Below are 55191 nucleotides of genomic sequence, written 5' to 3'. Positions count from 1 at the left end.
ACCACACCGGCAAGTCGATGCGCAAATGGGCGCTGGGCAGCCTGAGCTCGGCATACCTGCGCCTGAAGTTCTCCAACGCACAGCCACTGGCGGCGCACCAGGCCCAGGCCGAACAGATCGAGAAATGGTTCGCGCGCCTGGCCGAGCAGACGGTCAAGGACTGGAGCGACCTGCCGCTGGAAAAGATCAACAACCACTCGTACTGGGCCGCCTGGTCGGTGATGGCCACGGCGGTGGCGACCGATCGCCGCGACCTGTTCGACTGGGCCGTGAAGGAGTACCGCGTGGGTGCCAACCAGGTCGATGCGCAGGGCTTTCTGCCCAACGAGATGAAGCGCAAGCAGCGCGCCCTGGCGTACCACAACTACGCACTGCCGCCGCTATCGATGATCGCCAGCTTCGCCCAGGCCAACGGCGTGGACCTGCGCCCGGAAAACAACGGCGCGCTCAAGCGCCTGGGCGAGCGGGTGTTGTCCGGGGCCAGAGACCCGAGTGCGTTCAAGGCGCGCAATGGCCAGAAGCAGGACATGGACGATCTGAAGATCGACAGCAAATACGCCTGGCTTGAGCCGTGGTGCAGCCTGTACCAGTGCGACGCCGATGCGCTCAAGCGCAAGCACGCGATGCAGCCGTTCAAGAGTTTCCGCCTGGGCGGCGACCTGACGCGCGTCTACGACCCGCAGGCAGAACAGAAGAAGTAGCAACGACCGCAATCCCTGTGGGAGCGGGCTTGACCCGCGATGCTTTTGATCTGGTTCCCCCGCAATTTCAGCGGGGGGTTTGGGGGGCTGCTGCCCCGATTGTGGATAACGACAAGGAGAGATCGGGATGGTGTTCTCGTCCAATGTGTTCCTGTTCCTGTTCCTGCCGATCTTTCTCGGCCTGTACTACCTGAGCGGGCAACGCTACCGCAACGCCCTGCTGCTGCTGGCCAGCTACGTGTTCTACGCCTGGTGGCGGGTGGACTTCCTGGCGCTGTTCGCCGCGGTCACCCTGTGGAACTACTGGATCGGCCTCAAGGTGGGCGCCGCCGGCGTGCGCACCAAGCCGGCCCAGCGCTGGCTGCTGCTGGGGGTGGTGGTCGACCTGGGTATCCTGGGCTACTTCAAGTACGCCAACTTCGGCGTCGACAGCATCAACGCGATCATGACCTCGTACGGCCTGGAGCCGTTCATCCTCACCCACATCCTGTTGCCCATCGGCATCTCGTTCTACATCTTCGAGTCGATCAGCTACATCATCGACGTGTACCGCGGCGACACCCCGGCCACCCGCAACCTGATCGACTTCGCCGCGTTCGTGGCGATCTTCCCGCACCTGATCGCCGGCCCCGTGCTGCGCTTTCGCGACCTGGCCGACCAGTTCAACCACCGCACCCACACCCTGGACAAGTTCTCCGAAGGGTGCACGCGGTTCATGCAGGGCTTCATCAAGAAGGTATTCATCGCCGACACCCTGGCGGTGGTCGCCGACCACTGCTTCGCCCTGCAGAACCCGACCACCGGCGACGCCTGGCTGGGCGCACTGGCCTACACCGCGCAGCTGTACTTCGACTTCTCCGGCTACAGCGACATGGCCATCGGCCTGGGCCTGATGATGGGCTTTCGCTTCATGGAGAACTTCAAGCAGCCGTACATCAGCCAGTCGATCACCGAGTTCTGGCGGCGCTGGCACATCAGCCTGTCCACCTGGCTGCGCGACTACCTGTACATCACCCTGGGCGGCAACCGCGGCGGCACCTTCGCCACCTACCGCAACCTGTTCCTGACCATGCTGCTGGGCGGCCTGTGGCACGGCGCCAACTTCACCTACATCATCTGGGGCGCCTGGCACGGCATGTGGCTGGCGATCGAGCGCGCACTGGGCCTGGACACCAACCCGCAGCGCTTCAACCCGGTCAAGTGGGCCTTCACCTTCCTGCTGGTGGTGATGGGCTGGGTGATCTTCCGCGCCGAAAACCTGCACGTGGCCGGGCGCATGTACGGCGCCATGTTCAGCTTCGGTGAATGGCAGCTGTCGGAGCTCAACCGCGCCAGCCTCACCGGCCTGCAAGTGGCCACCCTGGTGATCGCCTACCTGAGCCTGGCGTTCTTCGGCCTGCGCGACTTCTACCGCAACGCCAAGCCCACGGCCAAGGCCAGCCCGGTGGCCGTGCATGGCGACGGCAGCGTGAGCCTGGACTGGGGCCTGTACATGACCCGCGCGCTGGTGCTGCTGCTGTTCGTGGCCTCGATCCTCAAACTCTCGGCGCAAAGCTACTCGCCGTTCCTCTACTTCCAGTTCTGAGCGAGCCGACCATGACCCGATCATTACGCAAACTCTACGCCGTGCTGTTCATGGCCCTGCTGCTGGGCCTGGGCATCTGGTCGCTGGGGGGCCTGGGCAGTTTCCAGCGTACCGCGCAGATGTCCCTGCTCGACGGCAAGCTGGCCAAGGCCGCCGAAACCCACTACGACGCGCAGTTCCCGATCAAGCGCCTGGGCACCAACCTCTGGGCGGCGCTGGACTTCAAACTGTTCAACGAAGGCCGCCCGGGTGTGGTGCTGGGCCGCGAGCAATGGCTGTTCAGCGATGAAGAGTTCAAGCCGGTGGCCGGCAGCGAACAGTTCGAGGCCGAGAACCTCGCACTGATCCGCGGCGTGCGCGACACCCTCAAACAACACGGTGTGCAACTGGTGCTGGCGATCATCCCGGCCAAGGCCCGCCTGTACCCGGAGTACATCGGTGAGCAGACGCCCGCCAGCCTGCATGCCGACCTGTACAACCAGTTCCATGCCAAGGCGCGTCAGGCCGGCGTGTTCGCCCCGGACCTGCTCGGCCCGCTGCAGGCGGCCAAGGCCCAGGGCCAGGTGTTCCTGCGCACCGACACCCACTGGACACCACTGGGCGCCGAGGTGGTGGCACGCCACCTGGCCGAAGCCGTGGCCCGCCAGACCCTGCTCAGCGGCACGCCGCAGCAGTTCGTCACCGAAGCCAAAGCCGCCACACCGTACAAGGGCGACCTCACCAACTTCCTGCCGCTGGACCCGTTGTTCAGCCACCTGCTGCCGGCCCCGGACAGCCTGCAGCAACGCACCACCCGCCCTGCCCGGGCCCAGGACCAGGCCGACAGCGACGACGCGCTGTTTGCCGACAACGAGATCCCCGTGGCGCTGATCGGCACCAGCTACAGCGCCAACCCGCACTGGAACTTCCTCGGTGCGTTGCAGCAGGCGCTGCGCAGCGACGTGGTCAATTACGCCGAGGACGGCCATGGCCCGCTGCTGCCGATGCTCAAGTACCTGCAGACCGACGCCTTCAAGACCAGCGCCCCACAGGTGCTGGTATGGGAGTTCCCGGAACGTTATCTGCCAATGAAAAACGACCTCAGCGCCTTCGATCCGCAGTGGATCGCCCAGCTGAAGCAAACCCGTACCGCCAATCAAGACATGGCCCTGTCGTCCAATCGGACGCAACACTGAGAGGAACTGCACATGACCACCAAGCACCGCATTGCCAAAGCATTCGCCCTGACCGCCGGCATGAGCCTGCTCTCGCTGCAGGCCTGGGCCGGCGCCGACGCCGCACTGTATGGCCCCAGCGCGCCCAAGGGCTCGACCTTCGTGCGCCTGTACAACGCCGGCAACCAGCCGGTGGCCGCCAGTGTCGGCAACACCCAGATCAGCGAAGTGGCCGCCCAGGGCAGCAGCGATTTCAGCTTCATGCCCCAGGGCGACTACAGCGCCAAGGTCGGCAGCCAGACCGTACCGGTCAAGCTGGCGGGCGATCACTACTACACCCTGGTCAACCACGGCAGCGGCCAGCCGCAACTGGTCGAGGAACCACCGTTCAAGAACAAGCAGAAATCCCTGGTACGCGTGCAGAACCTGAGCGACCAGGCCCTGACCCTGAAGACCGCCGATGGCAAGACCGAAGTGGTCAAGCCGGTGGCGGCCAAGGCGCGCGGCGAGCGCGAGATCAACCCGGTCAAGGTCAGCCTGGCGCTGTATGAAGGCGACAAGAAAGTCAGCGACCTCAAGCCCGTTGCGCTCGAACGTGGCGAAGCGGCCGTGCTGTATGTGACCGGCAGTGGCAGCAACCTGTCGCCGGTCTGGGTCAAGCGCCCTGTGTCCACCCGTTAATCAACTGCCCCTTTCAACGTTCGGAGATTACCCATGATTCCAGTCATCCTGTCCGGTGGTAGCGGCTCGCGTCTGTGGCCCCTGTCGCGTAAGCAATTCCCCAAGCAGTTCCTGGCCCTGACCGGTGAACACACGCTGTTCCAGCAAACCCTGTCGCGCCTGGTGTTCGACGGCATGGACGCGCCCATCGTGGTGTGCAACAAGGACCACCGCTTCATCGTCAACGAGCAATTGGCCAACCTGAACCTGGACACCCAGGCGATCCTGATGGAGCCGTTCGGGCGCAACACCGCGCCGGCCGTGGCGCTCACGGCCATGAAACTGGTCAACGAAGGCCGCGACGAGCTGATGCTGGTGCTGCCGGCCGACCACGTGCTGGACGACCAGAAGGCCCTGCAACGCGCCCTGGCCCTGGCCACGGTGGCCGCCGAACGCGGCGAAATGGTGCTGTTCGGAGTGCCGGCGACCAAGCCGGAAACCGGCTACGGCTACATCAAGTCGAGCCAGGACGCCCTGCTGCCCGAAGGCATCAGCCGCGTGGCACAGTTCGTTGAAAAACCGGACGAAAAACGCGCCACCGAGTTCGTCAAGAGCGGCGGCTACTACTGGAACAGCGGCATGTTCCTGTTCCGCGCCAGCCGCTTCCTCGAAGAGCTGAAAAAGCACGACCCCGACATCTACGACACCTGCCTGCTGACCCTGGAGCGCAGCCTGGAAGACGGCGACAGCATCAGCATCGACGAGGCCACCTTCGCCTGCTGCCCGGACAACTCCATCGACTACGCGGTGATGGAAAAGACCCAGCGCGCCTGCGTGGTGCCGCTGAGTGCGGGCTGGAGCGACGTGGGCTGCTGGTCGTCGCTGTGGGACGTGCACGAGAAGGACACCAACGGCAACGTGACCAAGGGCGACGTGGTGGTGCAGGACAGCCACAACTGCATGATCCACGGCAACGGCAAGCTGGTATCGGTGATCGGCCTGGAGAACATCGTGGTGGTCGAGACCAAGGACGCCATGATGATCGCGCACAAGGACAAGGTTCAGGGGGTCAAACAGATGGTCAACACCCTGGACGCCCAGGGCCGCAACGAAACCCAGAACCACTGCGAGGTGTACCGCCCGTGGGGCTCGTATGACTCGGTGGACATGGGCGGGCGCTTCCAGGTCAAGCACATCACGGTAAAACCCGGCGCCAGCCTGTCGCTGCAGATGCACCACCACCGTGCCGAGCACTGGATCGTGGTGTCGGGCACGGCCGAGGTGACGTGCGACGAGAACGTGTTCCTGCTGTGCGAGAACCAGTCCACGTACATCCCGATCGCCTCGGTGCACCGCCTGCGCAACCCGGGCAAGATCCCTCTGGAGATCATCGAGGTGCAGTCGGGCAGCTACCTGGGCGAGGACGACATCGAGCGTTTCGAAGACATCTACGGGCGCTCCACGCCAGTGGAGCGCGGGGTGTCGATCAAGACCATCGCGCAGTGATCTGAAGCCCGGAAGGCCCTTTCGCGGGTCAAGCCCGCTCCCACAACGGTCGCCATCGAACCTGTGGGAGCGGGCTTGACCCGCGATGCTTTTATCAGGGTAGGATGATCCTTCATCCGCACCCAAGGCGCCCTCCATGTTCATCGGTATCCTGCTCATCCTCACCTGGCTGGTCCTGCTGCTGCGCTACCCGGCCAAGGCCTTGCCGATCTCCATGGCCGCGCTGCTCGGCCTGGGCCTGGTGGGCCTGTGGGTGGTGTGGCTGGACAACCGCGAGGCCAGCCAGCTGGCCCGCCTGGAACTGCGCCTGGACTACGCCCCCGACGCCTGCCCGGCCGACCGGCCGCTGCGCGTACAGATAAAGAACGCCAACCGCGTGCCGCTGGTCGAGCTGCGCTGGCGCGTGGCCGCCTACGCCCCCGGCGACACCGTCAACCTGGCCGAGAACACCTACGCCGCACCGCGCTACCGCGGCCCCGGCGACCTGCAGCCCGAGGCCAGCTGGCACGACTGCCTGCCCCTGCCCCCCCTGCGCTCAGGCTACCGCCCGCAAACCCTGGAATTTCGTGCCGAGCACCTGCAGGGTGGCTTTGCCAACTAGTATTTTTGCCAGTTACCTGAGACACGCCAGCCGGGGTTGAATGGAGCGCACCGCAATTCTTGCAGGAGGCACCACCATGTCACTCAGGCCCGTGACCCGCCTCGACCAGCTCCAGGCGCTGCTCGACGATTGCACACGCCAACGCCCGGCCATGGTCATGGTGGGCTCGGCCAGTTGCCCGCCTTGCCGCACGATGCATCCCGATGTTGCACGGCTTGGCAGTCAACATCCTCAGGTCGACTTCCACTATTTCAACGTCGACCTGTTCGAGGATCACCCGCAAGAACCGGCCCTGACCTGCCTGTTCCAGAGCCTGTCGCTGCACTACCTGCCTTCACATATCCTGTTGCCCGTCGCCGGCCCCAACCTCGTGGTGTGCGCCACGAGCATCACCCGGCTGATCGACGCCCTGACCGAACACCACATTCTGAGGAGAGCCCCCTTCCATGCCCGTCGTCCTGATCACCGGTTGCTCCAGCGGCATCGGCCGCGCCCTCGCCGACAGCTTCAAGTCCGCCGGCTACGACGTGTGGGCGACTGCGCGCAAGGCCGATGACGTCGCCACGCTGATCAAGGCCGGCTTCAGCAGCCGCCAGCTGGACGTCAACGACGAGGACGCCCTGGTGCGCCTGGCCGACGCCATCGAAACGGCCCATGGCGGCCTCGACATCCTGATCAACAACGCCGGCTACGGCGCGATGGGGCCGCTGCTGGACGGCGGTGTCGAGGCGATGCAGCGCCAGTTCGAGACCAACGTGTTCGCACTGATCGGTGTGACCCGTGCACTGTTCCCCTTGCTGCGACGCAATCGCGGCCTGGTGGTGAACATCGGCAGCGTGTCGGGTGTGCTGGTCACCCCGTTCGCCGGCGCCTATTGCGCATCCAAGGCGGCGGTGCATGCGCTCAGCGATGCGCTGCGCCTGGAACTGGCGCCGTTCGGCATCGGCGTGATGGAAGTGCAGCCCGGCGCCATCGCCTCAAGCTTCGCCAGCAATGCCGGGCGCGAGGCCGAGCAGGTGCTGGCGCAAGACTCGCCGTGGTGGCCATTGCGCGAGCAGGTGCGCGCCCGCGCCCGCGCCTCGCAGGACAGACCGACCCCCGCCAGCGCGTTCGCCCAGGGCCTGCTCAAGGCCGTACAGCAGCGTACCCCGCCCGACCTGCTGCGCCTGGGCAACGGCAGCCGCGCCTTGCCGCTGCTGGCCGGCGTGCTGCCCAAACGGCTGTTGGAAAAGGTGCTGAAGAAACGTTTCGGCCTCGACCGCAGCCTGTGATCTGCCCGGTTTGCGGGGGCCTGCGCCGGCGATAGCTGACCCTATCGCTAACTATAAAGTGCACACCAGAGCATTTTCCAAAGCGTCTCCAAGGCCAAGAATCGCCCTCGTACTGGATCGGCTGCATTGCCACAGCGGCGGCGCGCTCCAGGCAATCAGGGAGAAATCTCCAAGGTCGGAGCACCGCTGCCTGCTGGCAGCCTTTCTCACAAATGCAATCAGGCCCTTTCTGGAGACATTCGTGAAACACCTTAACCTTCCGCGCAAGATCCCCACCCAGGCCCGCTCGCGGATGATGGTCGAAACCATCCTCACCTCCACCGCCAAGGTGGTGGTCAAGCATGGCTACCAGGGCACCAACACCAACCTGGTGGCCCAGCGCGCCGGGGTCAGCGTGGGCTCGGTCTATCAGTACTTCCCGAACAAGGATGCATTGATCGCGGCGTTGCATGAGCGCCATGCGCAGGCCATGAACCGGGTGATTCTGGAGGTCGCCGGCGCCCACGAGGTGGCCGACCTGCCGGCCCACCTCAGGCTGCTGGTGCAAGCCCTGCTGCACCTGCACCAGCAGGAACCGGAGCTGCACCGGCTGCTCGACACCGACCTGGCCAACCTGAGCCGCAGCGTCGACGACCTGCAGCACAAGGCCCGCATCACCCTGTCCATCGAGCGCCTGCTGGACCGCTGGCGGGCCACGCTGGCTCACAGCAACCTGCACCTGGCCGCCTGGCTGGCGGCGCAGGTGATCACCTCGATGGTCAAGGCCTACATCCTCGACTCGCCGCAGATGAGCCAGGCGCAGATCGAGGATGCGATCAGCAGCTCGCTGATCGGGCTGTTGTGCCTCCCGCCAGCCATGCCGCTGGCCACCGCCCGCGCCCGCGCGCAGCCGCACAGCTCAGCGGCGTAGCGCCTGGCGCGCCTGCAACTGCTCGTAACGCTCCAGCAAGCGCAGCGCCTGCAGGTAGCTGGGCACTTCCACCACCAGGCCATCGACTTCGGCACGCACGTTGCCGCCCTGGGCAGCCGCCTCGAACGCCGCCACCTGCCGGCGCGCCAGTTCGGCGTCCGCGTCAGCGGGGGTGAGGTAGCGATTGGCGACCGCCACGTGCGCCGGGTTGACCACACCCTTGGCCTGGTAGCCGATGGAGCGGGCGAACTGCATGTCGGCTTCGGCACCCTGCGCGTCGGCAAAGGTGTAGGGCGAGTCGATGGCCAGCACCCCCGCCGCCGCGCATTCGAGCAGAAAGCGCGAGCGCGGGTAATACAGCTCGGTGCCGGCGCGGCTGCGCCCGGCGCCCAGGTCGGCCACCATGTCCTCGGTGGCCACCAGCATCGCCTTGATACGCGGGCTGGCGGCGGCGATCTCGATGGCGCGCACCACGCCCAGCGCGGTCTCGATGTTCGGCACGATCAACGTGCTGCCGGCAGCGATGCCATGGCGCCCCTCAAGCTCGGTGATCAACTGGTCCAGCTCGATCATCTGCTCGCGGCGCTCGACCTTGGACATCATCACCACCTGCGGGCGGCCAGCCATCACTGCCGCCAGGTCCTCGTGGCCACAGGTTTCAAACGGGTTGATGCGCACCGCACTGACCCGCCCGCAGGCGCGCCAGCGCTGCAGGATATCCACCGCCAGTGCACGCGCCTCGGGGCGTCGCGCCGGTGGGGTGAAGTCCTCCAGCTCCTGCACCAGCACGTCGCCATCGCCGTCGAGTGCCGCCAGCAACGCGCGCTCGTCGGCGCCGGGAATGAAGAAAAAGGTGCGGCAAAGCGCCAGTGGGTTGTCCTTGGAAACTGCCATGGTTGACGTCCTGTACAGAGAAGAAAAGGAAGAAAAGAAAGCGCCTCAGAGCATCGCCAGGCCGCCGTCCACGGCGATGGTGGTGCCGCTGACGAACGAGGCCTTGCCCGACAGCAGCCAGGCGATCACCTCGGCGGCTTCCTCGGCACGGCCCTCGCGGCGCAAGGCGGTCATGCCGTGCAGCTGTTCGAGCTTGCCGGCGACGCGCGTGGTGTCATCGAGCATCGGCGTGCGGATCACCGCCGGGGCGACGCAATTGACGGTCAGCCCGCGCGGGCCCAGTTCGCGCGCCAGGCCCTTGCTCAGGGTGATTACCGCGCCCTTGCTGGTGGCGTAGCCGAGCGTGCCGGCCAGGCCACCGCCGCGAATGCCGGCGACGCTGGCCACGGTGCAGATATGCCCGCCGGCGCGCATCAAGGGCACGCTGTGCTGCACCACGCTGAAGGTGGCAAGCAGGTTGACCTCCAGCAACTGGCGCAGGCGCGCCACGCTCAGGTCGTCGAATGCCGTGGTGTCGACCACCCCGGCGCAGGTGGCCAGGCCATCGATGCGCCCGCGCCACTGGGCGATTTCGGCGAACACCGCGGCCACTGCCTGTTCATCGCACAGGTCCAGGGCGAACGGCCGATGGCCTGGGCCCAGCGCATGCAGGGTGCGATCCAGGCCGCCTTCGTCACGGTCCAGGCACGCCACCTGAAAACCCTCCCGTGCCAGCTGCAGGGCGGTCGCCGCGCCAATACCGCTGGCCGCACCGGTGACCACCGCCACCCTGTCTTGATTGGTCATGAACACTGCACTCCCTGAATGGCGATACAGGGCCGCTACAACAACGGCGCCTGAGTGGCGGCCATGCTAAAAGAATGCCTGCCGAACAACTACTCGCATTAAAAACCCCACACACAAAAGCCGTGCCCGTGTACCCGCCGTGGATTGCTCGCATTGCCGGGAATATTAAATATTCATGACCAAAGTTCGTTGTCGGCGGCGAAATGCGAGCAATTCAACGCCCCCTTGGAGGCCGCCCCCACAAACGAACCATGGCGTACAACCAGCAGCCAGCAACCCCACGGCAGACAAGCGCTACAGCGCGAAAGCGAGTTTCACGCAAACAAACGCGAGTAGCCTTGCAAGTTCAACTTGCCTAGCATTTGAAACAACTTGAAACCCACTTTCAAGGGACCGAACAAGTTGCCGATAAGTTTCAATAACATTTCGCCAACTTCAAACAGAACAAACAAAAGGAAGTGCACCATGAGCCAGAAAGGCTTTGAGACCGTCATTGAAATCAAATACCGCGACACCGACTCGATGGGCCATGTAAGCAGCCCCATCTATTATGACTACATGCAACATGCCTACCTCTGCTACATGCACCACCTGCTGCAACTGCCAAAGAGCGAAAAACTGCCGCACATCATGGTGCGCAGCGAGTGCGACTACCTCAAGCAGGCCATGTACGGCGAAACCCTGGTGGTCAGCAGCGCCGTGGTGAAATTCGGCACCAAGAGCTTCGAGATCGAGCACACCATGCGCCGCCAGGACGATACCCACGAGGTGGTGGCCAGGGCCAAGTCGTACCACGTGATGTTCGACTACGACAAACAGGCCACCGTGCCTGTGCCCCAGGCATTCAAGGATCAGGTCCTGGCTTTCCAGGAAGGCTGAGCCGGCGCTCAGGGACGAACCGTTCGCCGACGCTCAGGCGCCCCGGCGAACCGACTGCAAAGGTACGCTCAATGAAACTCTCCTGGACTCCACAGCAGCTCGCGCTGCTGTCGACCTACCGCGCCATCGGCGTGGAACTGGCCGAGGCGCGGCGCAGCGCCGCCCCCGGTTTCGATCACTACGGCTGGCAGCGCCTGTGCGACGCGGGCCTGTGGAAGCTGGTCATCCCGCTCGAATACGGCGGCCTGGGTGAAGACTGGTGGGGCTTCAGTGCCGCGCTGGAAGGCCTGGCCTCGTCGATCCGCACGCCCGAGCTGCTGCTGTCGGTGATTGCCCAGGCCGGCATGGTCCGCGCCCTGATGCTCTACGGCAGCGACGCCCAGAAGGACCGCTACCTGAGCGCGATCCTGGCCGGCGCGCTGAGCGCCACCGGCATCGCCGAACCGGGCACCGGCACCGACGTGCGCAGTATCCACAGCCTGCTGACCCCGTGCGCGGACGGCTACCGGCTGACCGGCAGCAAGTTCAACATCGCCCATGCACCGGTGGCCGACTTCCTGCTGATCGTGACCCGCCTGGCCACCGACTCCAAGCACAACATCGCCCTGGTGATCATCGACAAGGACACCCCCGGCCTGACCCGTGGCGAGCCGGACGACAAGTTGGGTAACAAGCACCTGCCCACCGGCCCGCTGCACTTCGACAACCTGCCGGTGCCGGCCGAACAGGTCCTGGGCGAGCCGGGCCGCGGCCTGCAGCAACTGATCAGGATCATCTCGCTGGGGCGTGCGTACTACGGCCTGGTAGCGGCCAACCTGCCCACCCCGTTCCTGGCCGAGGCCATGCACTACGCGGCCAAACGCCAGAGCTTCAACAGCGCCATCGACACCCACCAGTACGTGCAGAAGCGCCTGGTGGACATCGCCATCGGCATGGAGCGCAACCGCTGGATGGTGTACGCCGCGCTCGACCAGCTGCTGGGCAACGACCCCCAGGCGCTGATGAGCTGCTCGATCGCCAAGCTCGGCGCCGCGCAGGACTTCATCCACAGCGCCATCAGCCTGCTCAAGCTGTACGGCAGCCTGGGCTACCACGAAGGCGACATCGCCACCCTGGTCAAGGACGCGCTGGGCTTTGCCAGCGTGGGCGGCACCGAAGAGATGCACCAGAAGAACATCTTCAACCAGCTGCTGCGCCTGACCCAGGCCGGCTGACCCCGCAGCGCCCGCCCCTGCCACCTGCGCGCCCGGCCCCACCCGGCGCGCGGGCATGGCAGCGCGAGCGTGGGCGCCCTTGACCACTCCCCTTCCTGGTAGAGAACAGACCCGATGCCGATCGAATCGACTTTACTGCACGCAAGCCCTGTCGCCGCCCTGGCCCCGGTGCCCTTCGCCCAACCGTTCGATGACCACCTGGAACAGGCCGGCCTCGACGAGTTGCGCCAGCACCAATTGCTGCGCCTGCGCCAGACCCTGCTGCATGCCTATACCCATGTGGCCTGGTACCGCGAGCAGTTCCATGCACTGGACGTGCACCCCTACGACCTCAAGCACCTCGACGACCTGGCGCACTTCCCGCTGACCAGCAAGGCACAGTTGCGCGACCACTACCCCTTCGGCCTGTTCGCCGTGCCGATGGACCAGGTGCTGCGCCTGCATGCCTCCAGCGGCACCACCGGCCAGCCCACCGTGGTCGGCTACACGCGCAACGATATCGACGTGTGGGCCTCGCTGGTGGCGCGCTCGATCCGCGCTGCGGGCGGGCGGCGCGGCGACCGCATCCATATCGCCTATGGCTACGGCCTGTTCACCGGAGGCCTGGGCGCACACTACGGCGCCGAGAAACTGGGCTGCACGGTGATCCCGATGTCGGGCGGGCAGACCGCACGCCAGGTGCAGCTGCTCAAGGACTTCCAGCCGGACATCATCATGGTGACGCCGTCCTACATGCTCAACATCGCCGAAGAGATCGAACGCCAGGGCATCGACCCGCAGTCGCTGTCGCTGCGCGCCGGGATCTTCGGCGCCGAGCCGTGGGGCGGACAGATGCGCGGCGAGCTGGAACAGCGCCTGGGCATCAAGGCCCTGGACATCTACGGCCTGTCGGAAGTGATGGGCCCGGGGGTGGCCATGGAGCACCTCGACACCCAGGACGGCCCGACACTCTGGGAAGACCACTTCTACCCCGAGATCATCGACCCGGTCACCGGCGCGGTGCTGCCCGACGGGCAGTTCGGCGAACTGGTGCTGACCACCCTGAGCAAGGAAGCGCTGCCGATGGTGCGCTACCGCACCCGCGACCTCACCCGCCTGTTGCCCGGCAACGGTCGCGCCATGCGCCGCATCGACCGCATCACCGGGCGCAGCGACGACATGCTGATCATCCGCGGGGTCAACGTGTTCCCCAGCCAGATCGAGGAGCAACTGCTCAAGCTGCTGATGTTCAGCCCGGTGTACCAGTTGCATGTCAGCCGCCAGGGCAACCTCGACGTGCTGGCCGTACACGTCGAGCTGCGCCCGGAACACAGCGGCCTGAGCGCCCAGCAGCAACAGGCCGCCTGCCAGCAGCTGAGCCACCAGATCAAGGTGCACGTGGGCATCAGCACCCACATCCAGCTGCACCCGTGCCACACCCTCAAGCGTTCCGAAGGCAAGGCCGGCAACGTCATCGACCTGCGCCGCCAGCCCTAGCGGCGCACCCTCTCTCAAGGATCACGAGGCTCCCCTACTCATGGACATGACCATTGGCGATTTTCTGCTGCGCCGCCTTCAGGAATTCGGCATCCGCCACCTGTTCGGCGTGCCCGGCGACTACAACCTGACCCTGCTCGAACAGGTCGAGGCGCTGCCCACGCTCGACTTCATCGGCAACTGCAACGAACTCAACGCGGCCTACGCGGCCGACGGCTACGCCCGCACCCAGGGCTTCGGCGCGGTGCTGACCACCTACGGGGTGGGCGACCTCAGTGCACTCAACGGCATCGCCGGCGCCTATGCCGAGCGGGTGCCGGTGATCATGGTGTCGGGCATGCCGCCGCTGCACGCGATCATCGACCGGGCCCTGATGCACCACACCCTGGGCGACGGCAACTACGACAACATCATGGTGACCCTGCGCCAGTTCACTGTGGCCCAGGCGCGCATCACCGTGGAAAACGCCGCCATGGAAATCGACCGCGTATTGCAGACCTGCTACCGCGAACGCCGCCCGGTGTACCTGCAACTGCCCAGCGACCTGGCCACCCTGCCGATCGAGGTGCCCGACACGCCGCTGCAACTGAGCGAGCCGCGCAGCGAGCCGGGGCAACTGCAGGCGGTGGTACGGGCGCTGGTGGCACGCCTGGATGCCGCCAGCTCGCCGGTGCTGCTGGTGGACATGGACGTGGCGCGCTTTGGCCTGGTGCCCCAGGTGCTCGAGCTGATCGAGCGCTTCGACCTGCCCTTCGCCTGCCTGCCGCCGGCCAAGGCCATGCTGCCCGAGTCGCACCCGCTGTTCCTCGGCACCTACGCCGGTGCCGGCTCCGCGCCCGGCGTGCGTGCGGCACTGGAGCAATCCGACTGCGTGATCAGCCTTGGCGCACGCTTCACCGACACCAGCACCGCGCTGTTCTCCCACAGCTTCATGGACGGCGCGCTGATCCAGCTGCACGCCTACGCGGCCTCGATCGCCAGGCAGCACTACACCGCCGTGAGCCTGGGCCAGGTGCTCCAGGCGCTGGGCCAACAGGCGCTGGCACGCGAGCGCCGCGCCCAGCGCATCCCGCCGTTCAGTGCCAGCCCGGCGTTCGCCGCGCTGTCGGGCAAGCCGCTGAGCCAGCTGCGCTTCTGGCAGCGCATCGGCCACCTGATCGAAGCCGACGACCTGGTCATCGCCGAAAGCGGTACCTCGTCGGCGGGCATCAGCGGCCTGCGCCTGCCGACCGGGGCAACCTGCATCACCCAGCCGATCTGGGGTTCGATCGGCTACACCCTGCCCGCGCTGCTGGGCAGCCTGCTGGCCGCACCGACACGCCGCCAACTGCTGTTCATCGGCGACGGCTCGTTGCAGATGACCGTGCAGGAGCTGTCGACGATTCTGGCGCACAACCTCAAGCCGGTGATCTTCCTGATCAACAACGATGGCTACACCATCGAACGGCTGATCCTGGGCGAGCATGCCAGCTACAACGACGTGAACCCCTGGCGCTATGCGCAACTGGCCAGCGTGCTGGACACCCGCGAGCGCTCGCGCAGCTTCACCGTGCACACCGAGGACCAGCTCGAAGATGCGCTGGCCCAGGCCGCACAGGCCGACACGCTGGTGTTCATCGAAGTGGTGATGGAACGCATGGACGCGCCCGAATCGCTCAAGCGCTTTGCCCGGCTGTTCGCCGAGTTCGACTACGGGCTGCAACCGGCCAGCCTGCCGGTGATTGCCGGCTGAAGGCCGCGCCCGGGCGAGTCGCTCGCCCGGGCGCGGCAGGGTGCATCAGGCGATGGAACGAACCACGCCGCCATCCACGCGCAGGGCTGCGCCGGTGGTGGCGCTGGCCTGGCGCGAGGCCAGGTAGACCACCATGTTGGCGACCTCCTCGACCGTGGCCAGGCGCTTGATGACCGAGCTGGGACGGTGCTCGGCTATGAACCGGGCCTCCAGCGTCTCGCTGTCCACCCCCTGCTCCCTGGCCATCTGGCTGAAGTAGCCGCCCACGCCTTCGGAGCGGGTCGGGCCCGGCAGCACCGCATTGACGGTCACGCCGGTACCGGCCAGGGTCTCGGCCAGCCCGCGGGAAATCGCCAGCAGAGCGGTCTTGGTGGTGCCGTAGTGCACCATCTCGGTCGGGATCTGCAGCGCCGATTCACTCGACAGGAACAGCACCCGGCCCCACTCGCGCGTGGCCATGCCCTTGGCGTAATGGCGCGACAGGCGCACCGCGCTCATCACGTTGACCTCGAAGAAGCGCTGCCAGTCCTCGTCGCTGATCTCGAAGAAGCCCTTGGGCTCGAAGATGCCCAGGTTGTTGACCAGGATGTCGGTTTCCGGCTCCTTGGCAAACAGGATGTCCGCCCCCTCGGCCGTGCCCAGGTCGGCCGCGATGCCCTTGACCTTGGCCCCCGGCAATTTGCGCTGGATCTGTTCGACGGCGCGCGTGACACGGGCCTTGGTGCGCCCGTTGACCACCACCTCGGCACCGGCCTCGGCCAGCCCGTGGGCAATGGCAAAGCCGATACCGGCGGTGGAGCCGCTGACGATCGCACGCTTGCCGTGCAAGGAAATATTCATACCTGCGTCCTTTTCTGGATGACATGTGAACCCCGGCGCGGCGCCGGCCGTGCCGGGGCACGGCCGGCGCAGGCCTCATGGGTGCTTTGACCGCTGCCCTCGATCGAGTTCAGCGCTGGCCTGGGCCGGTGGGGCAAATGACTGCCAGCCCCCACCCAGGGATTTGTACAGGCCGACCATGGCCAGCGACACCGCCGCCGAGCTTTCGACCCACTGCTCCTGGTTGGCCAGCAAGGCGCTCTGCACGGTCAGCACGTTGAGGAAGTCGACCGCGCCCTCGACGTACTGGTTGCGCGCGGTGTCCAGCGCCACCCGGCTCTGGCGCACCGCTTCGTCGAGCAGGTCGCGGCGCAGCTGGCTGGCGTTGTACAGGCGCAGCACATCGTCGATCTCGTGCCAGGCGCGCAGCACCACCTGCTGGTACTGCACAGCCGCTTCCTGCTGCTGCGCCTCGCGCAGCTTGAGCACGCCGGTCAGGCGCCCGCCCTCGAAGATCGGCAGGCTCAACTGCGGGCCGATGGCAAACCGGCGCGAACTCCAGTTGCCGAAGTCCGACAGTTGCAGCGACTGGAACCCCGCGCTGCCCGACAGGCGGATGCTCGGATAGAAGTTGGCCTTGGCCACCCCGATGCTGGCCGTGGCGGCGTGCAGTTGCGCCTGCGCCTGGCGGATGTCGGGGCGCCGCTCGGCCAGCTCCGAGGGCAGGCCCATGGCAAAGCGCTGCGCGGTCTGCGGCATCGGTGCCGGTTGCAGCAGTTCGTTCTGCAGGCTGCGTGGCGGTTCGGCCAGCAGCAGGCTCAGGGCGTTGATCAGTTGCGCCTGGCGGTCTTCCAGGGTGGGCAGGCGCGCCTCGATGGACGCCACCTGCGCCTTGGCCTGGGCCACGTCGAGGTTGGTCGCCACGCCATCGTTCAGGCGCATCTGCGACAGGCGCAGGCTGTGGCGCGACACGTCGAGGTTCTCGCGGATCACCGCCAGGGTGCTCTGCACCGCACGCAGCTGGATATAGTCGTGGGCGGTCTCGGCCAGCAACGACAGCAGCACGCCCTGGCGGTCGTTTTCGGCCACCTCGACGCTGGCGTCGGCGGCCTCCACCTCACGCCGCACCCGGCCCCACAGGTCCAGTTCCCAGGCAGCGGTGAAGTCGCCCTGCCACAGGTTGAAGGCCGACTTGCCGTTCTTGCCGGACGGGTCGTTGAGGCCATCCTCGCTGTTGCGGGCGCGGCTGTAGTTGCCGTTCAGGTCGACCGACGGGTACTGCTCGGAGGCAATGCTGCTGCGCACCGCGCGGCTCTGCATCAGCCGGGCGGTGGCCACCTGCAGGTCCAGGTTGCGTTCGACCGCGCGCTGCACCAGTGACGACAGCTGCGCATCGTTGAACTGCTCCCACCAGCGCGCCTGCAGCGGTGTCGCCTCGGGCTGGCTGGGGCCGGCCTTCTCCTGCAGGGTCGGCCAGGCCGACGGCGCGGTGGAGCGCGGCGCTTCGAAATCGGGGCCCAGGCTGCAGGCGCCGAGGGTCAGCGTGGCGCCCAGCAGCAAGGGCGAAGTAGCCTGTGCGAAGTTCATCGAGCGCTGACCTCGTTGCCGGCCTGGGCCCTGGCCGGGCTCTGGGTATCAATTTTGGCGATCACCGACATGCCCACGCGCAGGCGGCTGAGCAATGGCTGGTCGGCGTCGAGCACGATCTTCACCGGGATGCGCTGCACCACCTTGGTGAAGTTGCCGGTGGCGTTGTCCGGCTTGACTGCGGCAAAGGTCAGGCCGGTGGCCGGGGCCACGCTCTGCACATGGCCGCGCAGCTGTTCACCGGCAAAGGTATCCACGCTCACCAGCACTGCCTGGCCTGGCTGCACGTGGGTCAGCTGGGTTTCCTGGAAGTTGCCGACCACGTAGGCCTGCGCCAGCGGCACCACCGAGAGCAGCCGTGCGCCCGGGTTGACGTAGGCGCCCACGCGCACGGCGCGCTCGCCGACCATGCCGTCGATGGGTGCGACGATCTGCGTGTAGGACAGGTCCAGGCGGGCACGGTCCAGCGCGGCCTCGGCATGCTTGAGGCCACCCTGGGCCGCCTCCACCTGCGCGGTGAGAATGTCCACCTGCTTGCGTGCCGCGGCCAGCGCCGCACGGGTGTTGGCCAGGCGTGCCTGGGCCTGGTCGACCCGGCTGCGCGCCTGCTGGGCGTTCTGCACGGTGCCGGCGCCCTGCTCGGCCAGGCGGGTGTGACGGGTCAGTTCATGGTTGGCAAACGCCAGCGCCGCCTCGTCGGCAGCCACCGTGGCCTGGGCCTGGGCGATCAGCGAAGCCTGGCGTTCGAGGGTGGCGCGGGCGTTCTGGTACTGCGCGCGGGACATCAGCAACTGCGCGTCGGCGGCGGCCAGCGCCGCCTGGAAGTCGCGGTCGTCGATCTGCGCCAGCACCTGGCCGGCCTTGACCTGCTGGTTGTCCTCGACGTGGACCGCCTTGATGAAGCCCGACACCTTGGGCGCCACCACGGTGTAGTCGGCCGTGACGTACGCATCGTTGGTGGACTGCGTGCCGCCGCTGCCGAACAGCGCGGGCAGCGCCACATAGGCCAGGCCGGCGACGACGATCACCGCCACGGCGATCAGGGTGAGTCTGGAAGTTTTACTTGAGGTCATGTCTTTCTCTCTCGACGGGACTAGGCCACTGCACGCGGCGGGTAGATCCGGGTAGGCACAAAGGGAATCAGCACGATCAGCGCCAGTGCCAGCAGCGCCATGCACAGGTAAAGGTCGGCCGAGGTCAGCACCACGGCCTGCTCATGGATGCGCCTGGCCAGCCCCGGCGCATCGCTGGCAGCCAGCGGCGAGTTGCCCAGGTTGTCCACCAGCATGTTGGAGTGGAAATGCCGGCGCACCGTGGTCAGGGCCTCCAGCACCCCGGCGGCCACCACCGAAGCCAGGCCCTTGATGGTGTTGAACCAGGCCGAGGCGAACGGGCCGTCCTGCGGGGTCATGCCGCCGGTGGCGAGCATCAGCAGCGGGATCACCGCCATCGGCTGGCCGAAGATCTGGAACAGTTGCAGCACATAGAAGTTTTCGCGCACCCACTGCGAGGTGATCTGTGTGCCGCCCAGGCATGACATGGCGAGCATGCCCAGGCCGATGGCCAGCACCCAGCGGCAGTCCACCGCGCGGATGTTGCACAGCGCCGCGGTCAGCGGCAGCGCCAGCAGTTGCGGCAGCGCCACCAGCAGCATCACCGGGCCGCTGTGCACGGGCCGATAGCCCTGGACCTGGGCCAGGTAGTTGGTGGGGATGATGATCACGGCCGACAGCACCACCAGCACCCCGCCCAGGGTGATCAGGGCGTGGGTCAGGTTGCGGTTGCGCAGCATCTGCAGCTTGAAGAACGGCAGCGGGTGCGACCATTCGTTGATCATGAACAGCACCAGCAGCACCACCCCGCCGCCCAGCAGCCAGCAGATCAGCGGCGAGTTGAACCAGCCCATGCGGTCGCCCTGGGACAGGCCGATCACGATCGAGCAGATGGCCGGCAGCCCCAGCAACAGGCCGCGCCAGTCGAACTGCTTGAAGCGCTCCAGGCGCAACGGGTCCTGCGGCAGGCCCCAGGCCACGCAGCCCATGGCCACCAGCGAGGGCAGGATGATCTGCCAGAACGCCCACTGCCAGCCGACATACTCGGTCCACATGCCCGCCAGCGGCAGGCCCAGGCTCGGCCCGAAGGTCGCGGTCAGGGCGTAGCCGGCCAGGCCGTAGAGCTTGATGCCGGGGGGCAGAAAGCGCAGCGCCACGCTCATCAGCATCGGCGGCAGCGCGCCCCCGGCAAGGCCTTGCAGGGTGCGCAGCAGCATCAGGCTTTCGAGGTTGGGTGCAAACGGGCAGAGCAGCCCCAGTACGGCAAAGGCACCGATGGCACACAGGGTGAAGCGGCGCAGCGAGAAGGTCACCGAGCACCAGGGCGCAAAGGCCATGGCCGACACCGAGGTGGCCGAGTACAGCGCCACCAGCCAGGCCCCTTCGTCGGCGCCGATGTGCATCCCGCCACGGATGTCGGCCAGGGCCATCTTGGTGACCATCTCGTTGAGGCCGGCGCACAGCACCGCCAGCAGCACGCCGACCAGGCCCACCACGATACGCAGGCCGAAGGCAGCCGGGGCGGCCGGTTTGGCAGGCGCCGCAGCGGGCGCCGGGGTGGCCCCCAAGGGCGCCTGGGCCGCCAGCGACGTCATGGCCGGCCCCCGCCCACAGGCGCTGAAGCACGGCAGAAAAAAGGCACACACATGGCAGGAGGACTCCGGGTAGTTAAGTACCCGGCAAGTCTATGGAGGCCAATAGATGACGAAAACTGACATATTCGCAGTTTATTGCTGCGTCAAACGCAATCCACAAAAGCCACCGATAACGCGTGCCTGCCCCGGGCTCAGGCGTAGTGCCTGGAGCAGCACTCCTTGAGGGTCTGGCGCAACCAGCGGTGGGCGGGGTCGTTGTCGAAGCGCGGGTGCCAGGCCTGCATGATGGTCACCGCCTCCAGCGCCATCGGGATGCGGAACGAGCGCAGCGGCAGGCCGAGCCGGGCCACGCTCATCAGCACGTGCTCGGGTAGCGCCAGCAGCAACTCGGAGTCGGGCAGCGAGAACATCGCCGAATGAAAGCTCGGGGTGATCAGCGCCACGCGCCGCTGCAGGCCCATGCCGGCCAGCGCCGCATCGATCGGGCCGGCGGCGCGGCCACGGCGCGACACGCTGATCTGCTCGTAGCCGGCGAAGCGCTCGGGGGTGATCTCGTCATCGAAGATCGGGTGATCGACCCGCGCCAGGCCGACGAAGGTGGTGGAGAACAGGCTCTGCACCTTGATCTCGGGGCCGAGGTTGCGCGTGGCACTGATGTACAGGTCCAGGCGCCCGTCGCGCAGTGCGGCGTCCTCGTCGCCGCCCTCGCCTTCGGGCACGAAGCGCAGCACCGTGTGCGGCGCCTGTTCGCGCATGGTTTCCAGCAGGGGCGCGGCAAAGGGCGCGATGAACACATCGTTGGCGCGCAGATTGAAGGCCCGCTCCAGGCTCTGCAGGTCGACCTCGTCACTGGAACTGAACACCTGGTTGGCCTGCTCCACCACGCTGCGCACCTGACTGCGCAGGGCCATGGCCTTGGGCGTGGGCACCAGGCCGCGGCCGGCGCGCACCAGAATCGGGTCACCCACCGCATGGCGAATGCGCGTCAGGGTACGGCTCATGGCCGCGGGGCTCAGGTTCATCCGCCGCGCCGCGCCGACCACACTGCCTTCATCGAGCAGCGCATCCAGCGCGACCAGCAAATTCATATCTGGAAAGTGCATGGCAAGCATCCATTCATTGCTTCGTTGAGTCCGGGGCAAAGCTTAACAGTTTCCGCCGCGCTCACAGCCCCTGCATGTGGCGCAACTAGTCATTGCACGCTGCACCATTTACCGCGCCGCATGCTTTTTTCAAGAATGCTGCTCTTTGCACAGTGAGTGGACCCTGCCCCATGTACAGCGTCGTTTTGATCGCCATCGATGGCTCGCCACGCAGCCACGGCATCCTGGAAACCGTCAGCACGTTCTGCGAGCAGACCCGTCATCGCCTGCATGTGCTGCTGGCGGTCGACCGTGCCTACGCGCTGCCCGAACAGGACGGCCACATCAGCCCGCAGGACGAAACCGAATACCCGGCGGCCAGCCATGAACAGCAGGTGGCCGACATGAGCATGCTGCAGGCGGTGACCCACCTGCGCGAACGCGGCTTCCAGACCGAAGGCAACCTGGTCAATGGCGACCCGGTGTCGAGCATCGTCGCCGAGGCCAAGCGCCTGGGCAGCGACCTGATCGTGATGGGCCACCGCCACCTGTCGCGGCTGGACCGCATGTTCGACCCCTCGATCAGCAGCAAAGTCATCGACAAGGCCGGTTGCCCGGTACTGGTCGATGCGCGTCATCTCTGACGCCCCCTTGCACTCACCCCTTGAACGAGACTACACGGATGAAACTCGATTACCTGCTGCTGGAACAGATTGACGCGGTGGCGCTGATTCGCCTCAACCGGCCGCTGTCGCTCAATGCCCTGTGCGCCGAACTGGCGGCGGAGCTGGCCGGCGTGCTCGACCGCCTGGAACAGGACCGCAGCGTGCGCGCCGTGGTGCTGACCGGCACCGACACGGTGTTCGCCGCCGGGGCCGACATCATGGCCATGCGCAACCGCAACTACATCGACGTGTACACCAGCGACTTCGTGACCGTGGACTGGGAGCGCCTGGCCAGCTTTCGCAAACCGGTGATCGCCGCGGTGGCCGGCTACGCACTGGGCGGTGGCTGCGAGATGGCGCTGATGTGCGACTTCATCATCGCCGCCGAGAGCGCGCGCTTCGGCCAGCCGGAAATCAAGCTGGGGACCATCCCCGGTGCCGGCGGCAGCCAGCGCCTGGCGCACTTCATCGGCAAGGCCAAGGCCATGGACATGGTGCTCACCGGGCGCACCCTGGACGCCCACGAAGCCGAGCGCTGCGGCCTGGTGAGCCGGGTGGTGAGCGACGCGGCGCTGCTCAACGAAGCCTTGCGTGTCGCGGCGCGGATCGCCGGCTACTCCGGGCCGGTAGCAATGATGGCCAAGGAGGCGGTGAACGGCGCCTTCGAAACCACCTTGAGCGAAGGCGTACGCCAGGAGCGCCGGCTGTTTCATTCCACCTTCGCCATCGAGGACCAGAAGGAAGGCATGGCCGCCTTCGCCGAGAAGCGCGAGCCGCAGTTCATGCACCGCTGAACGTTCGCCATGGCAGCGGCACGCGCTCAATCGCGCGGCTTGACCACCACCGTGCAGGTGGTGCCCGCTGCCAGCAGGAAGCCTTCAGGCACCTCGTCGATGTGAATGCGCACCGGTACCCGCTGGGCCAGGCGCACCCAGTTGAAGGTGGGGTTGACGTCGGCGATCAGCTCGCGGCTTTCAGGGTTGTCGCGGTCATAGATGCCGCGCGAGATGCTCTCCACATGCCCCTTGAGCACCTCGCCGCTCATCATCTGCAGGTCGGCCTGATCGCCCACCTTCACATGCGGCAGCTTGGTCTCCTCGAAGAAGCCGTAGACCCAGAACGAGTCCTTGTCGACCACCGCCATCTTCGGCTCACCGGTGCGCGCATAGTCGCCGCGGTGCACGTTGAGGTTGGTCACGTAGCCGTCCACCGTGGCCAGGATGCGCGTGCGCTTGAGGTCCAGCTCTGCCGCCGCCAGCTGCGCCTGGGCCTGCTGGTAGTCGGCCAGGGCCGAGTTGGCGATGTTGCTGGCGTCGTCGCGGTTCTCCCGCGAGATCACCAGGTTGTCCATGTCGGCACGCCGGTGCGCATTGACCTTGCGCATCTCCCAGGTGGCCTTGCGCGAGGCTACAAGCGCCTGCGCCTGCCTGACCGCCACCTCGTAGTGCTCGGGGTCGATCTGGATCAGCAGGTCGCCCTTCTTCACCAGCTGGTTGTCGCGCACCGGCACGTCCACCACATAGCCGGGCACGTCGGCGGCCACGTTGATGATGTCGGCGCGTACCCGCCCGTCGCGGGTCCAGGGCGTGTTCATGTACTGCACCCACAATTGCCGGCCGATCGCCACGGCAGCTGCCAGTACCAGCAAGGTGGCGATCAGGCTGAAAAACTTTTTCATCGACTAGGGTCTCAACGGTAGACGGTCAGCGCCATGGCGCCAAAGAGGCAAATGAACAGGCACAGGCGCAGCAGCGCCGGGTGCCAGAAAAAACGGTAGCCGTCATGCCCGGCAATGAACCGGTCCAGCCCCCAGGCAAGCCCTGCGGCGAACAGGAACATCAAGGTCATGGTCGGCATGTACAGGCCGTGGAAGGCGATTTCACGGGGCATCGGGCAGTCCTTGCGTCGCGGGCAGGTGGGCCAGCGGCGATTGTGGGTCGAGCAGCGAGGTACGGATGAAGTGCAGGTAGCTCTGCACCCGGCGCAGGGCCGAGGTGTCGAAGTGCCGGGCAAAAGGTTCGTCGGTGGCCTGCACGCGGCTGATCGCATGGTCCACTGCCACCAGCGCACGCTCGTGGTTGCTGGCGGTGGGCTGCAGGAACAGCCGCGCCAGCGCCCGGCCCATCACGCGGATGGCCTGGCGCCAGGGCTGGGACTCGGCATAGCACGGGTGCACCGGGAGTATCGCCTGTTCCTTGCGCAGCTCGATGATCGCGTGGCCCACCTCCAGCACCACGAACATCCAGCGCAGCAGCTTGCTCTGCACCTGGGGCTGGCCCACGGCCAGGCCATAGGCCTGGTGCAGCAGGTCACGGGTGCGGCTCTCGAACGCCGAGCCCAGCCCGCGCAGGCGCCCGCTGATGGCGAACAGCACCTGGCCGCGCAGGTCCTGCTCCAGGCGGCTCCACAGCCAGCGGCTGTTGGGCGGCAGGATGATCGCCCCGGCCGCCGCGCACACCAGCATGCCGATGACCATGGCGATGTAGTCGTTGACGAAGGTGTAGGGGTTGTACACGGTGAGGTTGTCGGGCACCGAGCCGGTCGAGAAGAAGATCAGCAGGCCAAGGCCATAACCGGCGTAGGCCGGGCGCGAGGCCAGGAACGCGCCCACCACGAACACCGGCGCCAGCACCATGCACAGCAGCGGGAAGCCGTCGATCCAGGGGAACACGAAGAAGGTTTCGAAGAACCCCACCAGCGCGCCGAACAGGGTGCCGCAGGCCATCTGGAACGACATGCGCTTGGGGTTGGGGGTGGCCGCCGACAGGCCCACGGTGGCCGCCGCGATCAGGGTCATCATGGCCCCGCTGGGCCACGCCGTGGCCAGCCAGAAGCTGCCCAGCACCAGCAGGATGAACGCGGCCCGCACGCCGGCGGCCAGCGACACCAGCCAGTTGGTCTGGGCCACGTAGGGTTCGTCCCATTGCTCACGGGCGTGGCTGTGCTCGGCCAGCGAGGCGTGGGTCTGGGCATAGCTGTGCAGGTCGTCGACGAAGCGGTACAGCAGTTCGTAGGCGGTGTGAAAGTCGAGCAGGTCGGCGTCGCTGGGCGCGGTGTCGAGGTAGGCGGCGCGCAGGCTGCGTACCCGCTCGGGCAGGTCGTCCTTGTAGGCGGCCAGTTGCTCGGCCAGGCGCGCGGCATCGGCGTGGGTCAGCGAGCGCCCGGCATAGCCGTCGAGCAGGTTGGCCAGGGCATCGAGGCCCGGCTCGATGGCCGTGACGATCTGCAGCGGGCCGCGCTGGCGCAGGCGCTCGAGCAGTTGGTGCAGGGCGTTGAAGCGCGTGGTGATGGCCATGAACTCGCTGTTCATGCGGCCCAGGCGGCCGTTGCGTCGGCGCATGTGCGGGTCTTCGAAGGCGGTCACGCTGCGCAGGCTTTCCAGGCCCACCGCCTCGGCGATGAAGCGCACGTTGCTGCTTTCGAAACGGTCGCGCTGGCTGTCGCCGCGCAGGCCTTCGGCGACGAAGCCGGCGAACACGCCAAAGCGCTGGTACAGGGCGTTGCGCATCGAGGCACTGGCCGACTGCGGCAGGATCGCGGCGCTGACCAGGGTCGACACCAGGATGCCCAGGGAGATCTCCAGCACCCGCCACACTGCCGCCATGAATGCACCGTCGGGGTGCTGCAGGGCCGGCAGGCCGACCATGGCCGCGGTGTAGCCGGCCAGCACGAAGCCATAGGCGCGAAAGTTGCGGTAGCGCATCGCCCCCGCCGAGCAGATGCCCACCCAGATCGCCAGGCTGGGCAGGAACAGCTCGGTGTTCTGCGGGAAGATCGCGATCAGCGCGACCATCACCGACGAACCGGCCAGGGTGCCGAGCAGGCGGTAGAAGCTCTTGGCGAACACGTGGCCGCTCTGCAACTGCATCACGATGAACACGGTGATCATCGCGGTGCGCGGCTGCGGCAGCTCCAGTCGCATGGCCAGCCACAGGGTGAGAAACGCCGCGCTCAGCACCTTGAAGATGTACACCCAGGTGACGCCGTCGCTACGCGCCCATTCGAAGAAGCCGCGACGCCATTCAAGTGATGCCAGCCAGCGAAACGGCAGGGTCATGGCGCTCATTTGTCGAACACCGCCAGGGTGCGCGGGGTGGCCGGTGCGTCCTGCTTATCCGGCGTCGGCACATCGTTGCCGGCGCCCAGCCCACCGCCCAGGGCGGTGACCAGTTCGGCATGCGCGGTCAGGCGCGCGGCCTGCACCTGCTGCTGGATCTGCTGCTGGCGAAACAGCAGGGTCTGCGCATTGAGCACGTTGAGGTAGTCGGTGAGGCCGCGCTGGAACGCGATCATGGCGATGTCGTAGGTCTTCTGCGCCGAGGCCACCGACTCGGCGGCAAAGTGCTGCTGCTCGTCCATCGAGTGGCGGCGGATCAACTGGTCGGACACCCCCTTGAGGGCCTCGACCACGGTCTGGTTGTAGCGCGCCACGGCGATGTCGTAGCCGGCCGAGGCCACGCCCAGTTGCGAGCGCAGGCGGCCACCGTCGAACACCGGCAGGCTGATGGCCGGGCCGACGTTGTAGTTGAACTTGCGCCCGGTGAGAAACTCCAGCGCACCGCCGCCGGTGGCCATGAAGCCGAGCCCGCCGACCAGGTCGACGTTGGGGAAGAAGCCGGCATGCGCCACATCGATACCGCGCGCCTGGGCCGCCACCTGCCAGCGGCTGGCAACCACGTCGGGACGCTGCCCCACCAGCTCGGCAGGCAGCGCCGACGGCAGCTTGAGCGCGGTGGCCAACGAGAGATTCGGCCGCTGCAACTGCGCCCCCTCGCCCGGGCCCTTGCCGGCCAGCGCGGCCAGCTGGTTGCGCGCCAGGGCGATTTCTTCATCGAGGCTGTCGAGCTGGCGATGGGTTTCGGGCAGCGGCGTCTGCGCCTGGCTGACTTCGAAATGGGTGCCGATGCCGCCGGCCAGGCGCCGTTCGGCCAGGGCCAGGATCTGCTCCTGCTGGGCCAGCTCGGCCTTGACGATGTCGCGCTGGGCAAAGTGCAGCGACAGCTGGATGTACACCTTGACGATGTTGTTCTGCAGTTCGAGCTGCGCCTGTCGCGCCTGGGCCACGCTCATGTGGGCCATGTCCACGGCCTGCTCGCTGGCATTGCGCTCGCGGCCCCACAGGTCCAGCGCATAGCTCAGGCCCAGGGTGGCATTGTTGTCCCAGGTGTTGGCACCGGACAGCGCGCCGGGGCCATAGAACTGGTCTTCGGGCCAGTTGTGGCGCTTGAGGCTGGACTGGCCGTTGACCTGCAGTTTTTCGTCGGCCTCGATCACCCCGGCCATGGCCCTGGCTTCACGCACGCGGGCAGCGGCCATGGCCATGGTCGGGCTGCCCTGGAGCGCCAGGGCGATCCAGCGCGCCAGTTGCGGGTCGCCATAGGCTTGCCACCATTGCTGGTCGGGCCAGTGGGCATCCTGCGCGGCTGCTCGGATGGCCGCGTCGGTGGTCAGGGTATTGGCTTGCAGCGTCTTGCTTTGCGGGGCGATGCCCCAGGTTCCGATACAGCCGCTCAAGGTCAAGCTAAAGGCACAGACACTGAGCGCATTCAGCGCTCTGATGATGCGACGCGGCACAGCTGCGAGTTCCCGACTAGAAGGTGGATGACGCTAGGTGACGCAATTCTAGGGGGCCGCCGCACTGGCGATAAGCGTGCTTTACTGCGAATCTTTGTTACGAAAACCGCGATAATCCGGCTTTAGTCTGAAGACTGCTTTGGTTACTTCATGTCACAATTCTGTCGTCTTCCTTGAGAGCGCCCCATGGACACCCTGCAAAACATGCGTGCTTTCAGTTGCGTCGCGCAAGTCGGCAGTTTCACCGCCGCTGCCGTGCAACTGGATACGACCACCGCGAACGTGTCGCGGGCGGTTTCCAATCTTGAAGCGCACCTGCAAACCCGCCTGCTCAACCGCACCACCCGGCGCATCGCACTGACCGAAGCGGGCAAGCGCTACCTGATGCGCTGCGAGCAGATCCTCACCTATGTGGAGGAAGCCGAGGCCGAGGCCAGCGACGCGCATGCGCGCCCGGCCGGGCAACTGAAGGTGCACTCGATGACCGGCGTGGGCCAGCATTTCGTCATCGATGCCATCGCCCGCTACCGCGAAACCCACCCCGACGTGACCTTCGACCTGACCATGGCCAACCGCGTGCCCGACCTGCTGGACGAGGGCTACGACGTGTCCATCGTGCTCGCCAGCGAGCTGCCGGACTCGGGTTTCGTGTCGCAGCGCCTGGGCATCACCTACAGCATCGTGTGCGCCTCGCCCGAATACGTGAAGCGCCACGGCGTGGCGCACAAGCCGGCCGACCTGCTCAAGCACGCCTGCCTGCGCATGGTGAGCCCGGTGATCCCGCTGGAAAAATGGCTGTTCGACGGCCCCGAGGGCCAGGAGGTGGTGAACATCACCCAGGCGCCCTTCCAGGTGAACTCGGCCGATGCCATGAAGGCGGCGATCCGCAGCGGCATGGGCGTGGGCGTGCTGCCGATCTACTCGGCCATCGACGGCCTGCGCGACGGCAGCCTGGTACGGGTGATGCCCGAGTACCGCCTGCAGGAGCTGAACCTGTACGCGATCTACCCCTCGCGCCAGTACCTGGATGCGAAGATCAAGACCTGGGTCGAGTACCTGCGCAACTCGCTGCCGGAGATCCTCGCGGCCCACGAGGCCGACCTCAAGACCCACGAGCTGCTCATCGCCACCTGAAATCTTGCTGCACAGGGGCGGCGGAGAATGATAGCGTGCTACCCATTCTCCCCTGCCCGCAGCGAGTTCGCCGATGAAAAAGACCGTACTGGCCTTCAGCCGCATCACCGCCCCGATGGTCGAGCATCTGCAGCAAGACTTCAACGTGATCGTGCCCAACCCCAAGCTGGGCGACATCAATGCCCAGTTCAACGAAGCGCTGCCCCAGGCCCACGGCCTGATCGGGGTGGGGCGCAAGCTGGGCGAAGCGCAGCTGCACAACGCTGAGCAGCTGCAGGTGGTGTCGAGCGTGTCGGTGGGTTACGACAACTACGACCTGGCCTACTTCAACCAGCGCGGCATCGCCCTTACCAACACCCCTGACGTCCTCACCGAAAGCACCGCCGACCTCGGCTTTGCGCTGATCATGAGCGCGGCGCGGCGGGTGGCCGAGCTGGACGCCTGGACCAAGGCCGGCGAATGGAAAGCCACCGTGGGCCCGGCACACTTTGGCAGCGACGTGCATGGCAAGACGCTGGGCATCGTCGGGCTGGGCAACATTGGCGCGGCGATTGCGCGGCGTGGCCGGTTCGGCTTCAACATGCCGGTGATCTACAGCGGCAACAGCCGCAAGACCGCGCTGGAGCAGGAACTGGGCGCGCAGTACCGCAGCCTGGATCAACTGCTGGCCGAAGCCGACTTCGTGTGCCTGGTGGTGCCGCTGGGGGCCAACACCAGGCACCTGATTGGCGAGCGCGAACTGAAGCTGATGAAACCCAGTGCGTTTCTGGTCAACGTGTCGCGCGGGCCGGTGGTGGATGAGGCGGCGCTGGTGGCGGCGTTGCAGCAGGGCACGATTCGCGGTGCAGGGCTGGATGTGTACGAGAAGGAGCCGCTGAGCGAATCGCCGCTGTTCCAGCTGGCCAATGCGGTGACCTTGCCGCATGTGGGCTCGGCCACGGCCGAGACCCGCGAGGCGATGGCCAACCGTGCCATCGACAACCTGCGCGCGGCACTGCTGGGCGAGCGCCCGCGCGACCTGGTGAACCCGCAGGTGTGGAAGTAAGGCTGCCATTCGCCAGCAAGGCGGGCTCCTGCAAGGGTTACGCGGCCCTGGTAGGCGCCGGCCTTGCCGGCGAAGGCGTCACCACCCGCCCCTTCCGGAACACCAGCACATTGCCCAGCATCACCAGCACCAGCCCGCCCAGCGCCGGCGCTGTCCACTGGTACCCCTCGTAGAACGCCGACACGTTCAGCGCCACCAGCGGGAACAGCACCGTGCAGTACGCCGCACGCTCCGGCCCCATGCGCCCCACCAGCGTCAGGTACGCGGTAAAGCCGATCACCGACCCCGGGATCACCAGGTACAGCAGCGACCCCACATACCGCACATTCCATTCCATCGCGAACGGAATACCGCTGACCACGCAGTACAGCGCCAGCATTCCGGCCCCGTAGAGCATGCCCCAGGCATTGGTGGTCATCGGCCGCAAGCCGGCCTTCTGCTGCAGGCTCGAGAGCATGTTGCCCGCCGAGAAACACAGCGTACCCAGCAACGCCAGGCCCAGGCCGATCAGGGTTTCGCGGCTGGCCGCATGCCCGGCCAGCTCCGGCCAGAACAGCAGCCCCAACCCGCCCAGCCCCAGCGCGCCACCCGCCAGCACGTTGGCCGCCACCTGCTGCCCGAAGAACACCCGCGCATTGAGTGCGTTCCATAGCGTGGCGGTGGAGAACACCACCGCGATAAGGCCGCTGGGGATCCACTGGCTGGCCGTCAGAAAGCACATGAAGTTCACGCAGAACAGGCACAGCCCCTGGGCCAGGCAGATCAGGTGCCCGCGCCGGTTCATCACCTGCAGGCGCCGCCCGATCAACAGCACGGCAAACAGCACCAGCGCCGCCAGGGCAAAGCGATAGACGATGGACACCGGGATGGCCACCACCCCCAGTTGCAGTTTCAGGGCGATCCAGGTGGTGCCCCAGATCAGCACGGTCAGCAGGTACAACGACAGGTTCATGGCATGCACTCCTCACGACAGCCTGCAGTGTCCGGCGCGGGCCGCCCCGTGCGCTTGCACAAACTTGCGGTTTTTTGCTGGGCGGGGCTGTCAGGCCCGGTGGCCGCGAGTAGGATGGCCGACAGAGGTAGACCCCATGACGCCGCTGGACCAGTTGCAAGTCTTTCAAGCCATGCACGCCTCGCCCAATGCCCGCCTGGAACACAGTGCGCAGCTCGGCGACGAGCTGGTCGCAGCCCTGTGGAACAACCGCCACGACGCCCGCGACTACGAAGCGCCCAGCCACCACACGCTGTCGTGCTATATCGCCGGCGGCACCGGCACCTTTCGCCGGGATCGCCCCGCCGCCAAGGGCGGGCCCGGCAAGCTGTGCATCCTGCCGGCCGAGCACGCCTCGAACTGGGTGATCAATGGCAGCATCCGCCTGGCGCACCTGTACATCAGCCAGGCGCAGTTCGCCCTGGCCTGCACCCGCCTGCTGGACCGCGAACCGCGCGAGGTGCAACTGCACGAAGCGACCTTCATCGACGACCCGGAGCAGGCGCTGCGCTTTGGCCGGCTGATCGAGCTGAACTGGGACGAGCCCGGCGAGCGCCTGCTGACCAGCAGCCTGGCCCACGAGATTCTCGACCATGCGGTGCTCAACCAGGTGGGGCTGCGTCGGGGGCTGCGCCTGAAGGGCGGGTTGGCGACGCATCAGCGCCGGCACCTGGCCGACTACATCGAGGCGCACCTGGAGCAGGCGATCAGCCTGGGTGAGCTGGCGTTGCTGTGCAACCTGTCGCACTACCACTTTGCACGGATGTTCCGCGCAAGCTTCGGCCTGCCGCCGCACCAGTACCTGCTGGCGCGGCGCCTGGCCCGGGCACGCCAGCTGCTGCGCTGTGGCGACGGGGCGTTGGGCGAGGTGGCATTGGCGTGCGGGTTTGCCAGTGCCAGCCATTTCAGCAATCGCTTCAGGCAGGTGGTGGGGGCCACGCCGGGGGATTACCGGTTGGCCATGCGCCGCTGATCGCGGGTCAAGCCCGCTCCCACAGGGCCCCCACCGCCCTCACGGTGGGTGTTCTTCCTGTGCTCTCAGAACTCCAGCGTACTCGACAGGCTCACCTGCCGCGCATCCCCCACTGCCACGAAGTAGCGGTTCACCGCCGAGCTGTAGTAGGTCTTGTCGAACAGGTTCTTCACGTTCAGCTGAAAGCGCACCTTGTGCTCATCCAGCCGGGTTTCATAACTGGCGAACGCATCCGCCACGGTGTACGCCGGCAGGTCGAAATCGTTCTCCGCGTTGCCGGCCCGCTCGCCCACATAGCGCGCCCCGGCGCCGACCCGCAGGCGATCACCACCGAACAGGCTGCCCACGTCATACACCGCCGACAACGACCCGGTATGCCGCGCCACGTTCTGCAGGCGGTTGCCCTTGAGCTTGGGGTCCTGGGACACTTGGGCGTCGGTGAAGGCATAGCTGCCGATCAGGCTCCAGCGCTCGCTCACCTGCCCGGTGAGGTCCATCTCCAGGCCGCGCGACTTCACTTCGCCGGCGCTGCTGTACAGGGTGTCGCCGGTGGCCGTGTCGAAATTGGCCACCAGCACGTTCTGCTTGGTGATGTCGAACAACGCCACGCTGCCGGTGATCGCCCCCGGCAGGTCGAGCTTGGCCCCCAGCTCCCACGACTTGCCCTCTTCGGGGGCAATCGAGGAATCCAGCACCAGGCCACCGGTCATCGGCGCGATGCTGGAGTTGGGCTTGAACGACTCGGTGTAGCTGCCATAGAACGACAGCGTGTCGTCGACCTTGTACACCAGCCCCGCACGCGGCACCCAGGCCTGGCCGCTGTTGTCGGTATTGGCCTTGAACGGCCGGCCGCGACCGGCGTACTGGTCGAACTGCTGATAGCGCGCACCGGCCACCAGAATCCAGTGCTCGTCGAGGTGGATCGAGTCCTGGAAGAACAACGCGTTGCTGCGCAGCTTGTCGGTCTGGTCGCTGTCGCTGTCGCGCACGGCGGTGCCGGGCTGGACCTGGCCGTACACCGGGTTCAGGTAATCGAAGGTGTTGCGGGCGCCGCGAATCAGGTCGGCACGAAACACCTTGCGGTACTCGTCATCCACCCCCACCAGCACGTCGTGCTGCATGCCTGCCAGTTGCAGCTTGCCGTCCAGGCTGACGGTGGCGAAGCGGTCGCTGCTCAGGGCGCCACGGGTGCCGTCCAGGTTGCGCGTGAGGGTGCCCTTGGCAGGGTCAACCGCAGTGACGCGCACCTGGCTGGCATCGTAGGTTTCGCGGTTGAAGCTGTAGCCGAAGTGGAGTTTCCAGTCATCGGCAAGCTGATGGTCGACCTCCAGGCGGTACAGGTCCGAGCGCCCTTCCATGTTGTTGAAGGGCTCGTCCAGCCGACGTGTGCTGGGGATGTTCAGCGGGTGGTTGGTGCGTGGGTCGATGGCCGTGCCGCGGTCGAACGGGTACAGGAACTCGCGGTGCTCATAGGCCAGCTGCACCTGGGTATCTTCACCGAACCAGGCCAGCGACGGCGCCACCAGCGTCTCGCGGTGGGTGCCGAAGTTGCGCCAGTAGTCTTCGTCCTCGTGGTCGAGCACCAGGCGGTAGGCGAAGTTGCTGTCGCCCAGCGCGCCGGTACTGTCGAGCCCGCCACCGCTGCCGTTCTTGCCGCTGCCAAAGCTGGAACCGCGCAGGTTCACGGCGTTGTAGCGCTGCAGTTGCGGGCGCTTGCTGACCACGTTGATCACCCCGCCCGGGTCCTGGATGCCGTACAGCAGCGAGGCCGGGCCCTTGAGCACTTCGACCCGCTCGGTGCTGGCATTGAGGCTGCGCCCCTGCACCAGCGGCATGCCGTCACGCATGATCGAGCCGTCGCGGTTGTCGCCGAAGCCGCGCTTCATCACGGTGTCGGCGGTGGCGCCGAAGTTGTTGCCCTGGGTGATGCCGCTGACGTTGCTCAGCGCATCGTCGAGGTTGCGCGGCGCCTGGTCGGCGAGCACCTGGGCCGGCACCACGTTGATGGCCTGGGGGATCTCCAGGTTCGGCACCTGGCTGCGCATGATCGCGCTGGTGGCCGGCGGCTGGTAGCTGCCGACGCTGTCCTGCTGGGACGAGACCGTGGTGGGCTCGAGGTTGAGTGCACCGGCCTGGGCCAGCGGTTCGACGGTGAGGGTGCGAGCATTCACGCGGCGGTAGGTGAAGCCGCTGTTGCCCAGCAGGCGCTGCAGGGCCTGCTCGGCACTGAACGTGCCCGTCAGGGCCGGCGCGGCAAGGCCGGGCAGCTCGACGGTGTAGACCACGCTCAACCCGGTGACCCGGCTGAAGTCGTTGAGCGCCTGGGGCAAGGGTTTGCTGGGCTGGGCAAAGCGGTACACCTGCTCGACCTGCTGCGCTGCCACCGCCTGGCTCACGCCCGCCCCCAGCGGCAGCCACGCTGCCGCCCCAAGCCCGATTGAAATGCAACGCACCAACGATGATTTTGCCCTGAACTTCATGCCGTCGACCTGTGAGTGAACCTGTTTCATGCGAATGAATCGCACTTTCAATCACTACACGGTTGCCGCACGTACTTACCTCACCGGGCCGTGAAAATATTTTTCAGCGCAGCAGCGTGACCCGCCCGAGCAGGGTCTTGCGCTGGAAGCCGGCCACCGCCCCCAGGGCGTCCAGCGCCGCCAGCGGGTCGGCGGCGGGGAAGCTGCCGCTGACCTTGCGCGCCGCCAGGGCGTCGTCCAGCAGCAGGATGCGCCCGGGGTAATGCCGCGCCAGGTCGTCGACCACCTGCGCCAGCGGCGCCTGGTAGTAGTTGAGCCAGCCCTGGCGCCAGGCCAGGCGGTTCTCGCTGTCCACGCCCTGCACTGCACCGGCCAGGCCCTGGGCGTACTCCACCTGCTGGCCGGCCGTGAGCACCTGCTGCGCCTGCCCCGGCGCCGGCGTGACCCCGACCTTGCCCGACAGCACGGTAACGGTGGTGCCCTGGGGCTGGCGACGCACCTCGAACCGGGTACCCATCACCCGCACCTCGCCGCCATCGGCCTGCACGGTGAACGGCGCACCGGTATGCGTGACCTCGAAGAACACCGCGCCGCGCCGCACCTGCACGCGACGCTGCCCACCGCTGAAGTCCACGTCGATGGCGCTGTCGGCATCCAGCAGCAGGTGCGACCGGTCGGCCAGGGTCACGGCCTTGAGCTCGCCCACCGCGGCCACGTAATCGGCGCCCAGGTCATCGACCCAGTTGGCCGGGTGCCAGCCCGCCCCCATCGCCACGCCCAGCACCACGCTGGCAGCCAGTGCCAACCCGGCCACACGGGCCGGCCAACGGCGCCGGGGCCGGTCCATCGCGCGCAGGTAGGCGTCCAGTGCCGGGGCGTCTTCGGCGGCCAGGCGTGCTGCAGGCGCGGCGGTCTGCTGCCACAGCGCCTGGGCCTGGCGCCAGGCCTGCGGGTGCGCAGGGTCGGCCAGCAACCAGCGCTTGAACGCGGCGCCCTCGGCACGCGCGGGCTGCTGGTTGATCTGGCCGAGCCAGGCGAGCGCGGCCTGCTGCTGTTCGGCGGTAGGTGGGGCTGGAGCGTTCATCGCGGGGCATTCCCTGGCTTGCGGGGCACGGCAGGCTCGGCGGCGATACTCGCCTTGCAGGCCTCGAGGGCACGCATCATATGTTTTTCCACGGCGCTTTGGGACAGGCCCATGGCCCGCGCAATGTCGGCATAGGTGCGGCCATGGATACGGTTGAGCAGGAAGATCTGGCGGGTGCGCTCGGGCAGCTCGCGCAGGGCAGCCTCGATCCGACGCAGGTCGCTGCCGGCCTCCAGCGCGGCCTCGGGCTCGCTGGCATGGCTGTCTTGATGCGGCGCCAGCAGGCTGTCGTTGACCCGCTCGCGGGCGCCTTGGCTGCGCAGGTGGTCGATGGCGATATTGCCGGCGCAGCGCAGCAGGTAGGTGTCCAGCGCCTCGACCTCGACCTGCGGGCGACGCCAGAAGCGCAGGAACAGTTCCTGCACCAGGTCGGCGGCGGTGGCCCGACAGCCCACGCGGCGGCTGACCAGGCGCTCCATGCGCGCACGCTGGGCCACGAACACCTGTACAAAACGTGCGCGGCCCGGGGCGTCGTCGTGGCTGTCGAGCGGCTCGCTCATCGTTTCAGTACGGCGCCAGCAGTGCCAGCGGCGCCAGCACCAGGCTGGCCGCGGCCAGGCCCAGCAGCAGGCGCGGGGCGTAGGGAAGGACGAACACCCACGCGCACAAGCCGCCCATCACTACCGCGCTCAGCTCCACCAGGCCCATGGCCCAGCCGCTGTGACGCACCGCCAGCCCCAGTGCCACGGCGATCAGCAACCAGCCGCCCATGCGCAGGCCACGCAGGCGGCGGGGCGTGGGCTTGTGCCCCAGCAGGTCGGTGTAATGGCGTTCCATGGCCAGGCACAACGCCGCCACTGCGGCAAAACCGAACAATGCGATGGCCAGCATCACTGCACCTCGCTTTCGATCAGCGGTGCGGCCCTGGGCGTGCGTGCCGCGCGCTTGGGCGCCAACACCTGCGGGCGCAGCATCTTGCGCGCCATCCAGGCCAGCAGCAGGCCACAGCCCAGCGCCGTGAGGTCGAACCCGGCAATCATCCAGTCGCCCTGGGCGATCGCAGGCAGCAGGCCGGTGCCGGTGGTCAGGGCGTTGAGCACCGGCAAGGCGGCGAACAGTACCGCGCCCAGCAGCAGTTGCTCGCCCCAGGCGCGGCGCCCGGGGCGCAACAGTGCGTGCAGCAGGGCCAGGCCCCAGACGGCAAAGAAGCTGTCGACCTCAAGATCGGCACGTCCTTCAAGGGCCACCGGCAACAGGCGGTTGGCCCAGAAGAACGCCGCCACGGCGAGGATCAGCCCGCTCATGCTGGCGATGTTGAGCACCTCGACCAGACGCAGTTCGAAGGGCTGGGTGCCGCTCTTGGCGTGCTTGAGCTGGCGCTTGCCCAGCCACATCACCAGCCCCGTGCCGATCACGGCAGTGCCGGCCAGGCCGAACACGAAGTACAGCCAGCGCAGCGTCGGGCCGGCGAAGTGGCCCATGTGCAGGCCGTACATGCCGGCGGCAATCACCAACGGTGTGCTCTGCTCGCCCGGGGCCTTGAGCGGGGTGCCCTGCACGCCGTCGAACAGCCAGCCGGCGCCGCGGTTCTGGGCGATGCCCTCGTTGCTGGCACGCACCAGGCGCACCCTTGCGTTGAGGTCACCGGGGTTCTGCACCTCGACCCAGCTGACCTCGCTGCCGGGCGCCTGCTGGCGCGCCTGGGCATACAGCTGCGCCAACGGCACCAGCGGTGCCGGGGTGCCCGCCGGCTTGACCGGCTCGTCGCGCGAAAACAGCTCGTTGTAATAGGCCTGGAGGTTGTCGCCATACATCGTGCTGATGCTGGCCGGCATCACCATGGCCATGAAGATCACCAGGCTGCTGTAGCTGATCATCAGGTGGAACGGCAGCACCAGCACGCCGATCGCGTTGTGGCCGTCGAGCCAGGAACGCTGGCCCTTGCCGGGGCGGAAGGTGAAGAACTCCTTGAAGATCTTCTTGTGGGTGATGATGCCGGTGACCAGCCCCACCAGCATCATCAGCGCGCAGAAGGTCGACAGCCAGCGGCCCCACGGGTAGGGCATCTGCAACTGGAAGTGGAAGCGGTAGAAGAACTCGCCGCCGCTGCTGTCGCGCGGGTGCAGTTGATTGCCGGTGGCGGGGTCGAGGATCTTTTCGTTGAAATCGCGCCGGCCAGCGCCGGGTGCACGCCAGCCCACGCGCAGGGTCGGGTCGCGCGCTTCGGGCAACTGGATGAACCAACTGCCGGCATCGGCGGCGTTGGTTTGCAGGTAGCGCTGCGCCAGGCTCAGGCTGGCGGTGGTGTCGAGGGTGCGGTACGGGATCTCCGGCTGGGTCCAGTGGCTGATTTCGCTCTTGAAGTACGACAGCGTGCCGGTGAGGAAGATCGCGAACAGCAGCCAGCCGAAGATCAGCCCGGCCCAGGTGTGCAGCCAGGCCATGGCCTGGCGAAAGCCTTCTTTCATGGGGTTTGCATCCAGTAGGCCAGGCCGTTGATGGCGGCCAGCGCGGCGCCGGGCAGCAGCACCCCGAGCCAGGCATGCCAGGCGCTGCGACAGGCGAAGCACCAGAGGATCGCCACCAGGTAGAACAGAAACGACAGCATCATGCCGGTGACGACCGCGTCGGCCTTGGGCATGGGCAGCAACAAGGTGATGCACACGCTGGCCATGGCCGCCAGCAGGTAACCGCCGAGCAGCGCCGCGAGGCTGCGCGAGGTCACGGCCAGGCGATAACTGAAGGGCAGCCCGGCGGCTTTGCTTTTCATGACAGCGGGTCCAGTGTGAGGAGGGGCGTAATATTAATGATTAATATTCGCAGATGCAAAGACACCGCTTCAACCGGCCATGAAGAAGCAGATCGGTGGTATGGCCGCTTGCAGCGGGTGACTTGAAGCCTGTGGCGTCAAATCCTACAATGCGAACAATTCTTATTCTTTTGCGCATCCCCCGGCGCCGGAGTTGTCACGGTGCCCAGTGCCCAGCCCGCCCCTGCTTCGCTCGAAGGCCTCTACAGCGCCCATCACAACTGGCTCACCAGCTGGCTGCGACAGCGCCTGGGCTGCCCGCACAGCGCCGCCGACCTGGCCCAGGACACCTTCATGCGCCTGCTGCAGGCGCGCGAAACACCAACGCTCAACGAACCTCGCGCCTTCCTCACCACGGTGGCCAAGCGCGTGCTGTTCAACCACTACCGCCGCCAGGACCTGGAACGCGCCTACTACCAGGCACTGGCCCAGCTACCCGAAGCGGTGGCGCCTTGCGAAGAACATCGCGCGATCATTCTGGAAACCCTGATCGAACTCGACCGGCTGCTCGACGGCCTGCCCGTGGTGGTCAAGCGCGCCTTCCTGATGGCCCAGGTCGACGGCCTGGGCTACGCCGACATCGCCCGGCAGCTGGGCATTTCGCTGGCCACCGTGAAGCGCCATCTGAACAAGGCGGCCATGCGCTGCTACTTCGCCCTGTGAACGCCCAGGAATTCTCGCCAAAGGTGGCAGAACAGGCGGTGCACTGGCTGATCGAACTGCAGGGCGGTGCCCTCGACAGCCGCCAGCAACTGGCCATGGAGCACTGGCTGCAGGCCAGCGAAGAACACCGTCGCGCCTGGGAACACATACAGCGGGTCAATCAGCGCCTGCGCGGGCTGTCTTCGCCACTGGCGCACGCCGCCCTGCAGGCGCCACGCTCGGCCAGCCGGCGACGCGCGCTCAAGGCGCTGTTGCTACTCGGGGTGGGCGGCGCCTGCGGGCTGGCCCTGCAGCAGCACAACCCGCTGCCGCCCCTGCTGGCCGACTACCGCAGCCCGCTGGGCCAGCGCCGCCAGATGCGCCTGGACGACGGCACGCACCTGCACCTGAACACTGCCAGCGCCGCCGACGTGCGCCTGGACCGCGAACAGCGGCTGATCCACCTGCTCGAAGGCGAACTGCTGCTCAATGTGGCCGACGACCCCCGCCCCCTGCGCGTGGTGACCGGCAACGGCCTGCTGCAGCTGTCGAGCGGGCGCTTCAACGTGCGCCAGTGGGCCGACCACAGCCAGGTGGCGGTGCTGCAGGGCCGGGCGATGCTTGCCGGGCATGCGCTTGAAGCCGGGCAGCAGGCGCGTTTCGACGGGCCACGCTGGGGCGCCACCCATGCGGTGGATGCCAACACCGGCGCCTGGGTCGACGGCATGCTGGTGGCTGCGCATACGCGCCTGGGGTACTTCATCGACGACCTGGCCCGCTACCGTCGCGGCCAGCTCACGTGCGATCCGGCGGTGGCCGACCTGTTGCTGTCGGGCAGCTACCCGCTGGCCGACAGCGAACGCATCCTGGACCTGCTGGAGGTGTCGCTGCCGGTGCGCGTGCGGCGCTTCACCCGCTACTGGGTCACGGTAGAAGCCCGCGCCTGAGATTATTTTCAGAACCTTGAGCCGTTTTTTCATCTCGCGTGACAGAGAAGGCAGAACTCTTTGCCCCGACCTTCTCAAGGACCCTTTGCATGCCGCTTCGCCTAAGCCCCCTCGCCCATGCCCTGCTGCTGGGCGCCAGCCTCACCTTCGGCGCCGTTGCGCCCCTGCACGCCGCCCAGGCACGCACCTACCACATCGCCCCGATGTCGCTGGAAGACGCCCTGAACCAGTTCGGGCGTGAAAGCGGCGTGCTGATCTCGTTCGGCTCGCAGGTGACCCAGGGCGTGAAAAGCCGTGGCCTGGAAGGCGAGTATTCCACTGCACAGGGCCTGGCCGCGCTGCTTGAAGGCACCGGCCTGCAGGCCCGCGCCGAAGGCGACAACGCCTACAGCCTGCAACCGCTGGCCCCGGCCGCCGGCGCGCCGCTGGAGCTGGGCAGCTCCAGCGTGGTCGGCGACTGGCTGGGTGAAGCCACCCAGGACAACGTGTTCGAACACCCCGGCGCACGGGACGTGATCCGCCGTGAAGAGTTCGAACGCACCGGCGCCAGCAGCGCACGGGAAGTGCTCAACCGCATACCCGGGGTGAATGCGCCGGAAAACAACGGCACCGGCAGCCACGACATGGCGCTGAACTTCGGCATCCGCGGGCTCAACCCGCGCCTGGCCTCGCGCTCAACGGTGCTGATGGACGGCATTCCGGTGCCGTTTGCGCCCTATGGCCAGCCACAGCTGTCGTTCGCGCCGATCAGCCTGGGCAACATGGACGCAGTGGACGTGGTACGCGGCGGCGGCGCCGTGCGCTACGGGCCGCAGAACGTGGGCGGCATCGTCAACTTCGTGACCCGCGCGATCCCCGACGAACCCACGCTGAAGGCCGGCCTGCAGACCCAGACCAGCCCCTCCTCCAGCCACGACGGTTTCAAGAGCAGCGCCAACCTGCTGGCCGGCGGTACCGCCGACAACGGCCTGGGCGGCGCGATCCTGTATTCGGGCACTCGCGGTGGCGACTGGCGCGAGCACAGTGACACGCAGATCGACGACCTGATCCTCAAGGGCAAGCTGCAACTGGACGAGGCCAACAGCCTGCATGCCATGGCGCAGTACTACGAGGGCGAGGCGCAGATGCCCGGCGGCCTCAACATGGCCGACTACGACGCCGACCCGTACCAGTCGACCCGCCTGCAGGACAAGTTCTGGGGCCGGCGCACGATGTTCAACGCCGGTTACGACTACAAGGAAGGTGAGCGCCAGTTCAGCGTCAACAGCTTCTTCACCAAGACCCTGCGCAGTGGCTACCTGGTGCAGAACAGGTCGATCTCGCTGTCGCCGCGCGAGTACTGGGTGCGCGGCATCGAAACCCGTTTCACCCAGGGCTTTGCGCTGGGCGACAGCCACCACGAGGTAGGCCTTGGCTACCGCTACATCAACGAGGCCGGGCACGAGCTGCGCTACATGGAGAGCGTCAGCGCTGGCCAGTTGCCGACCACCTCCAGCCCCAACGACCGCGACACCCGTGGCGGCACCGATGCCCATGCGCTGTTTCTGGATGACCGCATCGACATCGGCCAGTGGACCATCACCCCGGGTATCCGCTACGAGATGATCAAGTCGCAGCAGAGCAACAAGCTCAAGGGCCTGGAATACAAGGGCGACTACAACACCGCTTTGCCGGCGCTGAACGTGATGTACCACCTGAGCGACAGCTGGAACCTCTACGCCAACACCGAGGGTTCGTTCGGCAGCGTGCAGTACAGCCAGATGCCCAACCGCGTGAACCAGGGTGAAGTGAAGCCCGAGAAGGCCCGCACCTGGGAGCTGGGCACGCGCTACGACAACGGCAACCTGCAGGCCGAGGCCGGGCTGTTCCTGATCAATTTCGACAACCAGTACGAAAGCAACCAGACCACCGACGACGTGATCGCCCGTGGTGAAACCCGCCACCAGGGCCTGGAAACGAGCGTGAAGTACGCGCTGGACGGCCTCACGCCGGCGCTGGCCGGGTTCGATGTGTACGCCAGCTATGCCTTCGTTGACGCGACCATCCGCGAAGATGGGCCGAACAAGGGCAATCGTGTGCCGTTCTCCTCCAGGCACAAGGGCACGCTGGGGCTGGGTTACACCGATGGGCCGTGGAAGCTGAACCTGGACAGCACCTACCAGAGCAACCAGTTCGCCGACAACGCCAACACCTCGGCCCAAAGCGCAGACGGCGCGGCCGGGCGCATCCCGGGCTACATGCTGTTCAGCAGCCGCGCCGGCTATGACTTCGGGCCGCAGCTGTCGAACCTGAACGTGGCGGTGGGGGTGAAGAACATCTTCAACCACCAGTACTTCACGCGCTCGTTCGACGACAACAACAAGGGCAAGTATGTGGGTGAGCCACGGACGGTCTATCTGCAGACATCGGTCGCTTTCTGATCGGTAGCGCCTGCTTCGCCGGCAAGGCCGGCTCCTACAGGAGCGCACCTTGCCGGGGGGTCGCGCATTGACTCAGGACACCCCCAGACAACCTTTCACGTGTTTAATTGCCACAAAATATTTTTCTTCTTCAAGCACTTGAAAAGTTCTGCCAACTGCCTGACCTTGTAGTCAAGAGGCGATGATTTCCACAGGCCGCAATGGCCCGCATCGTTCTCTTGCGAGCTAGCTGAATAAGGGATTGAACTATGCAAATCCAAGTCAACAGCGACAACCATATCCAAAGCAGTGCCCGTCTCGAAGAGTGGGTACGCACTACGGTAGAAAGCACGCTCGAACGCTACGAAGAAGACCTCACCCGCATCGAAGTCCACCTGCGCGATGAGAACGGCGACAAGCCAGGCCCCCACGACATGCGCTGCCAGATGGAGGCACGCCCCAAAGGCCATCAACCGATTTCCGTCAGCCACAAGGCCGATAGCCTGGAGCAGGCCATCGAAGGCGCCGCGACCAAACTCGAGCATTCCCTCGAGCACCTGTTCGGCAAACTGCGCGGCAAACGCGGCGTGACCCAGAAGGTCGCAACCGCCCCGGCAGCCGATGCCCTGCTGCAGGAAGAATTCCTGGAGAACGAGCAAGCCCTGCAGGCCCGTCAGGCCTGACAGCCTAGGCAATGAAAGAAGGCGAGCCACGGCTCGCCTTTTTTATTGACCACTCGGCACCTGCCTCGCAACGCCACCTGAACCAACCTGGCCAGGGCCCGGTCAATCAGAACATGTCTTTGCCAGGTACAGCCCCATGGTCAACCCCTTCCAACAGATCAACACTGCATTTGCCGACACCTACCGGGTCAACCTGAGTATCGAGCGGCTCGATGGCAGCATCATGCTGACCCTGTCCGACGATCAGGGCGTGGTGGCCAAGCGCCTGATCAGCCCGGCCCAGCGCAATGACCCCAAGCGCCTGGCGCGCCTGATCGAGAGCGTGCGCTTTGGCATTGCCATCGAGCAGGGCCACAGCGCCATGGAGATTCTGGCCAGCATGACCCGCGACGGTGCACGCACCCCGGGCCTGCGCGCCGCCAGCGAGCGCCGCGCGGGGGCGTGAGCCAAGGCTACTTGGCCTCTTCGATTTCCTTGCCGCTGGCGTCGATGGCCTTGGTGGAGGGGTAGCGCGACGAGGCGTAGCGCACCACCAGGATCGAGAACGACAGCAGCAGGATCCCGCCGCACACATACAGCAGGCCCACGTCGGGGGCCTTGTGGTGCGACACATCGCCGATCAGCAGGCGCGTAAGCGCGGTGATCGCCACGTACAGCAGGAAGCGGATGGGCATGTGGTTGGTCTTGAAGTAGATCCCCACCATCGCCCCCAGCTCCAGGTAGATGAACAGCAGCAGGATGTCATCGACGCTCACCCCACCCTTGCCGATCATCTCGATGAATGCCGACACCGCCGCATAGGCGGTGATGGCACCGATGCCGAACAGTGCCAGGTAATGAAAGGCCTCCACGCACAGGTTGCCCAGCGAATCCGCCGAGCCATGCAGGCCCTTGCGCACTTTTTCAGCCCATTTGATGTTCACGATGCGAATTCCTTGGAAACGACGAAGGGAGGATGCGCCACCCAGGTGACGCTTTGCCTGCATGCAGTAAAAAGGCCAGCGGCACAGCTTGAGAAGGCGACCGATTGCCGCAAGACACCCGCCACCCCACCATTGCGAGCAAATTGGGCTATAAAAATGCCACTACCCAAACGTGGTGGTTTGCCTTATGCTTTTACCTGTATAAAAACACAGTACTCGTACACATCAATTATCGAAAGGCATGTGAGGTGATGAATGGCCGTCGAAGTGGTATACCGCAGCAGCCGCGATCTGGAGCGCTTGTTCATGGATAAAGCTGAAGCAGACCGTCACGACAAGATGCTCGAGCTGGCCGAACTGCTCGCCGAGGTGCTGCAGAAGGCCGTGCCGTCGCTGAGCGAACAGCAGGTCGAGGAAGCGGGTATCTACATGGCGAAGAACCGCGATGTGTTCGCCAAGGCCTTCAAGAGCCAGCCCGACGCGTTGTCCGAGCTGCTTGCCGAGCAGCCCGCCGAGTAGGCATCAGGCGTTGTACACCAGCTTCTCGGCCAGTTGCTGGGCCACGCGGGCCGGCGAGCTCTTCTCGGCCTGGGCGTGGGCGAAGACCTCGGTCAGCCGCGTGGGAATGCGCGCCAGGTGCGCAGTGATGGTGCCAAGGTCCTGGCCCTGGTGGGTCAGCGCCACGTAGATCAGCCCGCCGGAATTGATGATGTAGTCCGGGGCATACAGAATGCCGCGGGTTTCGAGCTGGTCGGCGACCTGAAGGTGGGTCAGCTGGTTGTTCGCCGAGCCGGCCACCGCGGCACAGCGCAGCTGCATGACGCTCTGGCTGTTGAGCACCGGGCCCAGCCCGCACGGCGCAAAGATGTCGCAAGGCGTGCTGACCAGCGCTTCGCTGGCCACCGGCAGCGCATTCAACTGCTCCATGGCCAGTTGCACCCGCCCCGGGTCATGGTCGCTGACCAGCAGTACCGCCCCCGCCGCATGCAACTGCTCGGCCAGGGCAAACCCGACATTCCCCAACCCCTGCACAGCCACGCGCAACCCTTCCAGGTTGTCGGTGCCCAGGCGCGCCATCGCCGTGGCGCGGATGCCGGCGAACACGCCCATGGCCGAATGCGGCGAAGGGTCGCCGGCGGTGGTGGTACTGGTGACGTGCCGGGTGCTCTGGGCGATGCAGTCCATGTCCAGGGTCGAGGTGCCGCTATCGGTCGCGGTGATGTAGCGCCCCTCCAGGCTGTCGACGAAGCGCCCGAAGGCCTCGAACAGCGCGGCGCGGTTTTCCACATGGGGGTTGCGGATGATCACCGCCTTGCCGCCGCCCAGCGGCAGGCCCGCCAGGGCAGCCTTGTAGCTCATGCCCTGGGCCAGGCGAATGGCATCGGTCATTGCGGTGTCGTCGTCCGGGTAAGGCAGATAGCGACAACCGCCCATGGCCGGGCCCAGCCGCTGGTTGTGAATGGCGATCACCGCCTTGAGGCCCGTGGCCGGGTCGACGCACAGGTGCAGTGAGTGGGTGCGCGTGCTTTGCATGAGAGCGAACATTGCCCAGCCCTCGTGAGTCAGTGCTCCCACCAGTATAGGCGGCGCGAAGGCACACGTTGCGGCACTGGACGAACGCCCCTGCCGGCGCTACAACAGAAGCTTGAGCGGAGACTGCCATGACCCCACGCCAAGCCTGCCTGGCCTGCCTGGAACGCAACCCCGCCGCCCTGTTCGAGGCGGCGCTGTGGATCGCTGCCGAACACGATGCCAGCGTGCAGCCGGCCCAGGTGCTGGGCGAATTGCAGCTCGTGCAGCAGCAGGTCAGCCAGAGCCTGCCCATGCTGCCGGTGAGCGAACTGGCGCAGCCGTTGCTGCGGGCGCTCAGCGCGGCGGGCTTCCAGCAGGACGAATATCACCCATTGCGCCCGCAGGCGGCGCTGCTGAACAAGGTGCTGCAACGTCGTCGCGGACAACCACTGGCACTGGCGATCCTCACGCTGGAGCTGGCCCGCGGGCTGTCGATACCACTGGAGGGGGTGAATTTTCCGGGGCATTTCCTGTTGCGCGTGCCGGGGGCCGATCACCTGCTGGACCCCTGCGGCGGGCGCCGGTTGTACCCGGCCGATTGTCGCGAGTTGCTCAGCCGCCAGTTCGGCCCGCAGTTGCCGTTGAGCGCCGAGCATCTGGTGACGGCCAGCGCACAGCAGATGCTGCAACGACTGTCGCGCAACCTGCGTCAGTTGCATGCGAGCAATGATGATGACCTTGCGGCGCTGAAGGATGCCGAGCGGGTGTTGTTGCTGGGCTCGGCCAGCGCCAGCGATTACCTGGCGCGGGCGACACTGTATCAGCGGCTGGATTGCCCGCAGGCAGAGCGGTTTGACCTGGAGCATGCGCTGATGCTGACGGATGACCCGATCCAGCGGTTGCGCCTGACCGAGCGGCTGAGCCACCTGCCGCCGCCGACGCCTTCGGTGCACTGAAAGCTTCGCCGGCCAGGCCGGCTCCTACACGGGCCGCGCAGCGCCTGCAGGAGCCGGCCTGGCCGGCGAATGGGCCATCAGGGGGCATCCGGCTGACGCGAAGGGTGCGCCTGCACGAACGCATCATGCTCACCGGCCAGCGCCACCACACGGCGAATCCGTGGCCAGCCCGACAGGTCCACATTGAACCGTTCGGCCGCATACACCTGCGGGATCAGGTACACATCCGCCAGCCCCGGCTCATCGCCGAAACAGAACCCCGCCTCGCCGATCATCTGCTCCACCGCCGCCAGCCCCTGGGTGATCCAGTGGCCGATCCAGGCGTTCACCTGGGTGTCGTCATGCCCCAGCTCACGCAGCTGATTGAGCACGCTGACATTGTGCAGCGGGTGGATGTCGCAACCGATCAACGCCGCCACGGCGCGCGCCTGCGCCCGCGCCACCGGCGACTGCGGCAACAGCGCAGGCTGTGGATAAACCTCCTCCAGGTACTCGATGATCGCCGGCGACTGCACCAGCAGCTCGCCCGAGTCGATACGCAGCGCCGGGATGCGCCCCTGGGGGTTCAGCCCCAGGAACTCGGCCTCGCGCTGCGCGCCCTTGAGCAGGTTGACCGGCAGCGACTGGTAATCCAGCTGCTTGAGCGCCAGCGCAATGCGCACGCGGTACGACGAGGTAGAACGGTAGTAGGTATACAGTTCCATGCTCGTACCCTCTCAATGTGCCGGCAGAATCTTGCCGCGGCACTCGCCAAAACCGATCGACGCCACGCCATCACGCTTGCAGCGCGCGCGCAGGATGATCTCGTCGCCGTCTTCGAGGAACCTGCGCACCTCGCCACTGGCCAGTTCGATCGGCACCTTGCCGCCCTCGGTAATCTCCAGCAGGCTGCCGAACTGGCCAGGCTTGGCGCCCGACAGGGTGCCCGAACCGAACAGGTCGCCTGGCTGCAACTGGCAGCCGTTGACACTGTGGTGCGCAACCATCTGCGCCACGGTCCAGTACATGCTCAGGGTGTTGCTCAGGGTCAGGCGATGCGCCGGCAGGTTCTGCTCGCGCATGCGCTCGGTCAGCAGCAGCACTTCCAGCTCGATGTCGAACGCGCCACCCGCCTGGTCACGCGGGTCGAGCAGGTACGCCAGCGGCTGCGGATCGCCTTCGGGGCGTGCCGGCTGGGCACAGCGGAACGGCTCCAGCGCCTCGGCGGTGACCACCCAGGGCGACACGGTGGAGATGAAGCTCTTGGACAAGAACGGGCCCAGCGGCTGGTATTCCCAGGCCTGGATGTCGCGGGCCGACCAGTCGTTGAGCAGGCAGTAGCCGGCAACGTGTTCGCCTGCCTGCGCTACCGGGATGGCATCGCCCATGGCATTGCCCTGGCCGATCCAGATGCCCAGCTCCAGTTCGTAGTCCAGCCGCGCGCACGGGCCGAAGCTCGGCTCGGTTTGCCCGGCGGGCAGGGTCTGGCCGTTGGGCCGACGGACATCGGTACCCGACGGGCGAATGGTCGAGGCACGGCCGTGGTAGCCGATCGGCACGTACTTGTAGTTGTGCAGCAGCGGGTTGTCGGGGCGGAACAGCTTGCCGACGTTCTTGGCGTGCTCGATGCCTACATAGAAGTCGGTGTAGTCGCCGATGCGCGCCGGCAGGTGCAACTGGCACTCGGCGGCCGGGTACAGGGCCGGCTTCAGCGCAGCCTGGTGCGGGCTGTCGGCACCCAGCAGTTCGAGCAGGCGCTCGCGCAGGGCCACGCGGGCCTCACGGCCCAGGGCGAAATAGGCGTTCAGCGCACCACCGCGGGTGGCCTGCACCGCATGGCGGGCCTGGCCGTCGAACAGCCCGGCGGCCAGCACCGCGTCGAGGTCCAGAATCGCGTCACCGATGGCCACACCGCAGCGACGCTCGTCGCTGCCACGGCTGAAGATACCCAGCGGCAGGTTCTGCAGCGGGAAATCGCTATGCCCGTTGGCGTGCTCGACCCAACTGCGGGCAATGGCGGACTGGTTCATGGTTATCTCCGATTCGGGGTGAAGGTGCTCGGCAAGGTGGCCCAGCACGTGTCGTAGTCGGCCTGCAGTTGCGGGCATTCAAGCGCATGGCGGGTCGGGCGCAGCACCTGGCTGGTCTCGAACATGAACGCCATGGTGTTGTCGATCTTGCTCGGTGCAAGGTCGGCGGCAATCGCCCTGGCGCAGGTTTCGGCATCCGGGCCGTGGGCGCTCATGCAGCTGTGCAGCGAGGCGCCGCCGGGCAGGAAGCCTTCGGCCTTGGCGTCGTACTCGCCCTTGATCAACCCCATGAACTCGTTCATCAGGTTGCGGTGGAACCACGGTGGACGGAAGGTGTTCTCGGCCACCATCCAGCGCGGCGGGAAAATCACGAAATCGATGTTGGCCATGCCCGGTACGCTGGTAGGCGAAGTGAGCACGGTGAAGATCGACGGGTCGGGATGATCGAAGCTGACCGTGCCGATGGTGTTGAAACGGCGCAGGTCGTATTTGTACGGCACGTTGTTGCCGTGCCAGGCCACCACGTCCAGCGGCGAGTGCTGCAGTTCGCAGCCCCACAGCTCGCCGAGGAACTTCTGTACCAGCGGCACCGGGCCCTGTTGCTCTTCGTAGTGGGCCACCGGCGCGAGGAAGTCGCGCGGGTTGGCCAGGCCGTTGCTGCCCAGCGGGCCCAGGTCCGGAATGCGCAGCGGCGCGCCGTGGTTTTCGGCAATGTAGCCACGCGCCTGACTGTCGAGCAGCTCGACGCGAAACTTCAGGCCACGGGGCAGCACGGCGATTTCCAGCGGCTCCACGTCCAGCACGCCCAGCTCGGTGACGAGGCGCAGGCGGCCCTGCTCGGGGACCAGCAGCAGTTCGCCATCGGCGTTGAAGAACACCCGCTCCATGGAACGGTTGGCGCGGTAGTTGTAGATGCTGATGCCGGCCGGCTTTTGCGCCGCCGAGTTGGCCGCCATGGCTACCCAGCCGTCGATGAAGTCGGTGGGCTCGGCCGGGATGTCCAGCGGGCTCCAGCGCAGCCGGTTGGGGGTTACCGGGCCCAGCGGGCCGCCGCTCAACTGGCGCTCGAGGCGTTCGAATGCCGGGTGCAGTGCCGATGGCCGGATACGGTACAGCCAGGTACGCCGCTGCTCGCTGCGCGCCATGGTGAATGCGGTGCCGGAAAACAGCTCGGCATACAGGCCATACGGGGCTTTTTGCGGGGAGTTCTGGCCAACCGGCAGGGCGCCGGGCAATGCCTCGCTGGCAAATTCGTTGCCGAAGCCGCTCTGGTAAGCGAGGGCGGGAGTGGAATCGACGTTCATCGAGCCTCCAGTCAGGTAGCGTTATTATTATCGTAAACTGATTACGCATAACGTAATTTGATACCTGTAACCCGTCAAGCTATAAAGACGCCCACCTGTCAACACGGACCCCTTTCCCATGAGCAAAACCAGCACCGCCGACAACAACGGCAAACAGAAGGTCCGCTCGGCGGAGGTCGGTACCGACATTCTCAAGGCGCTGGCCCAGCTCTCGCCGGCCACCTCGCTGTCGCGCCTGGCCGAGCATGTGCAGATGCCCGCGAGCAAGGTGCATCGCTACCTGCAGGCCCTGATCGCCAGCGGCTTTGCCGAGCAGAACCCGGCCACCAACCACTACGGGCTGGGCCGTGAAGCCCTGCGCGTGGGCCTGGCCGCGCTGGGCGGGATGGACGTGCTGAAAGTGGCGGCCATGCCGTTGTCACAGCTGCGTGACGCGCTCAATGAAAGCTGCTTTATCGCGGTGTGGGGCAACCAGGGCGCAACGGTGGTGAACATCGAACCTGCGGTGCGCGCCGTGACGGTGGTGACGCAGATCGGTTCGGTGCTGCCGTTGCTCAGTTCGTCCACCGGGCTGGTGTTCGGGGCCTACCTGCCCCAGCGCGAGACCATCGAGTTGCGCGACCAGGAACTGCTTGCCCTGGGCCAGGACGCCGCAGACTACGAAGCGCTGTTTGCGCAGATCCGCGCACGCGGCCTGCACCATGTGCATGGCCTGCTGATGCCGGGGGTGGATGCGCTGTCGGCACCGGTGTTCAACGCCATGGGCAACATCGCTGCCGTGCTGACCGTGGTGGGCCCTACCTCGATTTTCCATGCCGATGAACAGGGCCCGGCGGCGCAGCAGCTGCAGGCGGCGGCGCAGGCAATCAGCTGGCGCATGGGCTATGAGCCACAGTGACCTGTTTTGGTGCACTGTTACCCACTTTGCAACAGTGAATGTCCGAAACGTCTATTTTTTTCGGTAGGGGGGCTGGCTATGCTGGCCGGGCTTGCAGCGAAACGCGGTTTCGCCAGGCGCTGGGCCGATGGTTTGGCGGTTAATGTCAGGTTAATCCTCTCCCCCTAGAGTAACCACCTGACACGTTGAACCCTCCCCCTTCAGGTTCACCGACGTTGATTTTGAAGCTCCTTGATCTACGTCTTGCTTGGCCGCTGCTTTTGCAGCGGCCTTTTTTATTTGTGCTGCCCGGTTCAGCCTGCGTGCCTGTGCAGATTGGCCATCATCTGCTGCAACGCCTCGAGGCTGTCCTGCGGGTGCACCGCGCCCTCGAAATCGCCGATGGCATCCCAACTTGCGGCGATGTCTTCCACGCTCATGCCCTGGCGCGGGTCGAAGCCCACCCCCAGGCTGCGTTCCCAGCGCACCTTGCCCACCCAGCCGCCACCGACCTCGTAGAGCCCGCCGGTGTCCTGGCAGCGATCACTGCCCAGGTACACCACCAGCGGGCTGATCAGCTCGGGCTTGAGCTGTTCGAACACCTGCGGCGGAATCAGCCCCTCGGTCATGCGCGTGCCACCGGTGGGGGCGATGGCATTGACCAGGATGCCGTGCTTGCGCCCCTCGAGCGCCAGGGTGCGGGTCAGCCCGTACAGGCCCAGCTTGGCCATGCCGTAGTTGGCCTGGCCGAAATTGCCATAGATGCCCGAGGTGGACGAGGTGAAGATCACCCGCCCCGCGTTCTGCTCGCGCAGGTGCGGCCAGGCGGCGCGGGTGAGCTTGTAGGCACCCTCCACATGCACGCGGTACACCTGGTCCCAGTCGCTGTCCTCCATCTTGTGAAAGGTCTTGTCCCGCAGGATGCCGGCGTTGTTGACCAGCACATCCACGCGGCCGAAGGTGTCCAGCGCCTGCTGGACGATACGCTCGCCATCGGTGACCGAGTCATGGCTGGCCACCGCCGTGCCGCCCGCCTCGCGAATCTCGGCCACCACGCGGTCGGCCGCCGATGCGCTGGCGCCTTCACCATGGGTGGAGCCTCCCAGGTCGTTGACCACCACGTGGGCACCATGACGGGCGAACAGCAGCGCATGGGCACGCCCGAGGCCCCCGCCAGCGCCGGTCACAATCACTACTTTTTCATCCAGGCGAATCGACTCGGTCATCTCGGCACTCCGTTAACTGCAAGGAATATGGCAGCCAGTGTCAGCCAGCGCCCGGCCCCGGACAATCAACCGGGCGGACGCTGAATGGCAGGCAATAAGGCAGCGGGATGATCAGGACCAGGCGACCTTGTGCGCCAGGCTTGGCAGGGGTTGCTGCCGAAATGCCAGGTAGTGGCGCAGCACCTGTACCGGTGCCTCGGTGTGCGGATAATGGCCGATGCCCTGCAGGGTCACGGTGTCGGGTTGGGGCACCAGTTCGCAGTAGCGCGCCACCACATGCGCACCCGATACCGGGTCGGCGGCGCCATTGATAAGGCGCAGCGGTACGCCTGACTGCTGCAAGGCCGCCACCCAGCGCTCGCGCCAGGTGACGCGCTCGGGTACATAGGCTGCCAGCTTGTGCAGGATGCGATTGCCGCGGTTGGAGGCGATCAGGCTCCAGCAGTCATCCAGCACGCTTTCACTGGGGCGTGTGCTGCGGCCATAGAGGTGGGTGACATTCCTGACCAGGTCGTCGCGCCCGAACGAGCGCGCCACCAGCCAGCCAAGCCGGCTGAGCAGGAGCTTGTGCACCAGCAACGCACGGTGGCACTCCGGGAACAGGCCGGCGTTGAGAAACGCGCAACTGGCCACCTGGGCCGCCCCCTCGTGGTGACGGGCCAGCAGTTCCTGGGCCACCGTGGCGCCATAGTCATGGGCCAGCAGGTGCACCGGCTCCTGAACCTGCAAGTGTTCGAGCAGGGCCTGCTGTACGTCTGCCTGTTCCAGCAGGCTGTAGGTGTGGTGCAACGGCTTGGACGAGTCACCGAAGCCGAGCATGTCGCAGGCGATCACGCGAAAGCGCTGGGCCAGGGGTTGCCACAGGTAGTGCCAGTCCCAGCTGGCGGTGGGGAAGCCGTGCAGCAGAAGCAGGGGCTCGCCCTGCCCTGCGCTCCAGTAGCGAATCGATTGCTGGCGAAACGTGAAACTGCGACCACGGGTACGCCAGACACTCAAGGGAATCTCGGCGAGGGGCATCACGCAGGTCCTGGTTCGGGGCTGCAACTTCCTGGGGGCAGCGCGTTGTCGGGCAAAGGGTTGGCGGCGGTCATTGCAATCACCTCGGCACATGGGTGTGCTCTGCTGCCGGTCAGTCTAGAGGCGAGATTCGATGGCGGGTGTTGCATTGCCAGCCAGCTTATTGGCCCATCGGGTCAGGGCAGTAAATAGTTACAGCAGGTGACGTAACAGTGGCGCCATGAACAGGTTGAAAATGCCCGTCAGCACCATCACCAGCCCCGCCACAGAGCCCTCTTCGCCGCCCACCTCATGGGCTCGGCTGACCCCGGCACCATGCGCCCCCACCCCGAACAGCGCCCCGCGTGCCAGCGGCGTGCGCAAGGGCAGGTACTTGAGCAGTACCCCGCCCATCAGGGCACCGAGCACCCCGGTGAACATCACGAACACCGCGGTGAGTTCCGGCACACCGCCCAGGTCGTGGGCCAGCGGCATGGCAAAGGGTGTGGTGATCGAACGTGGCAGCAGCGACAGGCTCACCTGATTGTCCAGCGACAACGCATGGGCCAGGGCCCACGAACTGCCGATGGACGCCGCGCTGCCCACCAGCATGCCCAGCGACAGGGCCGGCCAGTGGCGTGCCAGCAGCGCCCGCTGCTGCCAGATCGGCACCGCAAAGGCCACGGTGACCGGGCCCAGCACCGACATCAGCCAGTGGGTGTTGCGCGCGTACTCGGCGTAACCGGTGTGCAACGGCACCGCCACCACCAGCAGCACCACCGGGACCAGGATCAGCGGCGACAGCAGGTAGCGCCCGGTACGTCGGTACAGCCAGCGGCTGCCCAGGTAGGCCAGCAGGGTCAGCGCCAGCCAGAACAGCGACATCGGCTCAAGCGTCATGGCGCAGCCTCCAGCGGCACGCCCACTCCACCGTGAAGGCAGTGGCGAGCATCACCAGCAGCGTGCTTGCACCGATCACCAGCAGAATGCGCCAGCCTTCGCTGCGCAGCAGCGGGCCGTAGTCGAGCAGGCTCATCAGCGCCGGAATGAAGAACAGCAGCATCTCTGCCATCAGCAGGGTGGCGCCGGTCTGCAGGGTGGCCGGCTTGACCCGCCCGGTGGCGAACACCAGCAGCAACAGCGCCATGCCCACCACACCGCCCGGGATCGGCCAGTGCAGCCAGGCCGACAGCTGGCAACCGAGCAGGTACAGCACCAGCAGCACGCCCAGTTCAGCGAGCAAGCGCGAAAATTTCTTGAATGAAACGGCAGTCATCGAAGGGGTCCTCTGAGGTCTGCAGTTTAAAATCCCGCTGCCCATGCAAAAAGCGAATTGTTAGACTGGCCTGCATTCCATAATGGAATTCAGGCAATGGAATTCAAGCAGCTACGCAGTTTTGTCGAAGTGGTTCATCGCGGCGGCTTCACCCAGGCCGCGCAAACCCTGCATATCAGCCAGTCGGCCGTGAGCAAGCAGGTGGCGCAGCTGGAGCACGACCTGGGCATGGCCCTGCTCGATCGCCATGGCTCGCAGTTGCACCTGACCGACGCCGGCAAGATCGTGCTGGCCCGCGGCGAGGCCATGCTGCGGCTGCGCCAGGAACTGCACAACGAACTCGACGACCTTGGCCAGCTGGCGCGGGGCGAGTTGCGCCTGGGGCTGCCGCTGCTGGGCAGCGACGCGCTGTTTGCCGGGTTGTTCGCCGAGTACCGGCGGCGCTACCCGAACATCACCGTGCAACTGCTCGAAGGCGGCAGCCTGAACGTGGAGCACGCCGTGCGCAGCGGCGAGCTGGAGCTGGGCGGCAGCCTCACGCCCACCACACCGGGCTTCGAGTGCCAGCCCTTCTGCAACGAACCGCTGGATGCACTGCTGCCGGTAGCCCACCCACTGGCAACTGCCGCCAGCATCAACCTGGGACAACTGGCCGACACGCCGTTTCTGCTGTACCAGCGCAGCTTCGTGCTCAATGATCGCCTGCTGGCGGCCTGCCAGGCCTACGGCTTTACCCCGAAGGAAGGCGGACGCAGCGGCCAGGCGGATTTTCTGGCGGCACTGGTGGCGGCAGGCCAGGGCGTGGTGTTGCTGCCACGGGTGGTGGCGCGGGGCCTGGAACGGCCGGGGGTGGTGCGTGTGACCTTGAGCGAGCCCAGCGACCTGCGCTGGGACATCGCCTTCATCTGGCGCCAGGGCGCCTACCTGTCACGGGCGGCGCAGGCCTGGCTGGCGCTGCTGCGCGAGCGCCCGCAACCGCTGTGATCAGCCGCGCAGCCTGGCGATGAACTCGGCCAGCCAGGGCTCTGCATCGGTTTCGGGGGTGACGGTTTCACTGGCGTCCAGACGCAGCATCGGCTGCACTTCGTCGAGGCCCAGTTCGGCGAACAGCTCGCGCAATTGCTCGCCGCCGCCGCAGTAGGTGTCGCCATAGCAGGAGTCGCCCAGGCCGATCACCGCACC

At 66.4% G+C, this 55191-nt stretch carries 55 protein-coding genes (2 of these 55 only partly in view); 27 read left to right on the top strand and 28 right to left on the bottom strand.

Annotated features, from left to right (window positions below; all coding sequences use genetic code 11):
• The 9 genes from NJH59_RS07165 to NJH59_RS07125 form a co-directional block, all read left to right on the top strand.
• On the top strand, positions 1-701 hold the 3' portion of the coding sequence (locus tag NJH59_RS07165) for a mannuronate-specific alginate lyase (protein ID WP_058541092.1). 406 nt of this gene lie to the left of the window's left edge; the window shows 701 of its 1107 coding nt (coding positions 407-1107); its start codon lies off the left edge, out of view; it ends in the stop codon at positions 699-701.
• Positions 702-828: 127 nt separating this feature from the next.
• A complete protein-coding gene (locus NJH59_RS07160) occupies positions 829-2286 on the top strand; it encodes an MBOAT family protein (protein WP_054914852.1) in 1458 nt (485 codons plus the stop codon).
• 11 nt (positions 2287-2297) lie between these two features.
• Entirely contained in the window at positions 2298-3461 is a 1164-nt protein-coding gene (locus tag NJH59_RS07155) for an alginate O-acetyltransferase (protein ID WP_054914853.1), read from the top strand.
• 12 nt (positions 3462-3473) lie between these two features.
• On the top strand, positions 3474-4121 hold the full coding sequence (locus tag NJH59_RS07150) for an alginate O-acetyltransferase AlgF (RefSeq protein WP_043860998.1): 648 nt from the start codon (positions 3474-3476) through the stop codon (positions 4119-4121).
• A 33-nt stretch (positions 4122-4154) separates the two neighbouring features.
• The gene (locus tag NJH59_RS07145) at positions 4155-5606 is read left to right on the top strand and encodes a mannose-1-phosphate guanylyltransferase/mannose-6-phosphate isomerase (RefSeq protein ID WP_043860997.1); all 1452 of its coding nucleotides are present in this window, start codon (positions 4155-4157) and stop codon (positions 5604-5606) included.
• Positions 5607-5742: 136 nt separating this feature from the next.
• On the top strand, positions 5743-6207 hold the full coding sequence (locus NJH59_RS07140) for a hypothetical protein (RefSeq protein ID WP_043860996.1): 465 nt from the start codon (positions 5743-5745) through the stop codon (positions 6205-6207).
• A 76-nt stretch (positions 6208-6283) separates the two neighbouring features.
• Positions 6284-6763 carry a thioredoxin family protein gene (locus tag NJH59_RS07135; RefSeq protein ID WP_158255577.1) on the top strand — a complete coding sequence of 160 codons (480 nt, stop codon included), beginning with the start codon at positions 6284-6286 and terminating at the stop codon, positions 6761-6763.
• Positions 6654-7478, top strand: a complete 825-nt coding sequence (locus NJH59_RS07130; protein WP_054914855.1) for an SDR family oxidoreductase — start codon at positions 6654-6656, stop codon at positions 7476-7478. Before NJH59_RS07135 ends, NJH59_RS07130 begins: the two co-directional genes overlap by 110 nt.
• A 241-nt stretch (positions 7479-7719) precedes the next feature.
• Positions 7720-8388 (top strand): TetR/AcrR family transcriptional regulator, encoded by a 669-nt coding sequence (locus NJH59_RS07125; protein ID WP_052504232.1) that lies wholly within the window; start codon positions 7720-7722, stop codon positions 8386-8388.
• On the opposite strand, the gene NJH59_RS07120 is transcribed toward NJH59_RS07125, so the two are convergent.
• Both NJH59_RS07120 and NJH59_RS07115 read right to left on the bottom strand, forming a co-directional pair.
• Positions 8377-9282 carry a CoA ester lyase gene (locus NJH59_RS07120; protein ID WP_043860993.1) on the bottom strand — a complete coding sequence of 302 codons (906 nt, stop codon included), beginning with the start codon at positions 9280-9282 and terminating at the stop codon, positions 8377-8379. The genes NJH59_RS07125 and NJH59_RS07120 overlap by 12 nt on opposite strands.
• Positions 9283-9327: 45 nt before the next feature.
• Entirely contained in the window at positions 9328-10068 is a 741-nt protein-coding gene (locus tag NJH59_RS07115; protein ID WP_210014186.1) for an SDR family NAD(P)-dependent oxidoreductase, read from the bottom strand.
• A gap of 465 nt (positions 10069-10533) precedes the next feature.
• Here NJH59_RS07115 and NJH59_RS07110 point away from each other — a divergent pair, with 465 nt between their 5' ends.
• The 4 genes from NJH59_RS07110 to NJH59_RS07095 all read left to right on the top strand — a co-directional run bounded on the left by NJH59_RS07110 (position 10534) and on the right by NJH59_RS07095 (position 15369).
• The gene (locus NJH59_RS07110) at positions 10534-10947 is read left to right on the top strand and encodes a thioesterase family protein (RefSeq protein WP_043860990.1); all 414 of its coding nucleotides are present in this window, start codon (positions 10534-10536) and stop codon (positions 10945-10947) included.
• 71 nt (positions 10948-11018) lie between these two features.
• Entirely contained in the window at positions 11019-12161 is a 1143-nt protein-coding gene (locus NJH59_RS07105; RefSeq protein ID WP_253086584.1) for an acyl-CoA dehydrogenase family protein, read from the top strand.
• Positions 12162-12275: 114 nt separating this feature from the next.
• Positions 12276-13637, top strand: a complete 1362-nt coding sequence (gene paaK / locus NJH59_RS07100; RefSeq protein WP_100633482.1) for a phenylacetate--CoA ligase PaaK — start codon at positions 12276-12278, stop codon at positions 13635-13637.
• A 40-nt stretch (positions 13638-13677) separates the two neighbouring features.
• The gene (locus NJH59_RS07095) at positions 13678-15369 is read left to right on the top strand and encodes a thiamine pyrophosphate-binding protein (RefSeq protein WP_253086583.1); all 1692 of its coding nucleotides are present in this window, start codon (positions 13678-13680) and stop codon (positions 15367-15369) included.
• A 45-nt stretch (positions 15370-15414) separates the two neighbouring features.
• On the opposite strand, the gene NJH59_RS07090 is transcribed toward NJH59_RS07095, so the two are convergent.
• From NJH59_RS07090 to NJH59_RS07070, 5 genes are all read right to left on the bottom strand, one after another.
• A complete protein-coding gene (locus NJH59_RS07090; RefSeq protein ID WP_043860986.1) occupies positions 15415-16209 on the bottom strand; it encodes an SDR family oxidoreductase in 795 nt (264 codons plus the stop codon).
• A 75-nt stretch (positions 16210-16284) separates the two neighbouring features.
• The gene (locus NJH59_RS07085) at positions 16285-17775 is read right to left on the bottom strand and encodes an efflux transporter outer membrane subunit (protein WP_043860985.1); all 1491 of its coding nucleotides are present in this window, start codon (positions 17773-17775) and stop codon (positions 16285-16287) included.
• Positions 17772-18848 (bottom strand): HlyD family secretion protein, encoded by a 1077-nt coding sequence (locus NJH59_RS07080; protein ID WP_043860984.1) that lies wholly within the window; start codon positions 18846-18848, stop codon positions 17772-17774. Before NJH59_RS07080 ends, NJH59_RS07085 begins: the two co-directional genes overlap by 4 nt.
• A 20-nt stretch (positions 18849-18868) precedes the next feature.
• Positions 18869-20422 carry an MFS transporter gene (locus NJH59_RS07075; RefSeq protein ID WP_043860983.1) on the bottom strand — a complete coding sequence of 518 codons (1554 nt, stop codon included), beginning with the start codon at positions 20420-20422 and terminating at the stop codon, positions 18869-18871.
• A gap of 191 nt (positions 20423-20613) precedes the next feature.
• Positions 20614-21525 (bottom strand): LysR family transcriptional regulator, encoded by a 912-nt coding sequence (locus tag NJH59_RS07070; protein WP_043860982.1) that lies wholly within the window; start codon positions 21523-21525, stop codon positions 20614-20616.
• A gap of 170 nt (positions 21526-21695) precedes the next feature.
• On the opposite strand from NJH59_RS07070, the gene NJH59_RS07065 reads away from it, so the two are divergent.
• Both NJH59_RS07065 and NJH59_RS07060 read left to right on the top strand, forming a co-directional pair.
• Positions 21696-22148 carry a universal stress protein gene (locus tag NJH59_RS07065; RefSeq protein ID WP_043860981.1) on the top strand — a complete coding sequence of 151 codons (453 nt, stop codon included), beginning with the start codon at positions 21696-21698 and terminating at the stop codon, positions 22146-22148.
• 38 nt (positions 22149-22186) lie between these two features.
• A complete protein-coding gene (locus tag NJH59_RS07060) occupies positions 22187-22963 on the top strand; it encodes an enoyl-CoA hydratase (RefSeq protein ID WP_043860980.1) in 777 nt (258 codons plus the stop codon).
• A gap of 26 nt (positions 22964-22989) precedes the next feature.
• On the opposite strand, the gene NJH59_RS07055 is transcribed toward NJH59_RS07060, so the two are convergent.
• Genes NJH59_RS07055 through NJH59_RS07040 form a run of 4 tightly spaced genes read right to left on the bottom strand, consistent with a single transcriptional unit; the run spans position 22990 to position 27743 of the window.
• Entirely contained in the window at positions 22990-23847 is an 858-nt protein-coding gene (locus tag NJH59_RS07055; RefSeq protein WP_043860979.1) for an HlyD family secretion protein, read from the bottom strand.
• A gap of 11 nt (positions 23848-23858) precedes the next feature.
• Positions 23859-24059: a DUF1656 domain-containing protein gene (locus tag NJH59_RS07050; RefSeq protein ID WP_043860978.1), complete on the bottom strand. Its 201-nt coding sequence runs from the start codon at positions 24057-24059 to the stop codon at positions 23859-23861.
• Positions 24049-26235 (bottom strand): FUSC family protein, encoded by a 2187-nt coding sequence (locus tag NJH59_RS07045; RefSeq protein ID WP_054914863.1) that lies wholly within the window; start codon positions 26233-26235, stop codon positions 24049-24051. The genes NJH59_RS07050 and NJH59_RS07045 overlap by 11 nt, the downstream gene beginning before the upstream one ends.
• The gene (locus NJH59_RS07040) at positions 26232-27743 is read right to left on the bottom strand and encodes an efflux transporter outer membrane subunit (protein WP_253086582.1); all 1512 of its coding nucleotides are present in this window, start codon (positions 27741-27743) and stop codon (positions 26232-26234) included. The genes NJH59_RS07045 and NJH59_RS07040 overlap by 4 nt, the downstream gene beginning before the upstream one ends.
• 186 nt (positions 27744-27929) lie before the next feature.
• Here NJH59_RS07040 and NJH59_RS07035 point away from each other — a divergent pair, with 186 nt between their 5' ends.
• Together NJH59_RS07035 and NJH59_RS07030 are read left to right on the top strand one after the other, a co-directional pair.
• Positions 27930-28877 carry a LysR family transcriptional regulator gene (locus tag NJH59_RS07035; RefSeq protein ID WP_043860975.1) on the top strand — a complete coding sequence of 316 codons (948 nt, stop codon included), beginning with the start codon at positions 27930-27932 and terminating at the stop codon, positions 28875-28877.
• Between the two features lie 73 nt (positions 28878-28950).
• Positions 28951-29922 carry a D-glycerate dehydrogenase gene (locus NJH59_RS07030; protein WP_253086581.1) on the top strand — a complete coding sequence of 324 codons (972 nt, stop codon included), beginning with the start codon at positions 28951-28953 and terminating at the stop codon, positions 29920-29922.
• Positions 29923-29959: 37 nt separating this feature from the next.
• Here NJH59_RS07030 and NJH59_RS07025 read toward each other — a convergent pair whose 3' ends face one another.
• The gene (locus tag NJH59_RS07025) at positions 29960-30874 is read right to left on the bottom strand and encodes a DMT family transporter (protein WP_054914866.1); all 915 of its coding nucleotides are present in this window, start codon (positions 30872-30874) and stop codon (positions 29960-29962) included.
• Positions 30875-31010: 136 nt separating this feature from the next.
• On the opposite strand from NJH59_RS07025, the gene NJH59_RS07020 reads away from it, so the two are divergent.
• Positions 31011-31886 carry an AraC family transcriptional regulator gene (locus NJH59_RS07020; RefSeq protein ID WP_043859711.1) on the top strand — a complete coding sequence of 292 codons (876 nt, stop codon included), beginning with the start codon at positions 31011-31013 and terminating at the stop codon, positions 31884-31886.
• Between the two features lie 65 nt (positions 31887-31951).
• On the opposite strand, the gene NJH59_RS07015 is transcribed toward NJH59_RS07020, so the two are convergent.
• The 6 genes from NJH59_RS07015 to NJH59_RS06990 all read right to left on the bottom strand — a co-directional run bounded on the left by NJH59_RS07015 (position 31952) and on the right by NJH59_RS06990 (position 38220).
• Positions 31952-34366, bottom strand: a complete 2415-nt coding sequence (locus NJH59_RS07015; RefSeq protein WP_253086580.1) for a TonB-dependent receptor — start codon at positions 34364-34366, stop codon at positions 31952-31954.
• Between the two features lie 103 nt (positions 34367-34469).
• Positions 34470-35450, bottom strand: coding sequence for a FecR domain-containing protein (locus NJH59_RS07010; protein ID WP_253086579.1), 981 nt, complete (start codon positions 35448-35450; stop codon positions 34470-34472).
• Positions 35447-36010 carry an RNA polymerase sigma factor gene (locus NJH59_RS07005; RefSeq protein WP_100633479.1) on the bottom strand — a complete coding sequence of 188 codons (564 nt, stop codon included), beginning with the start codon at positions 36008-36010 and terminating at the stop codon, positions 35447-35449. The genes NJH59_RS07010 and NJH59_RS07005 overlap by 4 nt, the downstream gene beginning before the upstream one ends.
• A gap of 4 nt (positions 36011-36014) precedes the next feature.
• Complete coding sequence (locus NJH59_RS07000) at positions 36015-36341, bottom strand: DUF3325 domain-containing protein (RefSeq protein WP_043859708.1); 327 nt, start codon at positions 36339-36341, stop codon at positions 36015-36017.
• Entirely contained in the window at positions 36341-37918 is a 1578-nt protein-coding gene (locus NJH59_RS06995; protein WP_253086578.1) for a PepSY domain-containing protein, read from the bottom strand. The genes NJH59_RS07000 and NJH59_RS06995 overlap by 1 nt, the downstream gene beginning before the upstream one ends.
• Complete coding sequence (locus NJH59_RS06990; RefSeq protein ID WP_043859706.1) at positions 37915-38220, bottom strand: DUF3649 domain-containing protein; 306 nt, start codon at positions 38218-38220, stop codon at positions 37915-37917. Before NJH59_RS06990 ends, NJH59_RS06995 begins: the two co-directional genes overlap by 4 nt.
• A gap of 201 nt (positions 38221-38421) precedes the next feature.
• On the opposite strand from NJH59_RS06990, the gene NJH59_RS06985 reads away from it, so the two are divergent.
• The 5 genes from NJH59_RS06985 to NJH59_RS06965 all read left to right on the top strand — a co-directional run bounded on the left by NJH59_RS06985 (position 38422) and on the right by NJH59_RS06965 (position 43375).
• The gene (locus NJH59_RS06985) at positions 38422-38922 is read left to right on the top strand and encodes a sigma-70 family RNA polymerase sigma factor (RefSeq protein WP_253086577.1); all 501 of its coding nucleotides are present in this window, start codon (positions 38422-38424) and stop codon (positions 38920-38922) included.
• On the top strand, positions 38919-39848 hold the full coding sequence (locus NJH59_RS06980) for a FecR family protein (protein ID WP_253086576.1): 930 nt from the start codon (positions 38919-38921) through the stop codon (positions 39846-39848). The genes NJH59_RS06985 and NJH59_RS06980 overlap by 4 nt, the downstream gene beginning before the upstream one ends.
• An 89-nt stretch (positions 39849-39937) precedes the next feature.
• On the top strand, positions 39938-42268 hold the full coding sequence (fecA, locus tag NJH59_RS06975; protein ID WP_253086575.1) for a TonB-dependent Fe(3+) dicitrate receptor FecA: 2331 nt from the start codon (positions 39938-39940) through the stop codon (positions 42266-42268).
• Between the two features lie 248 nt (positions 42269-42516).
• Positions 42517-42930, top strand: coding sequence for an HPF/RaiA family ribosome-associated protein (locus NJH59_RS06970; RefSeq protein WP_043860410.1), 414 nt, complete (start codon positions 42517-42519; stop codon positions 42928-42930).
• A gap of 136 nt (positions 42931-43066) precedes the next feature.
• A complete protein-coding gene (locus NJH59_RS06965) occupies positions 43067-43375 on the top strand; it encodes a DUF3509 domain-containing protein (protein WP_253086574.1) in 309 nt (102 codons plus the stop codon).
• Positions 43376-43382: 7 nt separating this feature from the next.
• Here NJH59_RS06965 and NJH59_RS06960 read toward each other — a convergent pair whose 3' ends face one another.
• Complete coding sequence (locus tag NJH59_RS06960) at positions 43383-43853, bottom strand: phosphate-starvation-inducible PsiE family protein (RefSeq protein WP_043860412.1); 471 nt, start codon at positions 43851-43853, stop codon at positions 43383-43385.
• A gap of 255 nt (positions 43854-44108) precedes the next feature.
• On the opposite strand from NJH59_RS06960, the gene NJH59_RS06955 reads away from it, so the two are divergent.
• Positions 44109-44372, top strand: coding sequence for a YebG family protein (locus tag NJH59_RS06955; RefSeq protein ID WP_043860413.1), 264 nt, complete (start codon positions 44109-44111; stop codon positions 44370-44372).
• 3 nt (positions 44373-44375) lie between these two features.
• Here the strand turns inward: NJH59_RS06955 and NJH59_RS06950 are convergent, their stop codons facing one another.
• Positions 44376-45398 (bottom strand): Glu/Leu/Phe/Val dehydrogenase dimerization domain-containing protein, encoded by a 1023-nt coding sequence (locus NJH59_RS06950; protein ID WP_054914877.1) that lies wholly within the window; start codon positions 45396-45398, stop codon positions 44376-44378.
• Positions 45399-45514: 116 nt separating this feature from the next.
• Between NJH59_RS06950 and NJH59_RS06945 the strand changes: the two genes are divergently transcribed.
• Positions 45515-46321, top strand: coding sequence for a tetratricopeptide repeat protein (locus NJH59_RS06945; RefSeq protein WP_043860415.1), 807 nt, complete (start codon positions 45515-45517; stop codon positions 46319-46321).
• Between the two features lie 77 nt (positions 46322-46398).
• On the opposite strand, the gene maiA is transcribed toward NJH59_RS06945, so the two are convergent.
• Genes maiA through hmgA form a run of 3 tightly spaced genes read right to left on the bottom strand, consistent with a single transcriptional unit; the run spans position 46399 to position 49634 of the window.
• A complete protein-coding gene (maiA, locus tag NJH59_RS06940) occupies positions 46399-47025 on the bottom strand; it encodes a maleylacetoacetate isomerase (RefSeq protein ID WP_253086573.1) in 627 nt (208 codons plus the stop codon).
• A gap of 12 nt (positions 47026-47037) precedes the next feature.
• The gene (gene fahA / locus NJH59_RS06935) at positions 47038-48330 is read right to left on the bottom strand and encodes a fumarylacetoacetase (RefSeq protein ID WP_253086572.1); all 1293 of its coding nucleotides are present in this window, start codon (positions 48328-48330) and stop codon (positions 47038-47040) included.
• Between the two features lie 2 nt (positions 48331-48332).
• Positions 48333-49634: a homogentisate 1,2-dioxygenase gene (gene hmgA, locus NJH59_RS06930; RefSeq protein WP_043860418.1), complete on the bottom strand. Its 1302-nt coding sequence runs from the start codon at positions 49632-49634 to the stop codon at positions 48333-48335.
• Positions 49635-49752: 118 nt separating this feature from the next.
• On the opposite strand from hmgA, the gene NJH59_RS06925 reads away from it, so the two are divergent.
• On the top strand, positions 49753-50532 hold the full coding sequence (locus tag NJH59_RS06925) for an IclR family transcriptional regulator (RefSeq protein WP_253086571.1): 780 nt from the start codon (positions 49753-49755) through the stop codon (positions 50530-50532).
• A 293-nt stretch (positions 50533-50825) separates the two neighbouring features.
• On the opposite strand, the gene NJH59_RS06920 is transcribed toward NJH59_RS06925, so the two are convergent.
• The 4 genes from NJH59_RS06920 to NJH59_RS06905 form a co-directional block, all read right to left on the bottom strand.
• Positions 50826-51737 (bottom strand): SDR family oxidoreductase, encoded by a 912-nt coding sequence (locus NJH59_RS06920; protein WP_054914880.1) that lies wholly within the window; start codon positions 51735-51737, stop codon positions 50826-50828.
• A 111-nt stretch (positions 51738-51848) separates the two neighbouring features.
• Positions 51849-52754 (bottom strand): alpha/beta fold hydrolase, encoded by a 906-nt coding sequence (locus NJH59_RS06915; protein ID WP_043860421.1) that lies wholly within the window; start codon positions 52752-52754, stop codon positions 51849-51851.
• A 192-nt stretch (positions 52755-52946) separates the two neighbouring features.
• Entirely contained in the window at positions 52947-53633 is a 687-nt protein-coding gene (locus NJH59_RS06910; RefSeq protein WP_253086570.1) for an LrgB family protein, read from the bottom strand.
• On the bottom strand, positions 53623-54009 hold the full coding sequence (locus NJH59_RS06905) for a CidA/LrgA family protein (protein WP_043860423.1): 387 nt from the start codon (positions 54007-54009) through the stop codon (positions 53623-53625). Before NJH59_RS06905 ends, NJH59_RS06910 begins: the two co-directional genes overlap by 11 nt.
• A 96-nt stretch (positions 54010-54105) precedes the next feature.
• Here NJH59_RS06905 and NJH59_RS06900 point away from each other — a divergent pair, with 96 nt between their 5' ends.
• Positions 54106-54993 (top strand): LysR family transcriptional regulator, encoded by an 888-nt coding sequence (locus NJH59_RS06900; RefSeq protein WP_210014846.1) that lies wholly within the window; start codon positions 54106-54108, stop codon positions 54991-54993.
• Here the strand turns inward: NJH59_RS06900 and NJH59_RS06895 are convergent, their stop codons facing one another.
• Positions 54994-55191, bottom strand: the final stretch of a protein-coding gene (locus NJH59_RS06895) for a flavodoxin (RefSeq protein WP_043860425.1). It continues 258 nt past the right edge of the window; 198 of the gene's 456 nt are visible here — the last part of the coding sequence; its start codon lies off the right edge, out of view; its stop codon occupies positions 54994-54996.

The sequence above is a fragment of the Pseudomonas sp. VE 267-6A genome, assembly GCF_024126555.1.
Classification (GTDB): Bacteria; Pseudomonadota; Gammaproteobacteria; order Pseudomonadales; family Pseudomonadaceae; genus Aquipseudomonas; species Aquipseudomonas palmensis.
The sequence above is the reverse complement of the archived record's forward strand: the minus strand, read 5'-3'. Positions and strand labels throughout refer to the sequence as shown.

What these genes read in the sequence shown, in the direction of transcription:
- NJH59_RS07160 (WP_054914852.1), top strand. Translation starts at nt 829, where the DNA reads ATGGTGTTCTCGTCCAATGTGTTCCTGTTCCTGTTCCTGCCGATCTTT.
- NJH59_RS07155 (WP_054914853.1), top strand. Translation starts at nt 2,298, where the DNA reads ATGACCCGATCATTACGCAAACTCTACGCCGTGCTGTTCATGGCCCTG.
- NJH59_RS07150 (WP_043860998.1), top strand. Translation starts at nt 3,474, where the DNA reads ATGACCACCAAGCACCGCATTGCCAAAGCATTCGCCCTGACCGCCGGC.
- NJH59_RS07145 (WP_043860997.1), top strand. Translation starts at nt 4,155, where the DNA reads ATGATTCCAGTCATCCTGTCCGGTGGTAGCGGCTCGCGTCTGTGGCCC.
- NJH59_RS07140 (WP_043860996.1), top strand. Translation starts at nt 5,743, where the DNA reads ATGTTCATCGGTATCCTGCTCATCCTCACCTGGCTGGTCCTGCTGCTG.
- NJH59_RS07135 (WP_158255577.1), top strand. Translation starts at nt 6,284, where the DNA reads ATGTCACTCAGGCCCGTGACCCGCCTCGACCAGCTCCAGGCGCTGCTC.
- NJH59_RS07130 (WP_054914855.1), top strand. Translation starts at nt 6,654, where the DNA reads ATGCCCGTCGTCCTGATCACCGGTTGCTCCAGCGGCATCGGCCGCGCC.
- NJH59_RS07120 (WP_043860993.1), bottom strand. Translation starts at nt 9,282, where the DNA reads ATGGCAGTTTCCAAGGACAACCCACTGGCGCTTTGCCGCACCTTTTTC.
- NJH59_RS07115 (WP_210014186.1), bottom strand. Translation starts at nt 10,068, where the DNA reads ATGACCAATCAAGACAGGGTGGCGGTGGTCACCGGTGCGGCCAGCGGT.
- NJH59_RS07110 (WP_043860990.1), top strand. Translation starts at nt 10,534, where the DNA reads ATGAGCCAGAAAGGCTTTGAGACCGTCATTGAAATCAAATACCGCGAC.
- NJH59_RS07105 (WP_253086584.1), top strand. Translation starts at nt 11,019, where the DNA reads ATGAAACTCTCCTGGACTCCACAGCAGCTCGCGCTGCTGTCGACCTAC.
- paaK (WP_100633482.1), top strand. Translation starts at nt 12,276, where the DNA reads ATGCCGATCGAATCGACTTTACTGCACGCAAGCCCTGTCGCCGCCCTG.
- NJH59_RS07095 (WP_253086583.1), top strand. Translation starts at nt 13,678, where the DNA reads ATGGACATGACCATTGGCGATTTTCTGCTGCGCCGCCTTCAGGAATTC.
- NJH59_RS07090 (WP_043860986.1), bottom strand. Translation starts at nt 16,209, where the DNA reads ATGAATATTTCCTTGCACGGCAAGCGTGCGATCGTCAGCGGCTCCACC.
- NJH59_RS07085 (WP_043860985.1), bottom strand. Translation starts at nt 17,775, where the DNA reads ATGAACTTCGCACAGGCTACTTCGCCCTTGCTGCTGGGCGCCACGCTG.
- NJH59_RS07080 (WP_043860984.1), bottom strand. Translation starts at nt 18,848, where the DNA reads ATGACCTCAAGTAAAACTTCCAGACTCACCCTGATCGCCGTGGCGGTG.
- NJH59_RS07075 (WP_043860983.1), bottom strand. Translation starts at nt 20,422, where the DNA reads ATGACGTCGCTGGCGGCCCAGGCGCCCTTGGGGGCCACCCCGGCGCCC.
- NJH59_RS07070 (WP_043860982.1), bottom strand. Translation starts at nt 21,525, where the DNA reads ATGCACTTTCCAGATATGAATTTGCTGGTCGCGCTGGATGCGCTGCTC.
- NJH59_RS07065 (WP_043860981.1), top strand. Translation starts at nt 21,696, where the DNA reads ATGTACAGCGTCGTTTTGATCGCCATCGATGGCTCGCCACGCAGCCAC.
- NJH59_RS07060 (WP_043860980.1), top strand. Translation starts at nt 22,187, where the DNA reads ATGAAACTCGATTACCTGCTGCTGGAACAGATTGACGCGGTGGCGCTG.
- NJH59_RS07055 (WP_043860979.1), bottom strand. Translation starts at nt 23,847, where the DNA reads ATGAAAAAGTTTTTCAGCCTGATCGCCACCTTGCTGGTACTGGCAGCT.
- NJH59_RS07050 (WP_043860978.1), bottom strand. Translation starts at nt 24,059, where the DNA reads ATGCCCCGTGAAATCGCCTTCCACGGCCTGTACATGCCGACCATGACC.
- NJH59_RS07045 (WP_054914863.1), bottom strand. Translation starts at nt 26,235, where the DNA reads ATGAGCGCCATGACCCTGCCGTTTCGCTGGCTGGCATCACTTGAATGG.
- NJH59_RS07035 (WP_043860975.1), top strand. Translation starts at nt 27,930, where the DNA reads ATGGACACCCTGCAAAACATGCGTGCTTTCAGTTGCGTCGCGCAAGTC.
- NJH59_RS07030 (WP_253086581.1), top strand. Translation starts at nt 28,951, where the DNA reads ATGAAAAAGACCGTACTGGCCTTCAGCCGCATCACCGCCCCGATGGTC.
- NJH59_RS07025 (WP_054914866.1), bottom strand. Translation starts at nt 30,874, where the DNA reads ATGAACCTGTCGTTGTACCTGCTGACCGTGCTGATCTGGGGCACCACC.
- NJH59_RS07020 (WP_043859711.1), top strand. Translation starts at nt 31,011, where the DNA reads ATGACGCCGCTGGACCAGTTGCAAGTCTTTCAAGCCATGCACGCCTCG.
- NJH59_RS07015 (WP_253086580.1), bottom strand. Translation starts at nt 34,366, where the DNA reads ATGAAGTTCAGGGCAAAATCATCGTTGGTGCGTTGCATTTCAATCGGG.
- NJH59_RS07010 (WP_253086579.1), bottom strand. Translation starts at nt 35,450, where the DNA reads ATGAACGCTCCAGCCCCACCTACCGCCGAACAGCAGCAGGCCGCGCTC.
- NJH59_RS07005 (WP_100633479.1), bottom strand. Translation starts at nt 36,010, where the DNA reads ATGAGCGAGCCGCTCGACAGCCACGACGACGCCCCGGGCCGCGCACGT.
- NJH59_RS07000 (WP_043859708.1), bottom strand. Translation starts at nt 36,341, where the DNA reads ATGCTGGCCATCGCATTGTTCGGTTTTGCCGCAGTGGCGGCGTTGTGC.
- NJH59_RS06995 (WP_253086578.1), bottom strand. Translation starts at nt 37,918, where the DNA reads ATGAAAGAAGGCTTTCGCCAGGCCATGGCCTGGCTGCACACCTGGGCC.
- NJH59_RS06990 (WP_043859706.1), bottom strand. Translation starts at nt 38,220, where the DNA reads ATGAAAAGCAAAGCCGCCGGGCTGCCCTTCAGTTATCGCCTGGCCGTG.
- fecA (WP_253086575.1), top strand. Translation starts at nt 39,938, where the DNA reads ATGCCGCTTCGCCTAAGCCCCCTCGCCCATGCCCTGCTGCTGGGCGCC.
- NJH59_RS06970 (WP_043860410.1), top strand. Translation starts at nt 42,517, where the DNA reads ATGCAAATCCAAGTCAACAGCGACAACCATATCCAAAGCAGTGCCCGT.
- NJH59_RS06965 (WP_253086574.1), top strand. Translation starts at nt 43,067, where the DNA reads ATGGTCAACCCCTTCCAACAGATCAACACTGCATTTGCCGACACCTAC.
- NJH59_RS06955 (WP_043860413.1), top strand. Translation starts at nt 44,109, where the DNA reads ATGGCCGTCGAAGTGGTATACCGCAGCAGCCGCGATCTGGAGCGCTTG.
- NJH59_RS06950 (WP_054914877.1), bottom strand. Translation starts at nt 45,398, where the DNA reads ATGTTCGCTCTCATGCAAAGCACGCGCACCCACTCACTGCACCTGTGC.
- NJH59_RS06945 (WP_043860415.1), top strand. Translation starts at nt 45,515, where the DNA reads ATGACCCCACGCCAAGCCTGCCTGGCCTGCCTGGAACGCAACCCCGCC.
- maiA (WP_253086573.1), bottom strand. Translation starts at nt 47,025, where the DNA reads ATGGAACTGTATACCTACTACCGTTCTACCTCGTCGTACCGCGTGCGC.
- fahA (WP_253086572.1), bottom strand. Translation starts at nt 48,330, where the DNA reads ATGAACCAGTCCGCCATTGCCCGCAGTTGGGTCGAGCACGCCAACGGG.
- hmgA (WP_043860418.1), bottom strand. Translation starts at nt 49,634, where the DNA reads ATGAACGTCGATTCCACTCCCGCCCTCGCTTACCAGAGCGGCTTCGGC.
- NJH59_RS06925 (WP_253086571.1), top strand. Translation starts at nt 49,753, where the DNA reads ATGAGCAAAACCAGCACCGCCGACAACAACGGCAAACAGAAGGTCCGC.
- NJH59_RS06920 (WP_054914880.1), bottom strand. Translation starts at nt 51,737, where the DNA reads ATGACCGAGTCGATTCGCCTGGATGAAAAAGTAGTGATTGTGACCGGC.
- NJH59_RS06915 (WP_043860421.1), bottom strand. Translation starts at nt 52,754, where the DNA reads ATGCCCCTCGCCGAGATTCCCTTGAGTGTCTGGCGTACCCGTGGTCGC.
- NJH59_RS06910 (WP_253086570.1), bottom strand. Translation starts at nt 53,633, where the DNA reads ATGACGCTTGAGCCGATGTCGCTGTTCTGGCTGGCGCTGACCCTGCTG.
- NJH59_RS06905 (WP_043860423.1), bottom strand. Translation starts at nt 54,009, where the DNA reads ATGACTGCCGTTTCATTCAAGAAATTTTCGCGCTTGCTCGCTGAACTG.
- NJH59_RS06900 (WP_210014846.1), top strand. Translation starts at nt 54,106, where the DNA reads ATGGAATTCAAGCAGCTACGCAGTTTTGTCGAAGTGGTTCATCGCGGC.